The sequence below is a fragment of the Bacillus sp. 05T22 genome (genome assembly GCF_056396765.1).
Window position 1 is genome coordinate 1 of the sequence record NZ_JBFTMC010000013.1, and the last position, 57,671, is coordinate 57,671.

A 57,671-nucleotide genomic window follows, 5' to 3' on the forward strand; every position below is an offset into this window, starting at 1 on the left:
TTTTTCATCAGCTGAACCGCTTGTTGATTTCTCTTCTTTTTTACCTTTTTCGTCAGCTGAACCGCTTGTTGATTTCTCTTCTTTTTTACCTTTTTCGTCAGCTGAACCGCTTGTTGATTTCTCTTCTTTTTTACCTTTTTCGTCAGCTGTGCCATTTGTTGATTTCTCTTCTTTTTTACCTTTTTCATCAGCTGAACCGCTTGTTGATTTCTCTTCTTTTTTACCTTTTTCATCAGCTGAACCATTTGTTTCTTTTGCTGCTCCTGCTTCTGCTTTTACATCTGTCGCAAGTTTGTTAAGGTAACGCTCTGGATTGACAGCTACATTATCTTTACGAACTTCAAAGTGTACATGAGAGCCTGCTTCCTTATTCATTGCACTTAGACCGGATTTTCCTAATACTTCACCTTGTGCAACTTTTGCACCCTTTTCTACTTTTACACTGCCTAAGCTTTGATAAGATGTTGCAAGACCATTTCCGTTATCCACTGTTACAACATAACCGAGAAGCGAATCTTTTTCAGCTTTTGTTACTGTACCGCTTAAAGCAGCTGTAACATCGAATTCTTTTCCATTTTTCGCAGCAACATCGATTCCTTTATTAGGAGAATATGTGTTGTTATAAAAGACAAGTGCTTGTTCTTGCTCCTCTTCTGCTGCTCCATCTTCATAAAACTTCTTCTTCACAACAACATCTACATTCTTTGCAGCTGGCATTTTCACAACTTCTGAAGACTTTGTTGCTGGTACTGCTGGATTTTCCGTTTGACCATACGGCGCACTTTGCTCTTTATTAGGCGCTTTCTTTGGATTAGCTGCCTGGAACCATAGAGCAACCGTCAAGATTACCGCTGCACATGCAATATAGATTGCCGGAAATACCCACCGTTTTTGAAATAAATGAACTACCTTTTGCGACTTTTTATTATTCCTTCCTCGCATTCTATCATCACCTCAGCAATCATTTTGAACAATATTCATTCATCCTATACAACCTATAACTAATTACTTTTCGACAAAATCTGTAAGAATATGTATAGGAATCATGAAATTTCCGAGGAAATGATAGAAAAAAGAAAAAACCAAGCGAATTGGCTCAGTTTTTTAGTCTAGTTGTTTCTTTTTGTAAACGAACATGCAAACAATTACAGTTATAACTAACCAGATGGAGATATTTAATAAATTTGTCTGAATTACTGAAAAACCTTTCCCATTCACTACACTCACAATCGCTTCAAAAATATGATTTGTTGGTAAATAAGATACTACCTTTTTTATCATCTCATTCTTTATGACTTCACTTAAAATTGGTCCCATTAATAAAATCATAGAAATTGGTGTTGTAATCACAGAAACTTGCACTAAACTTTTTGCTAAAAGGCCGACGAGAGTTCCTAAAATAATGAATAACAACGTTCCGATCACAATAATTACTGACAATAATAAGATACTCCCCTGTAAAACATTTAGTAAAAACAAACTAACGAAGTTTAACACAATACTTAAAATAATGATCGGTAACGATTTACCAACGATAACTTCAATTGGAGATGCCGGAGAGAGCATCAGTACACGTAGTGTATGTTTTTCTTTTTCTTCTGCGATTAAGGTCGCTTGTGCAATTGTTACGATCATGCTCATTACCATGACAACAACAATTCCCCCCATCATTTCCTTCCCACTTCCCAGTTGCTTATAGAAAAATGCCAACCCAATTGGCAAAAGAGCCAACAGTAATATTTGTGCATTATTCTTCAAATCTTGTACCTCTTTCCGAAGAATAGCTGATAAACGTCTCATTGAAAATGTCATTATAATCCCCTCCCAGTTACTTCAATAAAGATATCCCCTAAAGTTGGCTCATAAGAATGAATTGATAAAAGTTCTCCTTTTTTCATCCATTCTGAAATACGTTTTGCTCCTAATTCATCTTTTTGTACGGTTTCTTTTTTCTTATCTTTTAAAACAACTTCAATTTTGTCTTTCGCATATTTAAGCCTTAAGTTCTCTGGTGTATCAAGCGCTACAATTTCCCCGCCACATAAGAAGGCAATGCGGTCACAAAGCGTTTCTGCTTCATCCATATTGTGCGTCGTTAAGAAAATCGTTGTTCCTTCTCTATTTAGGTCCTTTAAGATGTTATGAATGTTTTGGACGTTGACTGGATCAAGTGCTGATGTTGGTTCATCTAAGAAGAGAATATCCGGTTTATGCAGAATTGCTCGTGCCAGTGTCACACGTTGTTTCATCCCTTTTGATAATTTTTTGACAGGTGTTTTTTTATCTTCTATTAGATTTACTTGCGTGAGCACTTCATCAATTCGTTCTTTTTTACAATCGTATAAGTCGCAAAATAATAGTAAATTATCATAAATGCTAAGTCTTTCATATAAACCGCTGTTATCTGTTAAAATACCAATTCGTTTGTAATCGATGCTGTTTGGACCTGTAATATCTTTTCCTAGTACTTTCACTTTTCCAACACTGTGAAGCAATTGGGAAGTTAAAATTTTCACTGTTGTTGTTTTCCCTGATCCACTTGGTCCTAGAAACCCGAAGATTTCTCCTTGCTTTACTTCAATACTTACATTACGAAGTGCTGTTTTTTCATTAAAGGTTTTCATTACATCCTTCATTTCAATTGCCAATGTCATTTTGTCATCCCCTTTGTTTTTCTTTTATAGATAAAATTGGCTTTAGCGACTCGTTTGTCGCCTCCGCTTGTTGTATTCGCTTTTCTTGATTCAATCATATGAAAAACAAAGAGGCCGTGCAGTAAAATACCGGTAAAAGGAGTATTTTTACCGGTGAATGAATCCTATTTTTGTCTCACTGGAGCGTTTTTATAGTCCAATCACGCCCTTTAATTCATCCATTCTTCCTTTCGAAAGTGGAATGGAGCTTTTTCGTTCATCATCTAAAATTAAGCTAAAGCTATTACGAGTCCAAGTAATCACTTCTCGTACACGCTGCAAGTTAACAAGGTAAGAACGATGACACCTAAAGAACCCGAAACCTTTTAATCTCTCTTCTAATTCACTTAATGTTAACGCACAAACAAAGTCCCCCTCACAAACATGAATATGCGTCGTTCCATTTTGCGTTTCAATAAAGTGAATCTCCATCGGATCAAGCAAAATGATTTTATCATTTACTTTTGCAGGAATTCTCTCGAGCTTCATTTGCGGAATCATTTGAACGACGTTTTCTGAATCTATCTCTTCGTCTTCTTCCTGTTCAATTTCCACTTTTTTAACACCATCTTGATGAAGTATATACACATCTTCCGTTAAAGATAGTGCATCCGACAAAAAGGATGATGTAATAAAGATGGCCTTCCCTTGTTCTTTCATCTTCATAATCGCTTTTCGAATGATAATTGTACTTTCTATATCTACATTTTGTTCTGGCTCTTCGAAAATAATTAAATCCGGATTATGAATCATGACCCGGCCAATATGAAGACGACGTTTTTCAGAAAATGATAGTTTCTCTATTTTGACGTTCATCTTATCGAGCAAACCAACATACTGAACAACTTCCTTTATGCTAATATTCGAGCCATACAATCCAAATAAAAAAGCGAAATATTCTTTCACTTTCAAACGATCATACGCTTCATCTTTTAAAAAACAAAAACCAATGCGTGAGTAGAGTTGCTTTCGAATCGGCTCCCCATCAAATAAAACGCTTCCTGTTGATGCCTCTTCTTCACCAATTATAATGCGGTGCAAAACCTTCGCCGTATGATTGTTACATTGCAGCACAACACATTGCCCTTTTTCAATTTCAAGCTGAATCGCCTGCAACTGGTTCGTCTTACCCAATTGTTTTAGCTCCAATAACGCCATGTTTTCTCCTCCAGGTAAGTTTTTTATCTTATTATACCAAACGGTTAATGGAAAATTATGATATTTATTCCGAAAATAAAAAGGAGCTAAATCAGCTCCTTTTTGATTAATTTGTATCATGTATTTTATCGAATGGTCGATATATCTTCAAAAGAGCAGCATACAACTATTACTTCTGCTTCACCAAATAACTCTTCAGCTGATCACGAAGCGCCCTTTTCAAAAATTTCCCGACGGATGTTTTTGGGATTTCCTCGACAAATAAGATGTCATCTGGCATCCACCATTTTGGGAACTGGTCTTCTAGTAATGCATAGAGCTCTTCTTGTTCTACTGTTTGTCCTTCTTTTAAGACAACGCAGGCCACAGGGCGTTCTTGCCATTTTTCATGCGGCACGGCAACGACAGATGCCTCTAGTACTTTGTCATGTGCCATTAAAGCGTTCTCTAAATCAACGGAGGAAATCCATTCACCGCCGCTTTTAATTAAATCTTTCGTACGGTCAGCAATTTTCATAAACCCTTCCGGATCAACAGTTACAATATCTCCTGTATGTAACCAGCCATCCTTCATGGAATCTGCTGTACGTTCATCGTTATAATAACTACCCGCAATCCACGGTCCGCGCAGGCAAAGTTCTCCCATTTCTTCACCATCCCATTTGATCTCCCCGTCTTGACCAATAACCTTCATTTCAAGCCCTGGGAATAAGTAACCTTGGCGGGAGCGTAACTCATAATATTCTTCTTTCGGTAAATCGCGCTGATATGACTTTGGACAGTTAATTACAACAGCTGGGCTTGTTTCTGTCATTCCATATATTTGCCTAAAAGCAATTCCATATTTCTCCTCATATGTGCGGATCATACTTCCTGGCGCTGCTGATCCACCTGACCATATCGTACGAATACTACTAATATCATACGGATACTTTTCAAGCTCTTGCAGTAACCCAATCCAAATTGTTGGTACACCAGCAGTAATTGTCACCTTCTCGCGTTCAATAAGCTGCGCTAAAATTTCCGGTGTAAAGTGTGGTCCTGGTAAGACGAGCTTTGTGCCGAACCATGTACCAGCAAAAGGAAGCCCCCATGCGTTTACATGGAACATTGGAACGACAGGCATACAAGTGTCTACTTCTGATAGATTCCCGCCGTCTACAAGGCCGAGCGTATAACTGTGGAGCGCAATACTACGGTGCGTGTACACAACGCCTTTCGGTTTTCCTGTCGTTGCGGAAGTGTAACACATACCCGCAGGTTCTTTTTCATCTAAATCTGTTATGAATGGGAATGTTTCGTCGCCTTCTTCGAGTAGTTTTTCGTAATGATATGCTGGTGATAGTGTTGTGTGAGGTAATTCGTGATCATCTGTCATAATAATAAATGCTTTCACATGAGGAATTTCGTGTTGAATACTTTCTAATACAGGAACCATATCTTCATCAACGAGAATGATTTTATCTTCGGCGTGGTTAATGATATAAGAAATATGCTCTGCGGAGAGCCGTAAGTTAATCGTATGTAACACCGCCCCAATTCCTGGAATTGCAAAATATGCTTCCAAATGGCGGTGATGGTTCCAAGCGATTGTTCCAACTTTGTCTCCTCTATCAATCCCCATTTTATTTAGTACACTAGCAAGCCGTCTTGTCCGCTTCGCAATCTCTCCGTATGTTAATGTTTGAATACGCGATGCAGTGCGCGAAACAACTTCCTTTTTTGCAAAATATTTCTCCGCCCGTTCCATCATTGCTGGAATAAGAAGTGGTACATCCATCATCATATTTCATGCCCCCTGTTATTATTTTATATATACACATACAACTGTATTATAACACAACAAAACGAGACAAAAGCCGTTAACATTTCTTTCGTTTTCTACAAATAATGACAAAAGGAGCTCATTGGGATGAGCTCCTTTGTTGTCAAATAATCACTAAGTTTTGTCGAACGGTCGATATATTCCAAAAAGCGCCGATATATTTTCAAACGAGCAGCACCCAACTGTCAGTAACCCTTAAGCATCAGTTCTTCGCCATTAACTTTCCTTCATACTCGTTTAGCGTTTTAATTTCGATACCTTTATAGTAATGAGCAACGATATCCGTATATCCTTTTCCTTCTTTCGCCATTCCATTGGCACCATACTGGCTCATGCCCACGCCATGGCCGAAACCTTTCGTTGTGACGACAATGCTCTTTCCTTGTTGTTTCCATGTAAAGTCAGAGGAGCGTAATCCAAGTTTTGTTCGTACTTCTTTCCCTGTTAATACCTTTCCTTGAAACTCTACATCCTTCACCCGTTTTCCTTCTGTACGGTCTTTAATATTACCGACTTTTCCATTTGCAAGCACCTTTACGCCAAGACGCTTTTGAAAATCATCTACAGTAAAAGTTTGCTCACTCGCAAATTTTGGAGAAGCTTGATCCCATGGACTGTCTACGCTTTTTAAATATGGTAAGTCACTCCCCCAGTAGTCTGCAGCATTTTCTGTATAACCGTTACTTGTTGAGAAGAAGGAGGCCGTAATGGGACTACCATCATAAGTTAAAACTTGTCCGGCTGTTTTAGACACAGCTTCTTCAATCTTCTTCAAATTTTTCTCATAATCTTTGCCCCATGTCTTCTTTAGCTCTTCTTTACTGTTGTACACTTGATCATTAACCGTATCTGTCACATCCGCATTGTTTTTCTTACTTCCGCCTAGCATACGCTGTACAATAAATGTTCTCGCTGCCAATGCCTGTGCTTTTAATGCCTCCATTTCAAAGCTAGCATTCATCTCGGAAGCTACTACACCTGTAACATACTCTTCCATCGGCATCGTTTCTACCTTCTTTTGTGCATTACGATACACAGTAACTTGGACAGCAGTATTTACCTTTTTAGGAGCTGGCACACTTTGCATGGCTGGAGGATGTTCGGGCGGCTGACTTACTTTCGCTTTCGTAAACGGAATAACAAGTACGGTCGGTACAATAATGACGAGCGCCACTAAGAGCGCCATTGTAATGAAAAGTGGCTTTGAAATTTTCATCTTTTTCCCCCGCTATGAAATTAGACTCATTTCATTCTTATGGAACGTGGCGAGCTTTTAGAACATATCGGGAGGAACTTCTGCAAAGGGAAAATATAAAGTACTGATATGACAAGATGCAATCTCAAAGGAAAGAATTTTCTAAATTTTTCAGGTGGATAGGCATAAAAAAGGAATTTTTTGACTATAACAATAATAGCCCAATAAAAATAGCCTCTATGTCAAAAAGACATAGAGACTACTCAAACTTAAGCGTGAAGGTCAGAAACTTGTTGCTTCGTCACTTCTTCTACTTTTTCATTTACACGTTCAATTGTTGCACCTAATGCAGCTAGTTTCTCATGGAAGTTTACATATCCACGATCAAGGTGTTTTAATTCTGTTACACGTGTGTAACCATCTGATACTAAACCAGCTAGAATTAATGCCGCTGCAGCACGTAAGTCAGTTGCTCCTACTTCTGCACCTTGTAAGTTGTTAGGTCCATTCATAATAACAGAACGACCTTCAATTTTGATGTCTGCATTCATACGACGGAATTCTTCCACATGCATGAAGCGGTTTTCAAATACCGTTTCTGTAATCATGCTTGTTCCATCCGCATGTAATAACAATGCCATCATTTGCGATTGCATGTCTGTTGGGAAACCTGGATGAGGCATTGTTTTAATATCAACGGCTTTTAATTTACTTGGGCCGATAACACGTACGCCTTCGTTTTCCTCAATAACCTTAACACCCATTTCTTCCATTTTCGCTGTGATAGAACGTAAATGTTCTGGTACAGCATTTTCAATTAAGATGTCTCCACCAGTAATTGCTGCTGCAACCATAAACGTTCCTGCTTCAATACGGTCAGGAATAATAGAATGGTGTGCACCATATAATTTATCAACGCCTTCGATACGAATCGTTCCAGTTCCAGCTCCGCGTACTTTTGCTCCCATTGCATTTAAGAAGTTAGCTAAGTCAACGATTTCTGGTTCTTTTGCTGCGTTTTCAAGTACTGTTGTCCCTTTTGCTAATGTAGCAGCAGACATAATGTTTTCTGTTGCACCTACACTTGGGAAGTCTAAGTAAATTTTCGCGCCTTGTAATTGTCCATCTACATAAGCTTCAACAAAGCCATTACCAACTTTTACTTTCGCTCCCATTGCTTCGAAGCCTTTTAAATGTTGGTCAATTGGACGTGAACCAATTGCACATCCACCAGGAAGTGCAATACGAGCACGACCATTACGTGCTAATAGTGGCCCCATTACTTGAACGGACGCACGCATTTTACGTACATATTCAAATGGTGCTTCAATATTTAACTCCTTTGAAGCATCAATTGTTACTTGGTTATTTTCAAATACAACTTCAGCATTTAAATGACGTAATACCTCATTAATTGTGTATACATCAGACAAAACTGGTACTTCAGATAGTACATTCTTTCCGTCACTTGCTAATAGGGCTGCAGCGATTATAGGTAATACAGCATTTTTTGCGCCCTCAACACGCACTGTGCCATTCAACCGCTTTCCGCCACGGACGATGATTTTTTCCAATTTATTCCCCTCCGTGTCCTTTTTTCAATATCTATTCAATACTCAGAAGTTATGATCGGTGTGCCAACCACAATTGTATCTTTGTTGTCTGTAGAACGTATTGCTATTTGCACATTGATTTTCTCTCTATTTGTTGAAAGAGCGTCATTCCACTTTTTATTATATGCGGAGACTGACACAAATGCTCTTTCTTCTATCTTCTCGATCGCTCTTGCTGAAAGATCTTTCAAAACCTGATTGGTTTTATTTTGCAAAACACCTTCAATCTTATCATTCAGTACACCTTGAACACAAGTGTAAATTGTAGGTTTTGTACTAAAAATTTTATCCATTTCCCGAATGTTTCCAGGGTCCCATTTTGACCCGCTTACTTCAAAGATAATGAAAGTGTTTTCTTTAGTATTTTCCTTACTCCAAGTTACTACTATTCGTTCTTCATAAGAAGAAAATTTTTTGTATGCTGTTGCTTTATATCCATCATGAGATGTTTCCAATTCCCATTTTTGAATATTCGCTTTTTCTTTCACTTCATTTAACAATTTTTGAAACGTATGTATATTAGAAATGGTTTTGGTTTCCCGTGCTAACCATGACCACCGCTCTACCTCTGCTCCATTTTTTTCAAGAGCTGCGATCATACTCCCCATTTTCTCTTCGTCACTTACGGGCTTTATCTCTTTATACCCGACCAAGAATACGACAATACTTACGACAACAATAAGAATTGTTTTTAAGCTTTTCAAGTTTCATCCCCTCCTATCCCCATTGTTAACGGAGATATGAGGTTCTATACACTTACTTGACTAAATACGTTAAACTCTTCGAATACCCTAAATAATCAAGAAAAAAGTTGCTGACAGATGTCCCAATGGCAATCGTAACAAGAATGAGTAAAATCCTCGTCTGCAATACCTTTCCAGATTTCATCAGGCGTTCGATATGGATACCTTGTAAGGCCCACCACGTAATGGTAATAAACAATAAATGCGAAACAATCGCAATCAGTGCTTGTTGCCCTAAAAGTTGCGCCAAAAAAATCGACTCCTTTTGTTTGGCTTACCATCACCTAGGATAAAAAACAATCCTATATAAATGGAAACCACACTTTTTCCCGCCCAAACAGGCAGTATAAAGTATCCCTCCGAAAGAAGGGGCACTACCTATTAGAGTTCACTTTGTTCGAGCATCACATTCGTGAAGGATAAGGTCTCACGCTAACGAAAGTTTCACTTTACCCCTCTCATTGCTCCACAATAAAAAGCGTAGAGCGATGACTCTACACTTTTTGTTTTCACTATTGTACCACGTTCCCTGTGAAGAAGAAATCTTTCATCAATGGAAAATATTCATAAAAGAAATTGTAGCCAATTGCCGGCAGAATCCCGAGTAATACAGTTGCAATTGCACAAAAACTAATGACGACTTTCAAATTGATCGGTAAGTGTACCGGCTCTTCTTCATCACTCTTTCGAAAGAACATTTGCTGCAAAATACGGAAATAATATACAAACGAGATAACCGTTGTGCCCATCATGACTGATGCCAGCACGTAATGGGCTGGACTAGCAGTGAAGGCACTTAAGAAAATATTAACCTTTCCGATAAAACCAGCTGTTCCTGGAATTCCTGCCAAAGACAGAATGAAAATGGTCATCGCTGCAGAGGCAAACGGAGAGCGTTTGTATAAACCAGAGAAAATTGTTAAATTTTCCTTTCCACTTTGTAAGATTAATCCATGGATGACTGCAAAAGCTCCTATATTCATTAACACGTATGCCAACATATAAAACCACATACTATCCATTGTAAATGGTGATAACGCTACAAGCGGAACGAGTAAATATCCAGCGTGCGCTATGCCAGAATAGGCGAATAGACGCTTTACGCTGTATTGCTTGAGTGCCACGACGTTACCAATGATCATTGTAATAATAGCGAGCACGGCAATATATACGCTCATATTAGCAAATACTGTTTGCTCACTTCCATGAACAGGTATAGCACCGAATACCATAAGGAACAATCTTATCATCATAATAAAGCCGGCGATTTTAGAAATTGTCCCGAGGAAAGTTGTAACAGGTGTCACGGCCCCTTCATATACGTCTGGTGCCCACATATGAAACGGCACCGTCGCAATTTTAAAGGACAGCCCAACAAACAGAAGCAAGAAAGCAAGCGATAACAAAAGCCCAATGCTGCCATCCACACCTTGCATGAGAACTTCCTGCATACCAATAATATTAGTAGCCCCCGTAATGCCGTATAAGTAACTCATTCCAAAGAGCGTAATAGCCGTCCCAATTCCGCCATTAATAACATATTTCATCGCCGCTTCATTCGAAGCACGATTTGTCTTTCGAATCCCAACTAAAATGTACGAAGACAGTGATAACAATTCTAGGCCAATAAAGAGCGTAATAAAGTCGACGCTAGACGCCATAAACATCGCCCCGAGAACTGCCATTAAAAATAAATAATAGTATTCCCCTTTATCTTGAATCGGCTCTTTTTTATCATCGCTCATCGCCATACATAAAACGAGGATGGCTGCAATTAATAGTAACGTTTTAAACCCTTTTGAAAATCCATCTAGTACAAACGAACCACTTAAAATGTCTCCAGCCGGTTCACCATACAATGTAATTAATGCGATTAGCGATAGCACTGCCGCTCCAATCGCCCCAAGCCCTAAATACTTACGATCAAACTTTAGAAATAAGTCAAGAAGCGAGAGAAGGATGGCCGCTCCAAGAATGATGAACTCCGGTACCATTAAATGCCAAGATAAGCTAAGTAATGTATTCATATCCATCCTACCTCACCCCCAATATTTTCACTGTGTATTGCAGCGGCGTTCCTAAAAGTTCTGGCATAACACCAATTGCAAGAATACAAGTGAGCAAGAGTACAATCGGAACGTATTCCCAGCCGCGGACATCCGGCCTCGCTGCTAATTCCTTCTTTCCAAATGTCACTTGAAGCGTAGCCCTTAGTACATATACCGCTGTTAAAATGATGCCAAGCGCACCGATCGCCGCGAGCATTGGCTTCCCTTGAAATAGCCCGAGGAATGCAAGAAACTCACTAACAAACCCAGACATGCCCGGAAGGCCAAGCGAAGCCATGCTTCCTGCTAATAAGAAACCACTTAACACAGGAACTTGTTTTGCGAGGCCACCAAGCTTCGTAATGTCAGACGTGCCAAAACGCCCCTCAATCATGCCGAGCAAGCAAAATAGTAGCGCTGCAATTAAACCGTGAGATACGACTTGAAATAGTGCTCCCTTCATACCGACTGCATTCAGTGCCCCAAGTCCCATTAAAACGATTCCCATATGCGAAATACTGGAATAAGCGAGTACCTTTCGAAAATCTGTTTGAATGATCGCTAGAAAAGCACCGTATAGCAAGTTGATTACCCCTAAAATCGCCAGTAGCATCGCGAAGTCTTGAAACTGCTCCGGGAATAGCCCCTTCCCAAAGCGAACGATGCCGTATGCTCCAATCTTGAGCAGAACACCCGCATGGAGCATCACCGCAGCAGGATGGGCCTCGACATGCACATTCACCATCCAGCGATGCAAAGGAAATACCGGCAGCTTAATGGCAAAGGCAATCATAAGAGCAATGAATAAGTTGAGCTGCAATGCATTTGAAATATCGCCTAGGAGCGCCGTGTCCGCCCCAGTCAAAATATCTTTTAACTCTGTAATATTTGTTGTACCCGTTTTTGCAAAGAGGATAGAAAACACAATGAGTAGAATCGCCGATCCAATTCCGTTATAAATCAAATAACTATAGGCAGCTTTTTCACTGTTCAATTTCCCCCACTTTCCAATAAGCAAAAACATCGGTGGTAATGTAATTTCAAAGAAGACAAAGAATAGAAGTAAATTTTCTGCTGCAAAGACACCCAGCATCCCAATTTCAAGTGTTAATAAAAGCATGTAAAAACCTTTTATATTTTTTTGAATGGAAAAGGCAGTAATCGCCGCAAGTGTTGCTAAAAGCGCCGTGAGTATCATCATCACAAGCGAAAAGCCATCGATACCAAGCTCATAGTAAATAGAAAACAACTTTTCATCTACGCCCGGAAAATGTCCGAATTGAATCCATTTCACCTTTTCAGCAAACATCGTTAAGCTCTTTCCGGAAGCATATGTACTAGCCAGAACAATCGCGATGCCAAGCGGAAGAATTGTTCCGAACAAACCGAGACCTCGCACTGCACGCACTTCCGTTTTCGGTGTTAACATAAGTAAGAGAATCCCTAGAAGCGGGGAGAAAATGAAGAATGATAATAATAATGCATTCATTGCCAATACCCCCCCGTATATAACAGAATGACAACTAATGTCGCCACGGAAACAGCCACTGCGGTTCCGTATACTTGTACGTTTCCGTTTTGAAGTTTAGAACCAACAATGCTTGCTCCTCTCACAATACCTCTGATTAACTGGGCGATTCCTTCCACAATATAGACCTCACATAAGTGAAGCACATAAGCGATTCCTTTTACGAGCGGGAGCACAGTCACACTATACATTTCATCTACATAATATTTTTCCTTAAGGAGGCTATATAGAACTGTTTCTTTTCCGCCATCCCGATCTCTAGAAATGGATCGTTTCCCATAGATGAGATATGCCGCGAGAATGCCCGCGAACGAAACGAATGTCGCAACAATCATAATCCACACCGGAACATGACTTTGCTCTACTTGGAACGGGACATTCTTTGTAAGCCAGTCCCCAAGAAACGTGCCAAACCAAGGCGTATTGATATACCCTGCCAAAACTGCAAGAATACCAAGGACAATCATCGGAAATGTCATGACGCGCGGAGATTCATGCACACCCTCTTCTTTCTTCGCCTCTCCTGTAAAAACGAGAAAGTATAACCGGAACATGTAAAACGCCGTTAAAAATGCTGCGAGAACCGCAAGGACAAACAAAACATAATTGCCGTGCATCCACGTCGCCGCCAAAATTTCATCCTTACTAAAAAAACCTGAGAAGAGCGGGACACCACTAATTGCTAGCGTGCCGATTAAGAAGAGTAGCCCCGTCACTTTCATTTTCTTCTGCAATCCGCCCATTTCATTAATGTTTTGCGTATGCACCGCATGAATGACGCTTCCTGCCGCTAAGAAAAGCAATGCTTTAAAGAAAGCATGTGTCGTTAAATGAAAGACTCCAGCAACGTATCCTGCCGAGCCAAGCGCGAGCATCATATAGCCGAGCTGGCTCACTGTTGAATATGCGAGGACTCTTTTTATATCCGTTTGTACGAGGCCAATGGACGCAGCAAAGATTGCAGTAAAGGCGCCAACGACCGCGACTGTTTGCATCGCTGCAGGACTTGCAGAGAATAGCGGAAACATCGTTGCCACTAAGTACACACCTGCTGCAACCATCGTTGCCGCGTGAATGAGTGCAGATACAGGCGTTGGCCCTTCCATCGCATCCGGTAGCCACGTATGAAGCGGAAACTGACCTGATTTCCCCATGGCACCAATAAAGATCAAGATTGCCGTGAGCGTTATCATAGTAGGTGATATGTCTCCCATTTTCATCGCTTTAAAGATTACTTCATATTCAAAGCTACCAGCCTGCCAGAAGAGTAAAATCATCCCGATAAATAAGCCTACATCCCCAATACGCGTCATAATAAATGCTTTTTTCGCAGCAGCCTTCGCTTCCTCTTTAAAGAAATAGAAACCAATTAGTAAAAACGAGCCAAGTCCAACTAATTCCCAAAATATATAAAGCTGTAGTAAATTCGTCGAGATAACAAGCCCGAGCATCGCAAATGTAAAGAGCCCTAAATACGCATAAAATACGGGCAACCTCTCATCACCATGTATATACCCTTTTGAATACACATGTACAAGGAAGCTAACGAGTGTCACAATAAAAAGCATCAAAGCATTTAATGCGTTAATCTCAAAACCAAACGAAAGATCCACATCACCAATTCGGAGCCATAACCACTGATGCTTTACTGTTTCTGATGAAAACCGTTCTATTAATACAGTCGCCGCACCCACAAAGGAAAGAAATGTGAGAAAGATACCAAGTAAGCTGCTTCCTTCTCTCAATTTTCCCCCAAACATAACGAGCAAAAAAAACGAGGTAAGTGGGAAAAGCGGTATGAGCCATGCATAATCGATCATTGTTTCCTTCCCCCTTTTCGGTCACAATGCTAACCCTTAAGCGAATCCATTTCATCTACGTTAACTGTTGCATGTTTACGATATAACGCAATTAATATTGCAAGTCCAACTGCTGCCTCAGCTGCGGCAACAGACATCGTAAACAGTGAAAAGATTTGTCCTGTTAAGTTCGGAAAAAAACCTAATTTACTAAAGGCGACTAGGTTTAAATTCGCCGCATTTAACATCAGTTCAATACAAACTAAAACAATGACCGTATTCCGCTTTGTTAAAGCCCCGAATAAACCGATGCAAAACAGAATAATGGCAAGAGCTAAGTAGGCGGAAGCTGGAACACTACTCATTGGAATCCCCCTCTTTCTCATCCTTCTTCGCAAGTACAATTGCCCCAACAAGTGCAACAAGTAAAATAACCGACGTTAATTCAAATGGAATGACATATTTCGAATATAAGAGTGTGCCAATTTGAAGTGTGTTTTGTTCATGAAGTGGTACACTTCCTTGTACACTTCGATTTGTAAAATCTATATTATTAACAGCGAAATACATCACCCCGCCAAACACTACTACTGCGAAGAAGATGAGCCATTTACGAAAACTAAAACTAGATTCATTTTCAGCGTCATGTTTCGTTAACATAATGCCGAAAATCATAATAATCGTAATCGCCCCGGAATAAATTAAAATTTGCGCTACTCCAACAAACTCTGCCGATAATAGAAAATACAATCCCGCAATGCTAAGAAACGTAAACACAAGGGCGAGCATCATATGCATGACTTTCGTTAAGTTCAGCATAAGAATACCACCGATAATCGCCGTTAAGGATAGTAAAAAAAACGCTATCAACTCGCCGTTCATGCTTTATTCTCCTTTCTGACGTTCTCATCATTTTCATCTAGCCACTGCAAATTTTTAAACAAATCATCACGCGTATACTCCGCTAGCTCAAAATTGTTTGTCATAACGATTGCCTCTGTTGGACAAACCTCTGTACATAAATCGCACAGAATACAAATTTCAAAGTTAATATCGTACGTATCAATGATTTTTCCTTTTTTCGCCGGATCCGGATGCTTCTTCCCTGTTAGTTGAATACAGTCAGTTGGGCAGATGTTGGCACATTGGTTACAAACAATACACTTTTCTGGATAAAATTTTTGAATCCCTCGAAAGCGATCTGGTAGTGGCAATGGTTGATTGGGATAATCGTACGTTACTTTTTTCTTACTTAAATTGCTAAGCGTATACTTTAATCCTTTAAATAGTCCTTTCATATCTTAGTGGCACCCCCCTCATGGATTAGAAGAACAACTCCTTAATCAATGCCGTTAAGAAAATGTTCGCAAGTGCGATTGGCAATAATACCTTCCAGCCAAACTCCATTAATTGATCGCCCCTGATACGTGGAAACGTAACGCGGAACCAAATTAAGAGAAAGACCACCGCGCTAAACTTTAAGGCAAACCATACAGCTCCAGGAATAAAACCAAGGAACATAATTGGATTCCATCCTCCTAGGAAGAGCACCGTAATGAGCGAAGCCATTCCAAAGAAGTATACATATTCAGAAAGCATAAAGAATGCCCAGCGAAACCCCGAATACTCTGTATGATATCCAGAAACAAGTTCCGATTCCGCCTCTGGTAAGTCAAACGGCGTCCGGTTCAACTCTGCAACCGCTGCGATTAAGAAAATTACAAAACCGATTGGCTGTGCGAAAATGTACCAAACCTTCTCCTGCGCCGCTACAATTTCATTTAAATTAAGACTGCCAGCTAATAAGACAACACCAATGACGCTCATTACAAGCGGAATTTCATAGGAAATCATTTGCGCCGCCGCACGCATCCCGCCTAAAAGTGAATATTTATTGTTTGATGCCCATCCCCCGGTCACAACACCAATCGTTGTAATCCCTGATACAGCGATATAGTAAAGAAGCCCGACTCCAATATCTGCAAACTGAAATTTATCCGTAAATGGAATGACTGCAAGCACCATAAAAGCTGGTGCAAATGCAATAACAGGTGCCAATATAAACAGCGGCTTATCTGCGGCTTTCGGAATGCTATCTTCTTTTAATAAAAGCTTTAAAACGTCAGCAACTGTTTGCAGTAAACCGAATCTGCCGCCGACCTGGTTCGGACCAATCCGCCCTTGCATAAATCCCATCACTTTTCGCTCTGCTAAAATCCCATATGTAACAAATCCAAGGACAGCAAATAAAAGAAGCACCGCTAACCCAAAAAAGATGAAAAAATTTGTCCAGCTTGCCGATGACTCTAAGAGGCGCTCTATCATCACCCATCAACCTCCCCAAGCACAATATCAACGCCACCTAAAATCGTAATTAAGTTCGCGATATTTTCGCCCTTCAAAAGCTTCGGTAAAATTTGAAGGTTGTAGAAAGAGGGCCTGCGGAACTTTAAGCGATACGGCTCTTTCTTTCCTTCACTAGCAATATAACAGCCAATTTCTCCGCGCGGTGACTCGATCCGGACAAATGCCTCGCCCTTTGGTGCCTTAATAATTTTCGGCACTTTCGCCAACACTGGCCCTTCTGATGGGAATTGCTCAGCTGCCTGCTCAATAATTTTGAGAGACTCCTCAATCTCCTCCATCCGACAAACGTAACGATCCCAAGCATCCCCAACGTTTCCTACCGGAATATCAAAATCAAAGCGATCATAAATAGAGTACGGTTCATCCTTGCGAAGATCCCACTTCACACCTGTGCAGCGTAAATTTGCCCCGCTAAGCGAATAAGAAAGCGCATCTTCCGCACTATATATTCCAACGCCCTTCACACGATTCAAGAAAATTTCGTTTCCGCTCACAAGGTCGTGATAGCCTTTCAATTGCTCCCTCATATATGGAACAAACTCGCGAACCTTTCGGGTCCAGCCATCTGGAGCATCCCATTTTACACCGCCCACTCGCATGTAATTAAACGTTAGCCGCGCACCACAGAGTTCATTTAAGAGATTAATAATCATCTCCCTCTCCCGGAATGCATATAGAAACGGACTAACCGCTCCAATATCAAGAAGGTTTGTTCCCCACCAAACGAGGTGACTCGCAACGCGGCCAAGCTCCATTGCAAGTACTCGCAAATATTCTGCACGCTCTGGAATTTCAAGGCCCATCATTGTCTCAACAGCGTGACAAATCACATAGTTATTCGTCATCGCTGATAAATAGTCCATTCGATCTGTATAAGGAATAATTTGTGTATACTGCAAGCTCTCTGCGATTTTCTCTGTTCCACGGTGTAAATACCCAATGACAGGTGTAGCCTCCTTAATAATTTCCCCATCAATTTTAATAACAAGCCTAAATACACCGTGCGTACTTGGGTGCTGCGGTCCTACATTTAAAAGCATTTCTTCTGTACGGATCATACTGCTACACCTCCACATCCAAAGGCTCATAATCTTTTCGAAGCGGATAACCCGCCCAATCATCCGGCATTAAAATACGCGTTAAATTGGGATGACCTTCAAAGATAACACCAAGCAAATCATACGCTTCTCGCTCTGGCCAGTTCGCCCCGTGCCATAGCGGCGCAATCGATGCTACCCGCGGCGCCCCCCTATCTACCTTCACCTTCACTGCTACAGATTGACGCTTTCCATATGAAAACAAATGGACATACACTTCCATATGTGTAACGAAATCCGTCGCATGTAACTCCGACATATAATCAAAGGCAAGTCCTTCATGACACTTTAATAATTCCATCACTTCATAGTAATTCTTCAGCTCAACAACAAGCGTTGGTACATCTTTTGAAAGTTTATTAATATAGTAGTCTACTAATGAATGTTCGCCTGTCTTCTCCTTAATAATCTTTACATAAGCATCTAAATATGGCTGATTCGGTGATGGTTCTTCCTGCTTCGGCTCTTCTTCCTTCTTACCCGCAGCACCTTTTGCCTTGGCAGCAGCTGCTGCCTTTGCTTTCGCCACTGCAATTGCCTTTGCCTTTTCATCGTTAGATGGCGCTCCGCCTTTTGCTCCTTTCTGCTTTGCTAGCGCTGCCGCTTTTGCCTTTGCTGCCGCCGCGGCTTTCGCCTTCGCTTTTGCTTTTTCCTCTTCCGATATCGCTCCGCCTTCTGTCGCTTTCTGTTTTGCTAACGCTGCCGCTTTTGCCTTTGCTGCTGCCGCGGCTTTCGCCTTCGCTTTTGCTTTTTCCTCTTCCGATATCGCTCCGCCTTCTGTCGCTTTCTGTTTTGCTAACGCTGCCGCTTTTGCTTTTTCCTCTTCCGATATCGCTTCGCCTTCTGCTCCTTTCTGCTTTGCTAGCGCTGCCGCTTTTGCCCTTTCCTCTTCCGATATCGCTTTGCCTTCTGTTTCTTTCTGCTTCGCTAACGCTGCCGCCTTTGCTTTTGCTGCTGCCGCGGCAAGTCGTTTTGCTTCCTCTATATTTATCTCCGCATCTTTTGGTAGCGCTTTCTCTTTTTCTTCTCCTTGTACCTCATCCTTAGACATTTCCGCCTCATGCCTTGCAGCAAGCCGTTTCCGCGCTTCTTCTTTCGCATGTCTTGCCGCCTCTTTTTTCATGTCCTCTATCTCTTTATTCGGATCGCTCATCTATTCGTCACCTGCTTTCCAGTCTTTGCTTCGTAACGAATCTTCTCTTTTAATTTATTAATCCCATAAATTAAAGCAGCTGGGTTCGGGGGACATCCTGGAATGTACACATCTACCGGTACGATTTGGTCTACCCCTTTCACAACAGCATACGAGTTCACATACGGGCCACCAGCTGTTGCACAAGAACCCATTGCAATAACCCATTTCGGTTCTGGCATTTGATCGTATAAGCGACGCACAATTGGGGCCATTTTCTTTGTTACTGTTCCTGAAACAATCATGACATCTGATTGCCTCGGCGATGTCCGGAAAAATGACCCAAACCGGTCTAGATCATAATGCGATGAGCCAACTCCCATCATTTCAATCGCGCAGCATGCAAGTCCAAATGTCATCGGCCATAAAGAATTACTACGCGCCCATCCTTTTATCTGTTCAAGTGTTGTAAAAAAGACATTTCTCTCTAATTCCGCTCGTTCCCCTGGATGTAAATCTTCAAAATTTATAACCATTGTAACACCTTCTTTTTCCAAGCATAGGCCAAACCAATGAGCAACATAATGACAAAGATCAACATTTCAATAAGCGCGAACAAACCAAGCTTGTCATATGCGACAGCCCACGGATATAAAAATACAGTTTCCACATCAAAAATGACAAACAATAATGCAAAAATATAATAACGAGCATGAAAACGAACATTTGCATCATGATAGGGTTCAATTCCGCTTTCGTACGTCGTTGCCTTTGCTGCACTTGGTTTATGTGGGCGCAGCAGCTTGCCTAATGTAAGGGCCACCACCGGTAGTAATATGCCCAATAGTAAAAAGATCCCAACAATCATATAACTATTTTCATATACATTCGCCACCCTGAAACCCTCCCCCCCTAAATTAAGAACAAGTTCACTTAGTAAACAATATGTCTAACCTGCATTATTTATTATTTTTAAATTTTTCTAAATAATGAGACTATTATTCTCATTATAACAAACTTCAAATTCCTATGTCGATATATTGGGAAAAAGAAAAACCAAGTAACTAGAGGATGACTTCCCCCCTATGTTACTTGGTGTACAGCAATTGTAACTAATTTCATTCTCATAAAAAAACTAGCATGAATGATTAATTTCATGCTAGTCGGTTTTTTAAAAAGTAGTATCTTCTTTTTTATAATATTTCTTTGAAATTTCCTTATAAAACGCAGCAAATGTCGTGTAAAAATATGGAGCTAACCATAGAAAACCAATTCCTAAATAAAGATGCTATGCTTTCTCTGATACATACTGATAAAAATGAGCAGTCGTTGTACTAATATATGGACAGAGCCAAAGCAACCCAAACCCGAAAGGAATCATCGCTAATATTCCCCAACCAATGAAACTAAGCCATAAAAGGAATAAATCCATTTTATGTCCTTTCATTATTTTTTTACTTTCTTTCATCACTTGTAAAACACCATATTCCGGATTGTCTATCATAACATAATAAGTCATCGTATATGAAAAGTACGCAATAATAATGACAATAAATGAAACAAGTAATAAAACAAAAAATGCGATTGCTGACCCTTCCCCAGCACCCCCTGTCTCATCTCCTAACAAACCAACAATAATCATTAGCACGAAGGGAATCCATATTCCAGAATATAAAAAGATTAAAAGCATCGCCTTTGCAGCATTCATCATTCTTCTAAAACCACGAAAACCTTCAAATAAAGCATCTATTGTAGCACCTTTTCTCCTGCTAATATTTAAAAACACATTCGTGTAACCATACGCTGTAATACCATATGTTCCAAGATTCATAACCATTATAAGCCCATACAAAATAACGAAAGTAACAATAAAACCGATTGTCGCCGTTTCCACTTCAAATAAATCGATAGAACTACCAAGTGACATAAATAAAAGAACAAAAGGAATAATGACAATAAGAGTTGCAACTGTTGATATAATATAACTTAAAATAACATATAAGAGTGTTGAACCTACGCCAAGCCCCCATTTTCCCCTTAATGATTGTAAAGCTTCTCGTTTCATTTCACTAATCACTTTCTCATCTCCTTTTCTAATCAAACTTGTAAAGCTTTTTCCTAGATAGAATCAGAATAATTATACCATTTTTGGAAATATTTTTTCGTTATATAATTATACAACGAATCAACAATGTCTAAAAAAAGAAAGTGTTGTTACCCATAAGTTATAAAACAAAAAAATCCGTAAAGGAATGAACCTTTACGGATTTTCTTATTTCATATCGGAAACGTTCAAACGGTTTACTGCACGCTGCAGCGCCAGTTCTGCACGCTTGAAGTCAACATGTACTTGTTTATCTTGCATACGTTGCTCAGCACGGCGCTTCGATTCGTTTGCACGATGAATATCGATATGGTTTGCTTCTTCAGCAGATGGTGCTAATACTGTTACTTTATCTGGACGAACTTCGATAAAGCCACCGCTTACTGCTATATAATCAGTGTGACCGCCATTCTTCAAACGAATCGCACTAATTTTCAGCGGTGCAACAGTTGGAATGTGACCTGGTAAGATCCCCATTTCCCCGCTCTCTGCTTTTACACTTACCATTTCTACTTCTTTTTCGTAAACCGGTCCATCAGGAGTTACAATACTGACTGGAAATGTCTTCATAATTCGTCCCTCCTAAGGCCTTACGCCATCATTTTCTTCGCGTTTTCAATAACTTCTTCGATACTACCAACAAGACGGAATGCATCTTCTGGAAGGTCATCATATTTTCCTTCTAGAATTTCTTTGAAACCACGAACTGTTTCTTTTACAGGTACGTAAGAACCTTTTTGACCTGTAAATTGCTCTGCTACGTGGAAGTTCTGTGATAAGAAGAACTGAATGCGACGGGCACGTTGTACAACTAACTTATCTTCTTCAGAGATCTCATCCATACCTAAGATAGCGATGATATCTTGAAGCTCTTTATAACGTTGAAGAGTTTGCTGTACTTTACGAGCTACTTCATAATGCTCTTCTCCTACGATTTCTGGAGAAAGTGCACGAGATGTAGATGCTAATGGATCTACCGCTGGGTAAATACCCATTTGTGTTAAACGACGCTCTAAGTTTGTTGTTGCATCTAAGTGAGCGAACGTTGTAGCTGGTGCTGGGTCAGTATAGTCATCGGCTGGTACATATACCGCTTGGATAGACGTGATAGACCCTTTATTTGTAGATGTAATACGCTCTTGTAATTGACCCATTTCTGTTGCAAGTGTTGGCTGGTAACCTACCGCAGATGGCATACGACCAAGAAGGGCAGATACTTCAGAACCCGCTTGCGTGAAACGGAAGATGTTATCGATGAACAATAGTACGTCTTGTCCTTGCTCATCACGGAAATGTTCAGCCATTGTTAAACCTGTTAATGCAACACGTTGACGTGCACCAGGTGGCTCGTTCATTTGTCCGAATACCATCGCAGTTTTCTTGATTACGCCAGAATCACTCATTTCATGGTATAAGTCGTTACCTTCACGAGTACGCTCACCTACACCAGCGAATACAGAGATACCACCGTGCTCTTGTGCGATGTTGTTAATTAATTCCTGAATTAATACTGTTTTACCTACACCGGCACCACCAAATAGACCGATTTTACCACCTTTAATGTATGGTGCAAGTAAGTCTACTACTTTAATACCAGTTTCAAGAATTTCTACTTTCGTAGATAACTCTTCGAATGCAGGTGCTTGACGGTGAATTGGATCACGGCGTACATCCGCTGCAACTTCACCATCTAAGTCAATTGCATCACCTAATACGTTAAATACACGACCAAGTGTTGCATCACCAACCGGAACAGAGATTGGTTTACCAGTATCTTCTACTTCTGTACCACGAACAAGTCCGTCTGTGGAAGACATCGCAACTGTACGAACTGTATCATCACCTAAGTGAAGCGCAACTTCTAAAGTTAAGTTAACTGCGTCTTGTTTAATTCTAAGGGCATTGTAGATTTCAGGTAGCTTTCCGCCGTCAAACTTAACGTCTACAACCGGACCCATGATTTGCGTAACGCGCCCTTTATTCATCGGGTTCCCTCCTAGCTTTCTTTAAATTAGCCAACTTTCTATGAGAGTCGGCTTTCATTTTTTATTAGTGTAGCTTGAGCGACTCTTCCGAAAGAGCCGCTTCCGCCTTTTATTACTCTAGCTGCAGCGGCTAGAAGGATCGGTGGCTTCGCTTTTTCCTGCGAGGCACAAAACGCCTCTACGTCAAAAGCTCCATCCCCCTCTCATTCTGAACAAACCGCTTCCGCCTTTTATTACTATTCTAACGCTGCTGCGCCACCAACGATTTCCGTAATTTCTTGCGTAATCGCTGCTTGACGAGCACGGTTGAATGAAAGTGTAAGTGAATCGATAACTTCCATTGCGTTGTCTGTAGCACTTTTCATTGCTGTCATACGCGCTGCGTGTTCACTTGCTTTACCGTCTAGTAATGCACCGTATACTAAGCTTTCTGCGTATTGTGGCAATAACACTTTTAAGATATCTTCTTCAGAAGGTTCGAATTCATAAGCTGTCGTCGGTTTGTCAGACGTCACTTCCGTAAGCGGTAAAATTTTATTTTCCGTTACTTCTTGTGAAATTTTACTTACAAAATGATTGTAGTAAATGTACAGTTCATCATAAGCACCATCTGCGAACATCGCGATTGCTCGAGAAGCAAGGTCTTTAACATCTGTAAATGATGGGTGGTCAGATAATCCAACTACTTCATCAATAATGTTAAAGCCGCGACGTTTTAAATAATCACGTCCTAGTCGTCCAAGCACAATAATTGAATATTGGTTTGAATCCATATTATGACGTTCACGTATTACGTTACTTACTGTACGTAATACGTTACTGTTATAACCACCTGCTAGTCCGCGATCAGATGTAATAACGATGTATCCTGTACGTTTTACAGGACGCGCTGTTAGCATTGGATGATTGATCCCTTTGCTACCTTGCGCAATACTCGCTACTACTTCTTGAATCTTTTCCATATACGGAACGAAAGATTTAGCATTTTGCTCTGCACGACTTAACTTCGATGCAGATACCATCTCCATCGCTTTCGTAATTTGACTCGTTTTCTTAGTCGAGTTAATTTTCGCTTTTATATCGCGTAAAGATGCCACAGGTTTTCACCACCTTTTTTCCGGAAGTTGGCACGATTAGTAAGAATCTTTTTCGTTCATCTTTCTAATCTACGTTGCAAGATATTCTTGCTCATGATTGAAGGAAAAGAATAGGTGCACCTACTCTTTTCCTCTACATAACCGTCAGCAATTCCTGTAAGAGTTGCCTGTTTATATAATCTAGTTTCAGCGGCAGAAGCCGCTTCCGCTTTTTATTATTCAGAAGCTACGAATACTTTTTTGAATCCGTTGATTGCCGCTGCAAATTTGTCGTCATCCGCAAGTTTCTTTGTTGTGCGAATTTCGCTTAATAATTCAGCTGCATTTGAATCTAACCAAGCATGGAATTCTTCTTCAAAACGAGTGATATCTGCTACTGGGATATCATCTAGGAATCCACGTGTTAGAGCGTAAAGAATGATAACTTGCTTCTCTACTCGTAACGGTTTGTGTAATCCTTGTTTTAATACTTCAACTGTGCGAGCACCACGGTTTAATTTCGCTTGTGTTGCTTTATCAAGGTCAGAACCGAACTGAGCGAACGCTTCTAACTCACGATAAGATGCAAGGTCAAGACGAAGTGTACCTGATACTTTACTCATCGCTTTAATCTGAGCAGATCCACCAACACGAGATACTGAAGTACCTGCATCGATTGCTGGACGTACGCCAGAGAAGAATAAATCAGATTGTAAGAAGATTTGTCCATCTGTGATAGAGATTACGTTTGTTGGGATGTAAGCTGATACGTCCCCTGCTTGTGTTTCGATGAAAGGTAGAGCTGTTAAAGAACCGCCGCCTTTTGCATCGCTTAATTTTGCTGCACGTTCTAGTAAACGAGAATGTAAGTAGAATACATCCCCTGGATATGCTTCACGACCTGGAGGACGACGTAATAGTAATGACAGCTCACGGTAAGCAGCTGCTTGTTTTGATAAGTCATCATATACTACTAATACGTGTTTTCCGTTGTACATGAACTCTTCACCCATTGTTACACCAGCGTAAGCAGCTAAGTATAATAATGGAGCTGGTTGAGAAGCTGATGCTGTTACAACGATTGTGTATTCTAATGCACCATGCTTACGTAGTGTTTCTACTACGTTACGTACTGTAGATTCTTTTTGTCCAATTGCAACGTAGATACAAATCATATCTTCATCTTTTTGATTCAAGATTGTATCAAGTGCAACTGCTGTTTTACCAGTTTGGCGGTCACCAATGATTAACTCACGTTGACCACGGCCAATTGGTACAAGCGCATCGATCGCTTTAATACCTGTTTGAAGTGGTTCATGAACAGATTTACGATCCATTACACCTGGTGCTGGACTTTCGATTGGACGAGTGTTTGTTGTATTAATTGGGCCTAAACCATCTACTGGTTGACCTAATGGGTTTACAACACGACCGATTAGTTCTTTCCCTACTGGTACTTGCATGATGCGGCCAGTACGACGAACTTCGTCACCTTCACGGATTTCTGTGTAAGGTCCTAAAATAATGATACCTACGTTGTTTTCCTCTAAGTTTTGTGCTAGCCCCATAACGCCGTTAGAGAACTCTACAAGTTCACCAGCCATAACGCTATCAAGACCATGAGCACGTGCGATACCATCACCAACTTGGATAACTGTACCAACATCACTAACTTCGATTTCAGACTGATAGTTCTCGATTTGTTGCTTTATCAGTGCGCTAATTTCTTCAGCTCTGATGCTCATGTGCTTCACCCCTATCTATTCTTCATAAGTTCACGCTGAATACGTGCTAACTTTCCTTGTAAACTGCCATCATAAATGCGATTTCCAATGCGTACTTTAATGCCGCCTAGTAAATCTTCATCTACAACATTTTTAATACGAATTGCATCTTTTCCTGTTCTCTTTGCAAATGACTCTGCAATGCTAAGCTTTTCATCTTCTGATAGAGGACGAACTGAATATACAGTCGCATCAGCAACGTTGCGTTCTTCATTAGCAAGAACAACATATTCATTTGCAATTTCAGGTAGAATTTCAATACGTTTGTTATCAACTAAAATATATAGCGTATTTAAAATTGATTCAGAAACAGAAGCAAACACGTTAGAAAGAAACGTTTTTTTCTGTTCCTTTGAAATGTTTGGTTGTGTTAAAAAGCTATGTAGTTCTCCGTTCTTTACAAAAACGTTTTGTACAAGGCGTAATTCCTCTTCAAACATTTCTAATACGTGTTTTTCTTTTGCAATTTGAAAAAGAGCGACAGCATAACGTTTTGCTACAATCTCATTGCTCATCGCGCTTCTCCTACTTCTTTAATATACTCGCGAATTAACTTCACTTGGTCTTCTTCTTTTAATTCTTTCTCAATTACTTTAGAAGCAATTTGAACAGATAAAGAAGCAACTTGTTCTTGCAGAGCAGCAATCGCATGCTCTTTTTCGCGTTGAATTTCTTGTACAGCAGATGCTTTAATAGATTCTGCTTCTTCTTTTGCAGCAGCAACAATAACATCTTTTTGATCTTCTGCTTGCTTTTTCGCTCTTTCGATTAACTCTTGTGCTTCAACACGTGATTGTTTTAACATTTCACGTTGTTCTTCCACTAATTTTTTCGCCTCTACGTTGTTCTTTTCTGCAGCGTCGATTTCACTAGCAACATGCTCTTCACGTTCCTTCATAATTCCCATCAAAGGACCCCAAGCAAATTTACGTAGCATGATTAATAAAATTAGGAAAACTAACAATGTATAAGCAATCGTTCCAAATGGAATGGCAGCTCCTAAAATTAAAGTTGGCACAAGGATTCACTCCCTTCGTGATATCTAAATTTACTATATGAAAAAAAAAGACAACCATTTCGTTCATAAAGCAATGGCGAAGAAAGTCCAAAAACACTCTTCGCCATCTATGTAAGGGGAGTCTCCCTTATTTGTTCATTACGATGAATGCAATAACTACACCGATGATTGGAAGTGCCTCAACTAATGCAACCCCGATGAACATAATTGTTTGAAGTGCGCCTTTTAATTCTGGTTGACGAGCAACACCTTCGATTGTACGTGATACGATAAGACCGTTACCAATACCTGCACCTAATGCTGATAAACCAATTGCAATTGCAGCTGCGATTACACCTAAACTCATTTAATTTGTCCTCCTTTGTATTATAAAAAAATAGATTTTTTTACTTACTTATTAAAGTATATTAATGGTCATGACTTACTTTATGAGCCATATAAACCATCGTTAACATTGTAAAGATAAATGCTTGGATTGAACCAACGAACACACTGAATCCCATCCATGCTAACATTGGTACAATAGCACCGAATGCTCCAAGTACTGTACTTCCGCCTAATTTAGCAAGTAATCCTAATAAAATCTCACCTGCATAAATGTTACCGAATAAACGAAGACCTAACGTTAATGTGTTCGCAAATTCCTCAATAACCTTTAAAGGAAACAAGAATTTCATAGGTTGGAAAAACCCTTTTAAGTATTCTTTCGTACCCTTCATTTTAATTCCATAATAATGGGTGAGGGTAACTACCATCACGGCTAATGTTAATGTAACTGCTGGGTCAGACGTTGGTGATCTCCACCATGCAATGTGTTCGCCAGCCTCAGTTGTTGAGTACATGAATGGTAGACCGAGCATGTTTGATACGAAAATAAACATCATAAGTGTCACGCCCAATGTTAAGAAGCGTCCACCTGTTTTCCAGTCCATCGTACTGTTAATAATCCCTTTCGCAAAGTCTAACACCCATTCAAGGAAGTTTTGCATTCCTGTCGGACGAAGAGCTAAGCTGCGAGTCCCGATAACAGCGATTAAGAAAACAATAACTGCTGCCACAGTAACCATCATGACTGAGGATAAATCGAACGTTAAACCTAGAAATTCAACTAATTTACCGTGTTCCACTAGTAATTCACCTCTCTTCCCTGCTCTTATACTCTAAATAAAGATAATCTATGATCATGACAAGATATCCTGTCAGCAATCCCACACCTAAGCTCCACATCGCAATTAAATGCTGATATTTCGCTGCAAATAAAATTAATAACCCAATCGTAGCAAATCTCGAATATGTACTTACAGCCGTTGCTTTAAATTTCACGTTTTCTCCATTTGTAACGCGATCTAATAGCTTGTCTGTTCTACGTGCAATGATGCGCAAACTAAGAAAACTGAAAATCGTTCCGATAATCAGCCCAAGAAATACATCCTTGTAAGAGGTAAATCCCCATCCTAGCACAAGAAGCGCAAGCAAGTAGTACATATATTTCTTTTGTCTTTGGACAAGTCCATGTACGTCTATCATCATTGCTCTCCCGAATAGTAATGTCGAATGAGTCGAATCATTGCGTAAATCCCTGTTCCTAATCCAAGCAATAAGCCTACAATAAGAAACAACGGAAACGTTCCAACCTTACTATCAATCCATTGCCCACCAAAGATTCCAACAAGAATCGAACCAACTAACTGAGCAAGAATACCTGACATTAAAGCATAAGCTTTTACCGGGTTGCGATCGTTTTTTTGCAAGGATTCATCCCTCCAATATGTAACCCTCATTCACGATGTGTTAATAATAACTCATTTTCTTGCATAAATTCTATACAAAATAAAAAGTTTACTTTTTCGTCACGGAATAGATGCAAATTTGTCACTGAAAGCCCTACCATCCATCCCCGTAGTTAGCATACAATAGGGTATTAGCACTGTCAACGAGAAATCGTAAAAAATCAAAAAATTTGAGTATTAGTAATTTCTTGCCAAAAATGAAAACGTTCCCCTTCTAAATACTGGTCAAAGATATCTGATTCCTTCAAGTTTTCTCCTTATAATAGAAGAAAAAGTTCACAAGTTTGTCACGATTATATTTTTACGATATAACGTTTTTCTTCTATAATATAGGACTTATTAGACGTTTGACTTCTATATTATATGTGAAAAATATGCAAGTTATGTTGCATATACAAAAAATACCACACTCCTCCCCTACCCTCAATATTTACACAAAAAAGACGAGTGGGGAATTCCCTCTCGTCTGTTGTCTTACTTCGTTCCAAATAAACGGTCACCAGCATCGCCAAGACCTGGAACAACATAACCATGGTCATTTAATTTCTCATCTAATGCCGCTACATAAATATCAACATCAGGATGTTCTTCTTGTACTACTTTTACTCCTTCTGGTGCAGCTACGATACACATTAATTTAATTTGCTTCGCACCGCGTTTTTTCAGAGAGTTAATTGCTTCAGCTGCCGAACCACCTGTTGCTAGCATCGGATCAAGTACGATAAAGTCACGTTCTTCTACATCCGTTGGAAGTTTCACATAGTATTCTACCGGTTGCAATGTTTTCGGGTCACGGTATAAACCAACGTGTCCTACTTTTGCTGCTGGAATTAATTTTAGAATTCCATCTACCATCCCTAAACCTGCACGTAAAATCGGAATTAGACCAAGCTTTTTACCAGCGATCACTTTTGTTTTCGCTTTGCTTACAGGTGTTTCAATTTCGATTTCTTCAAGTGGAAGATCGCGTGTAATTTCAAATGCCATTAAGCTTGCTACTTCATCCACTAATTCACGAAATTCTTTTGTGCCTGTATTTTTATCGCGAATATATGTAATCTTATGTTGAATTAACGGGTGATCAAATACATACAGTTTTCCCATGTGAATCTCTCCTTCAGATGATATTCATGCGTGCGTACACGCCGTTTTACACTATTTACGATTGTAAAGAAAACGCTACTAATATTCAAGGGCAAATTTGGAAAAGTTTCAATTTCATTATGAACCCACCTAATACCTTTACCAATTATGGAAGTCATATCCTTCATTATATATCCAAAATTTATTCATGATTTGTATACATACTTAAGAAGTGATATGTGCCCTTATAAACCACTGTTATTATTTTTTATAAAAAAAGCAGCCATTTTTTACTTAGGCTGCTTTCTCTCTAGTTTTTAAAATATAAAATTATAACTTTTCTACGTGAGAACCAACAAAGAATTGTACATTTGTTGTTCCACCAGAAACATTTTCTCCGGCTGATTTCAACATAATAATTTGATAAGACTGTCCACCATCATCCATTATATGAACAACAGACCAAGAACCAATATTTTCAGTGTTTCCTTTTTCAATAGAAATAATTCTTCCTTTAAAATATTAAATAAACAATATTCTAAAAAACTATATATTAAAAAATACTTTTAGAAATAAAAAGACTGCTGAAACAATATATGCTTCAGCAGTCTTCATCTAATTTATTATAGATCTGTATACATTGGGAACTTATCTGTTAATGCTTCTACACGCTTACGTGCTTCTTCTAATGCAACTTCATCCTCATGATTTTTTAACGTATGAGCAATAATTGCTGCAATTTCATCCATTTCTTCTAATCCGAAGCCACGAGATGTTACCGCCGCTGTACCAATACGTACGCCGCTTGTTACAAATGGGCTTGCTGTTTCAAATGGGATTGTGTTCTTGTTTACAGTAATACCAACTTCATCTAATACATGCTCTGCAACTTTACCTGTAATATCTAGGTTGCGAACATCGATTAAGATAAGATGGTTGTCTGTTCCACCAGAAACAAGTGTAAGTCCTTCTTTTTGAAGACCTTCTGCTAAGCGCTGTGCATTATTAATGATATTTTGTGCATATGTTTTAAAGTCTTCTTGAAGTGCCTCACCAAATGCAACAGCTTTTGCAGCAATTACGTGCATTAGTGGTCCACCTTGAATACCAGGGAAGATTGATTTATCAATTTGCTTTGCAAATTTTTCTTCACATAAAATCATACCGCCACGTGGGCCACGTAATGTTTTATGTGTTGTTGTTGTAACGAAATGTGCATGTGGTACTGGGTTTGGATGTAAACCTGCTGCAACTAAACCTGCGATATGTGCCATATCCACCATTAAGTATGCACCAACTTCGTCTGCGATTTCACGGAATCTCTTGAAATCGATAACACGAGGGTACGCACTTGCACCTGCAACGATTAATTTTGGCTTATGTTCTTTTGCTTTCGCTAACACATCATCATAATTGATGCGGTGTGATTCAGCATCAACGCCATATTCTACGAAATTATATTGTACCCCACTGAAGTTAACAGGGCTTCCGTGTGTTAAGTGACCACCGTGGGATAAATTCATACCAAGTACTGTATCGCCTTGCTCTAAAATCGTGAAGTATACAGCCATGTTCGCTTGTGCACCAGAGTGTGGTTGAACGTTCACATGCTCTGCGCCAAAGATTTCTTTTGCGCGATCACGTGCAATATCCTCTGCTACGTCTACATGCTCACAACCGCCATAGTAACGTTTACCAGGATATCCTTCTGCATACTTGTTTGTTAAAACAGAACCTTGTGCTTCCATTACAGCTTCACTTACGAAGTTTTCTGAAGCAATTAATTCAATTTTTGAACGTTGTCTTCCTAGTTCTGCTTCAATTGCAGCAAATACCTTTTCATCTTGACGTTTTAAATGATCCACCAAAATCCCCCTTTTCTGAACGAATTACACTGATTCCCGATAGTTTTTTCTTATTTGTTGAGAAAAAACGAAAATTCAAGTTGTAATTCTTTAGAACCTTCATGTTTTCAACTACATTCTAACATGACTTTCTATATCATAAAAGAAAAAAAGACCGCGTTCGGTCTTTTCTTTTATGATATAGAAAGTCAGACTACATACCTCTTTACATGTTATATAAAGGATACAGTATTTCTGTTTCTTCTTTATTTTTAGCTACAAGTAACTGTTTCTTCTACTGCCGCATATACAGCACGTGCCCCACCAATAAGTTTCGCACGTGTTTTAGCCATCGTTACGTGTGCACTTCCAATCTCTTTTACACGTGTACGAATTGGAACCGCAACATGTTTTAGATGCATACCAATAAATGTATCACCGATATCCATGCCCGCATCTGCTTTTATAAATTCCACGACTACAGGATCCTTTAGATTGTGATAGGCATATGTTGCTAATGCACCACCAGCTGATCTAACAGGCGTAACAGTTACAATTTCAAATTGATACTTCATTGCTACTTCTCTCTCTACTACTAAAGCACGATTTAAATGCTCACAACATTGGAATGCCAACTCTATACCAGTTTGCTCTTGAAATTGTTTTAGCTCAAAAAAAATCGCTTCCGCCACTTCCATCGTTCCTGATGTCCCAATTCTCTCTCCGAGCACCTCGCTCGTGCTACAGCCCACTACAAAAATTTGCCCGCTTTGTAAAGAAGCTTGCTCTTGAAAATCAGAAAGCGATATTTGTAGCTGCTCTTTCATTTTTACTATTTCCGTCATGACGCCTCTTCCTTTCACAGATTGGTTCAACAAATTATAGTATGTCCTAATAGAAGATTACTTCGCTTCGTATGTTTTAATTTTCCCTACGCGATTTTCGTGACGTCCGCCTTCATAATCAGTTGTTAGCCAAATTTTTGCGATATCACGCGCTAAACCAGCACCAATTACCCGCTCACCCATCGCTAACATATTCGTATCATTATGTTCTCTTGTTGCTCTTGCACTAAATGTATCATGTACTAACGCACAGCGAATACCGTGTACTTTATTTGCTGCAATTGACATACCAATGCCTGTTCCACAAATTAAAATACCACGGTCTACTTCACCATTTGCAACCATTTCTGCCGCTGGAAATGCAAAATCAGGATAATCAACAGAACCTGCTTCACATTCACATCCTAAATCAACATATTCAATATTCAATTCTTCTAATAAACTTACGATTTCTTTGCGGATATTCATTCCACCGTGATCAGATGCTACTACTACTTTCATTTTGACCCCTCCAAAATTTTAGTGAAACTTCTATCAAGTAGGATTACTTATCCCCACTGATGAATGATTGCAAAAGTTTGATACTCACTTGCTCATTCCAAGCAAGATCATCTCCAATATCGTATTATACACGAAACATTAACCCTCTGAATATTTTTCCAATAAAGTTTGTACAAGTTTTTCCATCTCTACTAATGTTGATTGATAAATGGAAAGAGAACCGCCAAACGGGTCTGAAATATCTTTACTTGTACCCTCTACAAATTCATAGAATGTATGCACTTTCTCCCTAGCACTCGGGTGATATCCAACCACAAGTTGTTTATGGCTTTCCGTCATCGTGAGTACCATATCAGCCCACTCAAGTAATCCATCCGTTATTTGCTGCGAAGCATGCTCTACTTTAATCCCCTTTTCTGCTAATGCATCTTTTGCATGTAAAGATGCATCACTTCCAAAACTGGCAAAAACACCCGCAGACTTCGCCTCAAATTTCCCTTCTCCATAGTGACGAAGCAACGCTTCTGCCATTGGGCTACGACATGTATTTCCAGTGCAAACAAACAACACTCGCTTCATCCAAATCCACTCCTTATGGTGAATGTCTTACATTCATCATAACGTACATTACAATGGAACAAAAGAAATGTGAACATACAAAAGGCGCATTTCCCTTTTATTTTTTCTAAGAGAAATACGCCTTATCCACATATATGTAAAACCCTAGTCCCAAGTACCTTCAATATAACATCATACATCACTAAAACATCCCACGAAAAAAACTTACGACTAAATAAAATAAGGAATCCATTTCATATAAAATGGATTCCTTACAAAAAATCATTATTTCATTGTAACTTTCATTACTTCTGTTGAACCTTTTGTAGCTGAAACACCTACAGTTGTATTAATAGATTCAGCTGCATCTGTATTTGTAATAACAATTGGAGTAATTGTACTTTTTGCTTTTTCGCGAATTAATTCTAAATCGAAAGAAATTAATTTATCGCCAGCTTTCACAGCTTGTCCTTCAGATACGTGAGCTTCGAAACCTTCGCCTCCCATTTTTACAGTTTCTAAACCAATGTGGATTAAAATTTCTGTACCGTTTTTCGCTTTAATTCCAACAGCGTGTTTTGTATGGAATAATTGTACGATTTCACCGTCTACTGGTGATACAACTACACCTTCAGTTGGAACGATTGCAACACCGTTACCCATCATACGACCAGCGAATACTGGATCTGGTACTTCTTCAATATTTTTCACTTCTCCAGTTAATGGAGCTAAGATTGTTTCTGCATTTGTTTTTGAGCCAAGGCCAAATAATTTTTTAAACATAGGATATCCTCCTCATAATTAGGGTGAAAATGTATAGGGCAATCCCTAGTAATAACTAATCTACATGTAAGACTTCATACTTCAAATATTATATTGTAAAAACGCTTTCGAAAAGAATTACGTTATTACCAATAGACCCTTATTGTATCGCTTTGCAAAATTCCAGTCAATTCAGATTGTCTGAATAACAATAATGAGAATTAACTTCTTACTTGTATTTTCTCTTTTTTTCTCCCACTCGTCTAAAGGTCTTTACTACATATTTATTTTTTATTATTGATTTGTAAAATTTTCTTCAAATTTCACAAGAAAGTTACTTGACTAAAGTAAGTAACTCATTTATTATAACTTACATAAGGTAAGTAAATAACTTTTTGGGGGTTTTATAAATGATGAACATCGGTCTTCTTCTTATTCGTCTTATTATCGGAATTACATTCATGGGTCACGGTACTCAAAAATTATTTGGCTGGTTTGGTGGTCACGGCCTGAAAGGAACAGGCGGCTGGATGGAATCAATCGGCTTACGCCCTGGCGTATTCATGGCATTTATGGCTGGCGCAACTGAGCTATTAGGTGGTTTCTTATTCGCTGCAGGTATCTTCACTTGGGTTGGCTCATTATTTATCGTTGGTACAATGCTAGTTGCAATCTTTACTGTACACGGAAAAAATGGCTACTGGGTAACACAAAACGGGTTTGAATATAACATGATCTTAATCGCTATTGCAGTTGGTGTTGCATTAACTGGACCTGGCGCTTACGTTTTACTTTAATCAGTTATCTCAATTCCAAGATATATAAGTGCAAATTGAAAAAAACTTTTTTAGGTGGGAGAGAGCATCCGGCCATGCATAGCAGCGGTCAGATCTTTTTCCTGCCCCATGCCAGGTGAAAACAAAGCGAGAAAATGAGTGCAGATCATCTTTTATTCTTCATAGCCGCGACTTATATGTTGAAAAATCAAAATGTATTTATATATTTATTAGTGATAGGAGTAGATTCCAAGCTGGAATCTACTCCTATTCTTTTTTCTCATTTACAAAAAGCGTCAAAAAAATATTTTTTTAGCAGGAGTTTCTCTCCATTATCTTGTAAACAAACAAGGAAGTATTCATATAGAGGAAGGGAGATTACAAATATGCTTTCAATCAATCCAAATGAACAAACAGAAAAAGATAATTACAAATTATTAACAGGGAGTATCATTCCGCGCCCTGTAGCATTTGTAACTTCTGTAACAAAAGATGGTGTTTTAAACGGGGCTCCATATAGCTATTTTAATATCGTTGCTGCTAATCCGCCGCTCATTTCTGTTTCCGTACAACGTAAAGGAGGAGAAAGAAAAGATACTTCTCGAAACGCCATTGAAAAAGGTGAATTTGTTGTACATATTTCCGATGAATCCTATGTGGAGGCCATCAATGAAACTGCCGCAAACCTTCCTCCAAATCAAAGTGAAATTGAATTAGCGAAACTAACCCCGATCGAAAGTGATGTCATCTCCGTACCAGGCGTAAAAGAAGCGAATATTCGAATGGAGTGCATATTAGAACGTGCCATTCCACTAGGTGGAACAGAAGACTCTCCAGCATGTGACCTACTAATCGGCCGCGTTGTCCGGTTCCACGTCGCAGAACATTTATATGAAAACGGACGAATTCATGCAGAAGAACTAAAACCAGTAAGCCGATTAGCAGGGCACAACTACGCGAAATTAGGCGAACAATTTGAGCTTGTAAGGCCTATTTAAAAGCGGAGCCGACTGTTCAGGCCCGGTGGCTAAGGTGCTTCCCACAGAAGGTGCTTTTTACCTTCTTGTGGGGAAGGTTCTTAGACTCTAGGGCCTAGGAGGCAGAGCTAGATACAACTAAAAGCGGAAGCGGCTCGTTCATTCCACAACAAAAAATCCCCCGCCATTATAAGCGGGGGATTTTTTATATTTCCTCACGCTTTTCTTCTAGCGTAGGCGCCTTTTCCTTCTTCGTCTTTCCAAGTTTCACAACAAAGAAATATAAAGAGAGCAATGTAATAAGAAAAACGATAAAAAATGGATACGGTGAATAAAACATACGAGCCGCCTCTGTTTTTCCCTCAATAAATTTTAAAGAACTTATATCTAAAAACTCAGCAAACATTTGTACACCGAGCATACTAAACCAAAATACGAAAAAGCTAATAATAATACCAAAAATTTGTTTTACTCTTGTCACTTGTACCATCCCTTCTATGTATAAGAGTTAGAGTTGTTTTTAGTACGACAAGCAATGATAGAAACAGTAAGGTTGTACAGGAAAGAGTCTTCCGTTACCATTCTCGAATTAACTTCAGCCAGTCAAGTACCGCTATTTGTAAAATAATTCTCCAAACAATAAGCCGGCGTAACCATCTTAGAAAAAACATTAAAAACCGAATATATCATTTCTCCAGCCTTCCATTTCCTTACATGATAACAAGATTATATCGAAAAGAGCAGGCTGAGTCCAAACCCGACAAGAATGATACCACCGAGTACTTCACCATATGTACCGAGCATATGCTTTGCATGTCTTCCAATAAGTAAACCACCCCACGCTAATATCATACTGACTAATCCAAACAGCAATATTGTTACAACCATTTGTGCTCCGTAAATCCCGAGGCTGAGCCCAACTGAAAAGCTATCTATACTTACACTAAATGCAAATACCAATAAGCTAATTCCTACCGGAGCAGACCTAGTTTCTTCGCTTTCTAAGATGGAAGAGTACACAATATAAAATCCTAATCCAATTAACAGAATAGCCCCAGCAACAGTCGCAATATGCCCAAATTTCTCTGATAAAAAACGACCTAGTATCATACCGAGAAACGGCATAACAATATGAAATAGTCCTATTGTCATACCGATATAAATGATTTGTCGCATTCTGAGCGTTACCATACCCATGCCGAGGCTTACAGAAAATGCATCCATCCCTAAGGCAAATGCCATTATAATCAAAGGTACTAGTTGTTCAACCGTCATCCATGTCCCTCCTCGGACTTGCTACTTCACAATATGCTCATCCGAGGAGAAATAGAATCTACGAAATTTTTCTATATAAAATGAAACTTTAATCAGTGGGGGTTTTCTTCATCCCCGACTGATTATTAGCCCCACTAATCGGGCTTTTACAGGATACATCCATTTCAATTATCCAACATTCACATTAGGGCCATGAAAACAAAAGGTAACCCACACTCGTTTTCTCCTTCTGGTTTCACTCGGCATGGGGCCAAAAAAATCACTGACCGCTTCTATGCATGAACGGATCCTCTCTTCCAACTTAAAAAATGGAATACCTCGTTTTTCAATTTGTATTTACACAAACTAAAACCTTCACCGCCTACTCCCATTTTCATTATCCAACACTCACATTAGGGCCATGAAAACAAAAGGTAACCCACACTCGTTCTCTCCTTCTGGTTTCACTCGGCATGGGGCCAAAAAAGTCACTGACCGCTTCTATGCATGAGCGGATCCTCTCTTCCACCCTAAAAAATAGGCTTTAATTTTTCAACTCGCCTACTCTTCAATAATAATATGATGCCCTGCCGCTTTCGTTAAACGGTTCATGATCGCATTTCCAATTCCTTCATTCGGAAATGATTCGCTAAAAATCACATCTACTTTGCTGGCATCAAATGTTCTCAGTACATCGTATAATTTAGTTGCAACGCTTGCTAAATCACTTCGCACTCCGCAAGACAATACAACATCCGCTTTATATTCATGTTGATATTCTTCTGTCGTTAATACACCTACCGTATACCCTTCGTCTTTCTTCTGATCTACAAGCTGTTGAATAAAATCACGAGACCCTTCAACAATACTAAGTGGTGCTTTCGGTGCATAATGTGTATATTTCATCCCTGGTGCCTTCGGTTTTTCTTTCTCATCTTTTAGCGCAGGATCTAACGAAACAGTTCCGATCACTTCTTCCAGCTGTTCCTTCGTAATCCCACCTGGACGTAAAATCGTCGGTACTTCACTTGTACAATCAATTACCGTTGATTCAACCCCAACGCCAGTCGCACCACCATCAACAATACCAGCAATCTTTCCATTTAAATCTTCATATACGTGAGATGCTAGTGTTGGACTCGGACGCCCAGAACGATTGGCACTGGGTGCTGCAACAGGTACATTCGCCTCTTCAATAAGAGCTAGCGCCACTGGATGATCCGGCATTCTAACTCCAACTGTATCTAAACCAGCCGTAACCTTTTCAGAAATCCCCTCTTTTTTCGGTAAAATAATTGTTAATGGTCCCGGCCAAAAGTGCTTCATTAAGACTTCTGCAACCTCTGGTATTTCTCTAACAATTCCTTTTAACTGCGATTTAGAACCAATATGGACAATCAGCGGATTATCACTCGGTCTGCCTTTCGCTTCAAAAATTTTCGCAATTGCTTCATCATTCATCGCATTTGCTCCTAGCCCGTATACCGTCTCTGTCGGAAAAGCAATCGCTTCATTTTCCCTTAGTAATTTTGCTGCTTTTTGTAATTGTGGATAATCTTTTTTTATTTCCACAACATTATCCACAGTCCACATATTTGTATGCATTTTTTCCCACGTCCTTTTTTCCCATGAAATACTTGTTATATTTAGTTTACTATGAGATTTATCCAAAAGACAAATAAGGTTTATCCACAAAATGTGGATAAACCCGATTAATCAGTGGATAACTTTGTGAATAGCTGACAATTTAGTATTATTACATTCTGCTGTTTTATATTTTCACAAAAATGTTCTAACTGCTGAATACCCTCTGGAACTTTATGTTTTTCCACAGTTATAAAGTTGAAAAACTGAAAGACCGTCACAGATTGTGGATGATTTGTGAGTAAATATACTTGCCCGATACTTTTCTCTTTCATATACTGCAAAAACATTTCAAAAAAATATAAGAAAGTCTTGTTATCCACAATGGGTGTGAACAAACAAGAACGAATGAGTGCATTTTCTCCTTTTTGTTCATAACCAATTACAGCTTGTATCTCTCCGTCATCTTCCAATATCATAAATTGCTCGTATAACTCATTTATTTTATCATCTTTTTTATTAGCTTGTCCGAAAAAAGAATGTAATCTCTCAACATCAGCGCTTGTAGCAAAATAAGTCTTTTTCACAACAAATCCCCCCTCATTTCTATATATGAGGAAGGATTCCAAAATAGTACTTATTTAGAAAATAACGATGTGAATGCTTCTACAATAAATAATTTCACTTTCGGTTTTTCCTCTTGCTCTTCTGTTTCTACTGTTTCAATTGTTTGTTTTTGTTTCTTCTCCAGAGGTTTTTCTATTTTTTCCACAAGTTGTTTTTCTTCCTGTTTTACGCTTTTTTCTTGTGCAATCTTTTCATTTGTTTCTTTCACAGTAGTTTGTACTTTTGAAACAACCTCTTTTTTCGATGTTTCTTGTCCCTTTTTTTGTTTCAACAGAACATCTTGATTTTGTTTTTCCGATACCTCTTCTTTTTCTTCCTGTATTTTTACTGGCTGTTCTTCCCCATCCATTGATTCTGCTTTTACAACATGCTCTTCTTTTTTTACAGCCGATCCACTAGAGAAATCTAGAAAACACATTGGCGGGAATAACACACACCACCAATTTGCCCCTTCACCTTTTCCAATTGAAATGAGTACTGCTTCATATTCCCCTGCTGGATAAATAAAATTCCCATATACTTTTGTAGGAAATTTAATGTTTTTGCCAAATGTAACTTGAAATGATTCTTTACTTCCTTCGCGTTTTAACGTATTAGCAACCGTTTTTTCAATTTCTGGGATGTGACTCTGAATAACGCGACGTGCGTGTTCAAACGATTTCAAATCTGCTACCCAACCATCAATTTGCGTCTTTACTTCATCGCGCACTTTACGTTTTAGCGCCTGATCTTCCTTCGAATCGCTATTTGCTAAAATACGTAATCGAACAGCTTCTTTCGGAATAACAGTTTTTCCCTTCGCATCAACTTTCATATATCCAAACTGCACAAGTAACTGTGCACCAATTAATAATAAAAGAAAATAGGCAATCGCTTGTTTTTTCATCTCCTACACCGTCCCTTCTGTAAACAGTGTAGACACTCTTACCTCTTTCTAAACTATTAAATTCTAAATCTATAGAAAAACCTTCGAGTGTATGTAAATACAAATTGAAAAAAACGATTTAAAACCTTTCTTTTTGGATGGAAGAGAGCATCTAGCCATGCATAGATGCGGTCAGGGTCTTTTTTCGCCCCATGCTACGTGAAAACAGAAGGAGAAAACGGCAGGTCACCTTTTATTTTTCATAGTCGCGACTTATATGTTGAAAAGGCAAAATGGATTTATATAGAAAAATGGAGTAAGGTTCTATCCTTACTCCATTTCCGCAAATACCATACGATCTTTTCCGTTAATATCAAATACAACTTCTACATGGGCATGCGGAAATGTCTGCTGCAATAACCTTTTAACATCTTCACCTTGCCCTATGCCTACTTCAAAAGCAACAATTGCTTTTCTTTGCAAGACGTTTGGCAACTCTTCCATAAAACGGCGATAAAAATCAAGCCCATCTTCCCCGCCAACAAGCGCACGCTTCGGTTCATGCTCTTTCACAACCGGAGAAAGACCTCTCCAGTCTTCTTCTGGAATATATGGGGGATTTGAAACAACAACATCTAATTTTTGCCCCGTTTCATAAAACGGTGATAATAAATCACCATGATAGAACGTTACATTTGCACCTAATGCTTTTGCATTTTCTTTCGCAACTTCAATAGATTCCTGTGCGATATCTACTGTATACATATGAAGATTTTGATTTTCTAAAGCGAGCGTAATTGAAATTGCTCCACTTCCCGTACCAATATCAGCTATATGCAGTTCCTGCTTACCAAACATACGCTGGATTCTATCTAATACACCTACTATAAGCTCTTCTGTTTCTGGTCTTGGTATTAATACTTCTTCATTTACGAAAAACGAACGACCATAAAACATTTCATATCCCATCATATATTGAATAGGAATCCCACCTACATGTTTGTGGATAAAGCTCGTAAACGTCTTCTGTTGTTCCTCAGACACTTCTTCACGCATGTTCATCATTAAGCCTGTTCGATTCGTCTTTAATACATGACAAAGGACAATTTCTCCCGCATTTTCATCTCGCCCATTTTCTTGTAAAAAAGAAGAAGCCCATTTCAGGGCTTCATAGACACGCATTACTCAGCTGCCTCCATCTTTTGCGCCTGATCTTCCATCACTAAGGCATTGATGAAATCATCTAACTTACCTTGTAAGATTTGATCTAGCTTCTGAATCGTTAAACCGATTCGATGGTCTGTAACACGGTTTTGCGGGAAGTTATACGTACGAATACGCTCTGAACGGTCTCCCGTACCAACAGCTTGTTTACGGTTTTGATCGTACTCAGCTTGCGCTTCTTGTCTAAATTTATCATAAACACGTGCACGTAATACTTTCATTGCTTTTTCTTTGTTCTTAATTTGCGACTTTTCATCCTGACAAGATACAACTACACCAGTCGGTAAATGCGTTAAACGTACCGCTGACATCGTTGTATTAACACTTTGTCCACCAGGACCACTAGAAGCAAATGTATCAACACGAACATCTTTTTCATGAATATCGATTTCTACTTCTTCTGCTTCCGGTAATACAGCTACAGTTGCTGTAGAAGTATGGATACGTCCTCCAGATTCTGTTTCCGGAACACGTTGCACACGGTGTGCACCATTTTCAAACTTCAACTTTGCGAAAGCGCCTTTACCGTTGATCATAAAGATAATCTCTTTATATCCACCTAACTCTGTATAACTCGCTTCGATAATTTCAGTTTTCCAACCTTGTACCTCAGCATAACGGCTATACATACGGTATAAATCACCAGCAAATAAAGCAGCCTCATCGCCACCAGCAGCACCACGAACCTCCACAATAACGTTTTTATCATCATTCGGGTCCTTTGGAACAAGTAAAATTTTCAGACGCTCTGATAATCCCTTCTCTTGTCCCTCTAACTCAGAAACTTCTTCCTTTACCATTTCACGCATGTCAGCATCTAACTTTTCTTCTAACATTGCCTTCGCATCTCTTAATTGCTCACGAACATCTTTATACTCACGGTACACCTCTACCTTTTCTTGAATATCAGATTGTTCCTTTGAATATTCACGAAGTTTATTCGAATCACTAATAATCTCTGGATCACTTAACAGCTCGTTTAACTTCTCATAACGATCTTCTACAGCTTGCAAACGATCTAACACATCATTCACCTCAACATCCTAGTCTTTAATACAAATAGTATATGGTACTTAATCAAAAAAACGCAAATTATTATTTTAAAAGTGCAGGCAGTCCGCCCCACTCTTCATCTATTTTCGAAAAAAACCCGCCCTATTGTAGCGAGTTTTACTTATTTTTGTTTTGTAGGTACTGCATGACAATGACGACAACGCGGCTCATATGACTCCGAAGCCCCGACTAAAATAATTGGATCATCGAATGCAGCTGGCTCTCCATCAATTAAACGTTGTGTACGGCTTGCTGGAGATCCGCATACAGAACAAACTGCTTGCAATTTTGTTACATGTTCAGCAATTGCCATCAACTGAGGAACTTGTCCAAATGGTAGACCACGGAAATCTTGGTCTAAACCGGCTACAATGACACGATAGCCACGATTTGCCAATATTTGCACCACTTCCACAATGTCCCCATCAAAGAATTGCACCTCATCAATTGCAATAACGTCCATTTCTTCTGTTATATGATTAAATATATCTTTTGAAGCTGAAACAGGAACTGCTTTTACCTTTAATCCATTATGTGATACAACATCTTCTTCACTATAACGGTTATCAATACATGGTTTAAATACAATTGCATGTTGCTTTGCAAATTGTGTACGGCGCACGCGGCGGATGAGCTCTTCTGATTTTCCAGAAAACATACTTCCGCAAATCACTTCAATCCAACCGTTTTGATTTATTAAGTACATGGAGCTCTCCTTTCATCTACTTTTTTATCCAAAGTAGGGTAAAGGTTTAATATTTTCGCAAAAAAAACAGACAAGCGAATAGATACACTTGCCTGTTTTATGTTTTTTATTACTTAATACCGTATTTCTTGTTGAAGCGGTCAACACGTCCGTCTGCAGTAGCAAACTTCTGACGTCCAGTGTAGAATGGGTGAGAATCAGAACTGATCTCAACTTTTAGTAATGGATAAGTGTTTCCATCTTCCCACTCAACCGTTTCGCTAGATCCTTTAGTAGATCCGCTTAAGAATTTGAAGCCTGTGTTTGTGTCCATGAATACAACTTTCTTGTAATCCGGATGAATTCCTGCTTTCATTCTTTTCATCTCCTTCCGCCCTGAATCATTTTCGAAACAGAGTTTTTCATCTTTAGCTGCGAATACAACTATAATGATGAAACACATATGATGAAATTATAACAAGGCTAACTTCATTTTGCAACTACCTGTTTTTGTCTTTTATAAATTAAAAGTGGAAGCGGCTCATTCCGAATGGGTGGAGGATGGAGCTTCTGACGTAGAGGCGCCTTTTGCCTCGTAGGAAGACGCGAAGCCACCGACCATTCTTGCCGCTGGAACTGGATATACCTAAAAGCGGAGACGGCTCATTCAACTCTAACCAGCTAAACTTCTCCACAAAAAGACATGAAAAAACTCGCTTAGCATAAAAATAAGCGAGTCATCACCGTTTCCCTTTACTTCGTTGTTACATATCTTTTGGAATCTGCAACAATGTTTTGTAAAAATTCTTCATTTGTTTTCATTTGACGCATCTTACGTAAGAAACTTTCAACAAAGTCTGGTGTATCACGCATTGTTTTACGAATGCCCCATAGCTTGTCTAAATGTTCTTTCGGAATTAATAGATCTTCTTTACGCGTACCAGAACGGCGAATATCAATCGCTGGGAAGATACGACGCTCAGCTAACGAGCGATCCAAATGAAGTTCCATATTACCTGTTCCTTTAAACTCTTCGTAAATAACATCATCCATACGAGACCCTGTATCCACAAGTGCTGTTGCTAAAATCGTTAAGCTACCGCCCTCTTCAATGTTACGAGCTGCCCCGAAAAATCGTTTTGGTCTATGGAACGCAGCTGGGTCAATACCACCCGATAATGTACGTCCACTTGGTGGAATAACAAGGTTGTAAGCACGTGCTAAACGGGTAATGCTATCCATTAAAATGATAACGTCTTTTTTATGTTCTACAAGACGCATCGCACGTTCTAATACAAGCTCAGCCACCTTAATGTGGTTTTCCGGTACTTCATCGAACGTAGAACTTACAACATCACCTTTAACAGAACGTTCAATATCCGTTACTTCCTCTGGACGTTCGTCAATTAAAAGTACGATTAATTCTGCTTCTGGATGATTTGTTGTGACACTATGAGCAATTTCTTTTAATAGTATCGTTTTACCAGCCTTTGGAGGCGCGACAATTAAACCACGTTGTCCAAATCCAACTGGTGCAATTAAATCCATGATGCGTGTTGATAGTTTCTTCGGCTCCGTCTCCAATTTCATTTGACGATTTGGATATAACGGTGTTAATGCAGGGAAATGCACACGCTCTTTTGCTGATTCTGGATCATCACCATTTACTGCTTCTACTTGTAGCAATCCAAAATAGCGTTCGTTTTCTTTCGGCGGGCGTACTTTACCAGAAACCTTATCTCCATTACGCAAATCAAAACGACGAATTTGCGAAGCTGAAATATAAATATCTTCTGAGCTTGGAGAATAGTTGATTGGACGTAGGAACCCAAATCCTTCTGATTGAATAATTTCGAGTACACCTTCCATGAAGAAGAAACCTTCTTTTTCTGCACGAGCCTTTAATATAGCAAAAATTAACTCTTTCTTTGTTAATTTGCTGTAATACGAAATCTTAAATTCTTTCGCATGCTCATATAACTCTTTTAATTTCATGTTTTCTAATGCTGCAATTGACAAATTCATTCAGACACCACACTTTGACATTATTCTCTTTTCACATGGGTAAAGGGAAAATATACGGAAGGCAAATACATAATAATGAAAGGCAATAAGTTCAAGTAGGGTAATATTCACTATTGTAACCCTTTTATCCAGTTTTAATCAATACGTTGTAACACAAATACAAGAAGCGAAGACAAGAAAATTTGTCTCCGCTTTTTATATTGCTTCTGTTTTCTCTTTATTTAATTACTAAATTTGGTTTTTTATTTAAGCTATGGCGTCCGTCAACGAAACGAACTGTTCCGGATTTTGCACGCATAACAAGGGATTCTGTTGTACCAACACTGCCTTTAAATTGAACACCACGTAGTAATTCACCATCTGTTACGCCTGTTGCTGCAAAGATTGCGTCGTCACCTTTCACTAAGTCTTCCATACGAAGGATACGATTTATATCTTCAATGCCCATTTTTTTACAACGAGCTAATTCTGCTTCATTTTGAGGAAGAAGCTTCCCGTGAATTTCCCCGCCCAAACATTTTAATGCAACTGCTGCAAGAACGCCTTCAGGTGCACCACCAGAACCGAATAAAATATCAACACCTGTACGATCAAATGCTGTATTAATTGCTCCAGCTACATCGCCATCATTAATCAATTTAATACGAGCGCCAGCTTTGCGAATTTCTTCAATAATCGCTTGGTGACGCGGACGGTTTAGAACTGTTGCTACAACATCTTCAATATCTTTATTTTTCGCTTTTGCAACAGCGCGTAAGTTATCAATAATAGGTGCGTCAATATCAACTGCACCAACTGCTTCTGGTCCAACTGCAATTTTATCCATGTACATGTCAGGAGCATGTAACAAATTACCGTGATCCGCAATCGCAATAACAGCAAGTGCATTCCAGCCTCCAGCTGCTACGATATTTGTTCCTTCTAACGGATCAACTGCAACATCGACGCGCGGTCCGTATCCTGTACCTAATTTTTCCCCGATGTATAGCATTGGCGCTTCATCCATTTCCCCTTCACCAATTACAACTGTACCTTTCATCGGAATTGTATCGAACACATCGCGCATTGCTGATGTTGCTGCACCGTCTGCTTCATCTTTTTTTCCGCGTCCCATCCAACGCGCTGATGATAATGCTGCAGCCTCTGTTACACGTACTAACTCCATAGATAAACTTCTTTCCACAATAATCCCTCTCCTTTAAGTCTTAATATTTATGCCGTATTTTGTGAACCGGTTCCTTCTATAAAGTGTAGCTTCCGTCAGCAGTAATTCTTCTTCCCCCATTAACGGAAGCACCACCACTTCATCTTCATTTTGCAATAATCAGCAAAACTCCATATCAAGAGTACATTGCCAACAATCATTGCAAATTATGCATTTTTCATTTCTTCAATCTCTTGCCGCGACATTTGTTCTCGCCAAATGTTTGCACCAAGACCTTTAAGCTTGTCTACTATATTTTCATAACCTCGGTCAATATGTTCAAGCCCTGTCACTTCTGTAATCCCTTCAGCCATTAATCCTGCAATTACAAGTGCAGCACCTGCTCGTAAATCGCTCGCTTTTACCTTTGCTCCTTGCAAAGCAACAGGTCCTGTCACAATAGCAGAACGGCCTTCTACCTTAATTTGTGCATTCATCCGGCGCAATTCATCAATATGTTTAAAACGAGCACCGTAAATCGTATCCGTTACAACTCCCGTTCCATGCGCCTTTGTTAAAAGAGTTGTAAAAGGTTGCTGTAAATCGGTCGGAAATCCTGGATACACAAGTGTTTTTACATCAACAATCTTTAACTTACGATCCCCATTTACCGTAATTTGATCATCGTTCGTCTCAACTTGTACACCAGCTTCTCGTAATTTTGCAGTGATTGACTCTAAATGTTGCGGGATTACATTATCAACTGTTACTTCTCCACCAGACGCCGCTCCTAAAATCATGTACGTACCCGCTTCAATTCGGTCTGGAATAATAGAATGGTGACAGCCGTGCAGAGAATTCACACCATCAATACGAATCACATCTGTACCAGCACCTTTAATTCGTGCCCCCATACTTGTTAGTAATGTTGCTACATCAATAATTTCTGGTTCTTTCGCAGCGTTTTCAATCACCGTTCTACCTTTTGCACGCACAGCCGCTAGCATAATGTTAATCGTTGCTCCTACACTAACAACATCTAAATAAATACGAGCTCCTCGTAATTCATCCGCTCTTAAATAGATTGCACCTTGCTCATTTGTCACATGTGCACCTAATGCTTCAAATCCTTTAATGTGCTGATCAATTGGTCTTGGCCCTAAGTGACATCCACCAGGAAGCCCAATTACAGCTTTGTTAAAGCGGCCAAGCATAGCGCCCATCAAGTAATAAGAAGCACGTAATTTTTTTACCTTCCCGTTTGGCAAGGGCATAGCAACCATTTTGGAAGGATCAACTGTCATCTCTTCCTCCTGATTGTACGTTACAACTCCTCCAATTTCCTCTAATAGGTCTCCTAACATCTTCACATCTGAAATGTTAGGTACACCACCGATGGTCACTGGAGTATCAGCTAAAATGGTCGCTGGAATTAGGGCAACAGCACTGTTCTTTGCACCGCTCACGCGAATTGATCCGTTTAAAGGTCGTCCACCTTCAATCAGCAACTTTTCCATGTTGAGCTCCCTTCTTATGAATGTATTTATTTTCCTTAAGAATCTCATTTGTTCAGCATACTATCAAGAAAAACAAAAGAGTCAATCATTTTTGACTTTTCTCTTTCCTCAACTTAACAAGCAGTAAGCCCTCACCTTAAAATAGGTAGGCTTTAGGCGAGTAGATGAAGACTAACTGCCCGTCAAGCTATACTCGTCAATTCATCTTAGATACATGATAACGTTTATTAATAGAATCATTCACACCATTTTCCATTTTCACATTTCCTTACAGTTCATGTGAATAAATTGGCAATTCATTTAATCTTAAGACTTGTTCACGCTTTCATTATACAACGAAAGGAAACCGTCTAAAAGACTAGACGGTTTCCAAAACGGAATTTTATTCTTACGCTTTACCGTTAGAACCGAATTCACGAATTTTACCAATAACAGTTGCTTTGATAGCTTCGCGGCCAGGTCCGATAAATTTACGAGGATCGTAAGCTTCTAGGTCTTTGTTTAATACTTCGCGAACAGCTTTTGTAAACTCGATTTGGTTCTCAGTGTTTACGTTGATTTTTGAAGTACCTAAAGAAATAGATTTTACGATATCAGCAGTTGGGATACCAGTACCACCGTGAAGTACTAAAGGTACACCAGTAGCGTCACGAACTTCTTCCATTTCTTTGAATCCTAAGTTAGGCTCACCTTTGTAAGGACCATGTACAGAACCTAAAGCTGGAGCTAGGCAGTCGATACCAGTTGCTTCAACTAGGTGCTTACATTCTGCAGGATCAGCGTAGATAACGCCTTCAGCGATTACATCGTCTTCTTGTCCGCCAACTGTACCAAGCTCAGCTTCTACAGATACGTTACGAGCATGTGCGTATTCTACTACTTTTTTAGTAGTTTCAACGTTTTCTTCGAATGGGTGGTGAGAAGCATCGATCATTACAGATGTGAAACCTGCATCGATTGCTTCTTTACATTTTTCGAAGCTTGAACCATGGTCAAGGTGAATCGCTACAGGAACAGTGATGTTCATTTCTTCGATTAAAGCTTTAACCATAGCTACAACTGTTTTGAAACCAGTCATATGACGAGCTGCACCCTCAGATACACCTAAGATTACAGGAGATTTTTCTTCTTCCGCAGCAGCTAAGATAGCTTGAGTCCACTCTAAGTTGTTCATGTTGAATTGACCAACTGCGTATTTTCCTTCTAGTGCTGTGTTTAGCATTTCTTTCATGGAAACTAAAGGCATGGTAAATCCTCCTAAAAACGTTTTTTGTATCCGATAAATTCTTATCGCTGGTAGTATGACCAGAATAAGGTAAAATATGTATATTTATATACCGGACTTTTTTCTACACTCAATAGGATAACAACTTGTACTCAAAAACTCAACTGTATTCACCTGCTCATCAGTCCATGTAAACGCTTTTTTTCATATTTTTTATAAAAAATTCATTTTTAAGCCTCTACAGTGATTTCATTTCGTACCGCTTGGCGAATCTCATCAATATCAAACGGCTTAGCAAAGTGCATTAAAGCTCCTAAATCTTTCGCTTCTTGGATCATATCCAGCTCTCCATAAGCAGTCATTAAAATAACTTTAATATCTTCATTAATTTCTTTTACATGTTTTAAAATCTCTATACCATCCATACCTGGAATTTTCATATCTAAAATAACTAAATCTGGATTATCCTTTTTCACGATATCTAAAGCTTGAAATCCATTTGCTGCCTGGAACGTTTGATAACCTTCTTTTTGGAACACTTCATGCAACAACACACGAATGCCGTATTGATCATCAACGATTAAAATTTTCCCTTCCATAATCCCCAACCTTTCTGTATAAATACAAGATTAAAAGCTTCTTATATCTTACTCGATTTATTTTCGCTATTCTTTACCAAATTCCTTCCCATTCTTTCTTATTTTACCGCCTACTATTTTGTTATGCTACCTCTATTACTTCGCCTTTCTAAAAAAATAAGCTATAATGAAAGCCGCCTTAACACAATCGAAAGGAGTAATACAATGTTAAAAATTTTTTCTACTCAGCTGAGCGGCTATTTCACAAAGATTTCTCAAAAAGAAGAGATGAATATAGAAGATAGTGCCCGTCTACTTGCACAAGCGTTAGTTGGTGATGGCATCGTTTATTTACACGGTACAAACGAAATGGAAGGCGTTGTTTCGGAAGCATTGCACGGCGCAGAGCCACTAAAACAAGCAAAGCGCTTACTCGAAAATGGTAACCAAGCAGAGGTTACATCCGCAGACCGCGTACTTCTTATCAGTCGTTTTTCAACAGATAAAAACATCATTTCATTAGCGAAACAACTACAAGAAGAAGGACACCCCATTGTTGGTATTTCAGCTATCCAAAATGGCGAATCCTCACTAGAGCAGTTCACAGATGTACATATTGATACAAAATTGCTAAAAGGTTTAATCCCGGATGATGAAGGCAACCGTTACGGGTTCCCAAGTTTAATCTTATCTCTATTTGCTTATCACGGATTAAAATTTACAATTGATGAAATGATAAACGAATATGAGTAAAAGAAAAAGGCGTCCGAATTTGGACGCCTTTTTTATTACTTGCTTTCTTTATTCGTAATAGAAGCTTTTACGAAATCATGGAACAATTGTTGTGGACGGTTTGGACGAGATACAAGTTCTGGGTGGAACTGTGCTGCCACGAACCACGGATGATCCTGTAATTCAATGATCTCTACTAAACGACCATCTGGGCTTGTGCCAGAGAAAATAAATCCAGCGCCTTCCATGTCTTTACGGAATTCGTTGTTGAACTCATAACGATGACGATGACGCTCGTATACAACTGGTTCATTATACGCATTGTAAGCATTTGTTTCTGGAGTAAGCTTACATGGGTATAGACCAAGACGAAGTGTGCCACCTAAGTCTTCTACATCTTTTTGTTCTGGTAATAAGTCAATAATTGCATAAGGCGTGTCAGGATTAATTTCAGAAGAGTTAGCCCCTTCTAATCCTAATACGTTACGTGCAAATTCGATTGATGCAAGTTGCATTCCTAAGCAAATTCCTAAGAATGGAACTTTATTTTCACGTGCATATTGAATTGCAGCGATCTTCCCTTCTACACCACGATCGCCGAAGCCACCTGGTACAAGGATACCGTCTGTGTCGCCAACTAATTCTTTTACGTTTTCTGCTGTTACGTGCTCAGCATTTACCCATTTCACTTCTACATCTGTATCAAATGAATATCCTGCATGGCGAAGTGCTTCTACAACAGAAATGTATGCATCTTGAAGTTCTACATATTTACCAACAAGAGCGATTTTTGTTTTCTTAGATAGGTTACGTACTTTTTCAACTAATGCAGTCCACTCTGTCATATCTGCAGCTGGATTGTCTAGTTTTAAGTGATCGCAAACGATTTGGTCCATATTTTGCTCTTGAAGCGATAATGGAACCGCATATAACGTATCTGCATCGCGCGCTTCAATAACTGCTTTTGTATCGATGTCACAGAATAATGCTAGCTTATCTTTCATATCTTGAGAAACAGGCAATTCTGTACGAACAACGATAATATTCGGCTGAATACCTAAGCTACGAAGTTCTTTAACGCTATGTTGCGTTGGTTTTGTTTTCATTTCACCCGCTGCTTTTAAGTACGGGATTAATGTACAGTGAATGTACATTACGTTGTCACGACCAATATCGCTCTTAATTTGGCGAATTGCTTCTAGGAATGGTAGAGACTCGATGTCACCAACAGTTCCCCCGATTTCTGTAATAACAACGTCCGCATTTGTTTCGCGGCCTGAACGATATACACGCTCTTTAATTTCATTTGTAATGTGAGGAATAACTTGAACTGTTCCTCCTAAATATTCACCACGACGCTCTTTTTGAAGAACAGAAGAGTAAATTTTACCTGTTGTTACGTTGCTGTATTTGTTTAAGTTAATGTCAATGAAACGCTCATAGTGACCAAGGTCTAAGTCTGTTTCTGCGCCATCATCTGTTACGAATACCTCACCGTGTTGGTATGGGCTCATTGTCCCTGGGTCTACGTTAATGTATGGGTCAAACTTTTGGATTGTTACGTTTAAACCACGATTTTTTAAAAGTCTTCCAAGAGATGCTGCTGTAATCCCTTTCCCTAAAGAAGATACTACACCGCCTGTTACGAAAATATACTTAGTCATAAAAGTACTCCCTTCTACTTTGTTGTTATATAATCACCGTTGCAAAGCGCAACGTATGTAGATAACACCGTATCTATCTTATTGTTAGACTCTTTTTATTTTCTAAACAAAAAACAAAAAAGAAAATTGCTCCCCTCATCACAAAAAGTAATAAGTAGGGAGCAATTTTCTTTTATATTTAAACTTTAAAAGTATTATCGTCCTGTTTTAAAGAGCCCAAAAATGATTCTACATGGACGATAATGAAAAGTCAAGAACTACAGTTCTTCCTCTTCTTCTTCTGTTTCATCATACTCGAGTTCTTCGTCAGCGAATTCTTCCTCTTCATCATCTTCATCTAAATCATCAAGATCATCGTCTTCGTCAAGAACCTTGTCCAAATCTTCTACATCATCTTCTTCGTCGTCACCGTCGAAGTCGTCTTCGTCTTCTGCAATGTAGTCATCAAAATCTTCTTCCTCTTCAACCTTACGTTTTTTCTTAGGCTTTGGTTGAGGTAAGATTTCTTCATCGATTTGCTCGTATGGGTACCAACTACGTAGTCCCCAACGGTTTTCCCCTAAATTGATGAAACGTCCATCAATATTTAAATCTGTATAGAATTGTGCGATCTTCGCAGCAACTTGTTCTTGAGTTAGTCCCAGCACTTGAGCGATTTCTCGAACTAAATCATGGAATGACGTTGCCTGTCTTTTATCCTCTAAAACACTATGTACAACTTCAATCATGGATAATTCTTTTAGCTCTTCTGGTGAATATTTCTTAAAATCCACTTATGCGGCACTTCCTTTCTTAAAATATAATCCTATATATAACGGCCTGTTTAAAAAAATCCATACTATTCATTATAAACAAAACTCCAACAAATATGCTACAAAAAAAACGGGAAACTTTCACGAGCAATCGATAAAAGTGATTACAGACCATTATTTACAAGATTAACCTGTAGGGACTATATAAAGCGCGGCTATGAATACAAAAGCGGATTTCCTCTCATTTTCTCCTTCTGGTTTCACTCGGAATGGAGCTAAAAAAGGCACTGGTCGCTTCTATGCATGGCTAGATGCTCTCTCCCGCCTAAAAGAGGGGGGGTATATCGTTTTATTTCGGAAGCATATGCGCCCCATGTAATATATACCTAATCTGCATTTCTGTATATTCCTCTAACGTATAAAGTTTTTGCAGGGCCCAGCGTCTAAATCCCCACATTTGTCCTTGAATGAAAATATTATGAGCCAGCAGTTGAATTTCCTTTTTCGTTAATGTAAATGTGCCGTTTTCCGTGCACTGTTCTAAAATATTTTCAAACATTCCCACCATTTGAAACTCTTTTTCTAGCACATATGGTAGAGACTCTTTCGGTAAAAAACGAACTTCTTGATACATAATTAATACTTCTTCTTGCAACTCATCCATTACTTTAAAATAATTCGTAATGGCTACCCTTAAACTTTCAACGCTTCCTTTTTCCGTGCAAACCACTTCTTCTAATCGTTCTTTTACATGTTCGTAAATGCTATCGCATACTAAATACAATACGTCATCTTTCGTACGGATATATTCATAAAGTGTCCCAATACTAAATCCGGCTGCTTTTGCAATTTCCCTCGTCGTTGTCCGAGGAAATCCCTTTTTCTTAAAAAGCTGCACCGCTCCTTTAATCATCTGCTCGCGCCTTAGTGCAACCAATTTCTCATCCTTTACAGACGCATGCACATTGTGCTTAACCATCCTCTTCACCTCTCTCTACCATTTGGAAGGAAAAAGCGTAGGAAAATACCTACGCTTTTTCTCTTATTTCGTTAACATGCGAGAAATTACAAGCCTTTGAATCTCTTGTGTTCCCTCATAAATTTGCGTAATCTTTGCATCACGCATGAACCGTTCTACTGGGTAATCTTTCGTATAACCGTAACCACCAAATACTTGCACTGCTTCAGTCGTTACTTTCATCGCTGTATCCCCAGCAAACACCTTCGACATCGCTGATTCTTTTCCGTACGGAAGTCCTTCTGATTCTAGCCAAGCAGCTTGGTATGTTAATAGGCGTGCTGCCTCTACACTTGTCGCCATATCTGCTAATTTAAAACCAATTCCTTGCTGCGCAGCAATTGGCTTTCCAAACTGATGCCGTTCTCTTGCATACTCCACAGAAGCATCTAAAGCTCCTTGCGCAATACCAACAGCTTGCGCCGCAATCCCGTTACGACCACCGTCTAGCGTCTGCATTGCAATTTTGAACCCTTGTCCTTCTTCGCCAAGTAAATTTCCAGCAGGAATACGGCAGTCTTCAAACATGATTTCTGTTGTTGGTGAAGAGCGGATCCCAAGCTTGCTCTCTTTCTTACCAACTGAAAACCCTAGCACATCGCTTTCTACAATGAATGCACTTGTGCCGCGCTGCTTTGATTCTGGATCAGTCAATGCAAAGACAACGTAAATATCGGCAATGCCGCCATTTGTAATAAAAATCTTAGAACCATTTAAAATGTAGTGATCGCCATCTCGCTTCGCTGTCGTTCTCATTCCGCCTGCATCTGAACCAGAACCTGGCTCTGTTAAACCGTATGCACCAATTTTCTTCCCTTCCGCCATCGGGCGTAAAAACTTTTGTTTTTGTTCCTCTGTTCCAAATTTAAAAATGGGCCAACCAGCAAGCGAAGTATGAGCAGATAACGTGACACCTGTCGAAGCGCAAACACGAGATAACTCTTCTACAGCAATCACATACGCTAAGTAATCGCTTCCAATTCCGCCGTATTCTTCAGGCCATGGAATTCCTGTTAAACCAAGGTCCGCCATTTGGTCAAATAAAGCGCGGTCAAATCGTTCTTCTTCATCTCGCTCCGCTGCTGTCGGCGCCACTTCATTTCTCGCAAAATCTCGAACCATTTTTCGTATCATTTCATGCTCTTCCGATAATTTAAAATCCATGTTCCTTCCCCTCACTCTCTCTTCTCTTTATAACGCTCGGCTAATAACAAGCCGCTGTATTTCACTCGTTCCTTCATAAATCTCACAAATTTTTGCATCACGGAAAAATCGCTCAACTGGATAATCTTTCGTATAGCCGTAACCGCCAAATACTTGTACCGCTTCAATTGCGACATCCACCGCTGTTTTCGAAGCAAATAGCTTTGCGATAGATGCTTCCTTCCCGCAAGGAAGTCCCTGTGCCCTAAGCGATGCCGCTCTATATACAAGTAGCCTCGAAGCTTCTACGCTCGTAGCCATATCCGCCAGTTTAAAGCCCAGTCCTTGCTGCGCGGCAATTGGCTTTCCAAATTGCTGACGCTCCTTCGCATAATCCACTGCACATGCTAGCGCTGCCTCGGCGATGCCAAGTGCCTGTGCTCCAATACCAATGCGACCAACATCTAAATTCGCCATCGCTACTTTAAAACCTTGTCCTTCTTCACCAAGCAAGTTTTCTACTGGTACTTTCATATCTTCAAATGTTAATTGCACTGTACGAGAACCAAGCAGTCCCATCTTATGTTCGTCTTTTCCAACGATTAAGCCTGGTGTATCTTTCTCTACAATAAACGCAGAAATTCCGCTCTTCCCTGCATCTGGATTCGTAGAAGCAAACACGATATATGTATCCGCCTCGCCACCGTTTGTAATAAATACTTTTGAACCGTTAATGACATAGTGATCACCTTGCTTTACGGCTCTTGATTTTAAGCTACCTGCATCTGATCCCGCATTTGGCTCAGTTAAAGCAAATGCACCTAAATATTCACCCGTCGCTAGTTTAGAAACATATTTTTGCTTTTGTTCTTCTGTTCCAAAATATAAAATTGGGTTTGTTCCAACCGATGTGTGTACCGCCAAAATAACACCAATTGTCGCGCTCACCTTTGATAATTCCTCAATAGCTAAAATGTAAGAAATGAAATCCATTTCCGCACCGCCATATTTTGCTGGTGCTGGAATCCCCATAAGTCCAAGCTCACCCATTTTCTTCAAAATCTCTCTAGGAAACACCCCTTGTTCCATCTCTGGAACAAAGGGAGCGATTTCCTTTTGTGCAAAATCTCGAACCATTTTCCTCATCATCTGCTGCTCTTCTGTAAAACGAAAATTCATATGCCCCGCCCCCATTTGCGATATATCTTTTTTCAACCACCTGGTAAGACCACTACTTTGTAAAAAAGAGGGAGACCTACCCTTGCTTTCTATTCGTATACGTAGAAACCACGACCTGTTTTTCGACCTAACCAACCAGCATTCACATATTTACGTAATAACGGACATGGGCGATACTTACTATCTCCTAGTCCTTCATGCAGAACCTCCATAATGTACAAACACGTATCTAGACCAATAAAATCTGCTAATGTTAATGGCCCCATTGGATGATTCATACCGAGCTTCATCACTTCATCAATTGCTTCTTTTGTTGCGACGCCTTCATATAGCGTATAAATCGCTTCATTAATCATCGGTAATAAAATACGGTTGGAAACAAATCCAGGGAAATCATTTACTTCAACTGGTACTTTTCCGATTTTCTTTGTAATGTCTTCGATTGTTTCGTATACTGCATCATCTGTTGCAAGACCCCGAATGATTTCAACAAGCTTCATAACCGGAACTGGATTCATAAAGTGCATCCCAATTACTTTCTCTGGTCTTTTCGTTACCGCTGCAATTTCTGTAATTGGTAAAGACGATGTATTTGTCGCCAAAATCGCATGTTCTGGTGCAATTTCATCTAAATTCGCGAAAATTTTCTTTTTAATATCCATTTTCTCAACGGCTGCCTCAATAACAAGATCTGCTTCTTTTACACAATTTAATTCAAGCGTCGCTGTAAGACGATTTAAAGTTGCTTCCTTTGACTCTTCATCCATGCGTCCTTTTTCTACTTGGCGTGCTAAGTTTTTTGTAATAATGGATAATCCCCGATCTAATTGCTCTTGTTTCAAATCCTGCATATATACGTCATATCCTGCCATCGCACATACTTGTGCAATACCTGAACCCATTTGCCCCGCACCGATTACAACAATTTTTTGTACACTCATTTTTTCTCCCCCTTTTTATTAATGAACTTCAATCATAATCGCGTCGCCTTGACCACCGCCGCTGCAAATCGATGCAATTCCAATGCCGCCGCGCTGCTTCAGTGCATGAATAAGCGTTACAATAATCCGTGCCCCGCTTGCCCCAATTGGATGTCCCATC

At 39.4% G+C, this 57,671-nt stretch carries 61 protein-coding genes and 1 pseudogene (1 of these 62 running past the window's edge); 3 read left to right on the plus strand and 59 right to left on the minus strand.

Going from position 1 to position 57,671, the window contains the following annotated elements; all coding sequences use genetic code 11:
* The 38 genes from AC1DIT_RS06810 to AC1DIT_RS06995 all read right to left on the minus strand — a co-directional run.
* Positions 1 to 942: peptidoglycan DD-metalloendopeptidase family protein (locus tag AC1DIT_RS06810; RefSeq protein WP_476998115.1), on the minus strand; the 942-nt coding region annotated here is incomplete at its 3' end.
* A 162-nt stretch (positions 943 to 1,104) separates the two neighbouring features.
* Complete coding sequence (locus tag AC1DIT_RS06815; RefSeq protein ID WP_016132450.1) at positions 1,105 to 1,812, minus strand: ABC transporter permease; 708 nt, start codon at positions 1,810 to 1,812, stop codon at positions 1,105 to 1,107.
* Entirely contained in the window at positions 1,812 to 2,654 is an 843-nt protein-coding gene (locus AC1DIT_RS06820; RefSeq protein WP_016132451.1) for an ABC transporter ATP-binding protein, read from the minus strand. Before AC1DIT_RS06820 ends, AC1DIT_RS06815 begins: the two co-directional genes overlap by 1 nt.
* 189 nt (positions 2,655 to 2,843) lie before the next feature.
* Positions 2,844 to 3,851 (minus strand): LytTR family transcriptional regulator DNA-binding domain-containing protein, encoded by a 1,008-nt coding sequence (locus AC1DIT_RS06825; protein WP_016132452.1) that lies wholly within the window; start codon positions 3,849 to 3,851, stop codon positions 2,844 to 2,846.
* A 169-nt stretch (positions 3,852 to 4,020) separates the two neighbouring features.
* A complete protein-coding gene (locus tag AC1DIT_RS06830; RefSeq protein WP_016112663.1) occupies positions 4,021 to 5,637 on the minus strand; it encodes a long-chain fatty acid--CoA ligase in 1,617 nt (538 codons plus the stop codon).
* A gap of 241 nt (positions 5,638 to 5,878) precedes the next feature.
* Positions 5,879 to 6,892, minus strand: coding sequence for a stage II sporulation protein D (gene spoIID / locus AC1DIT_RS06835; RefSeq protein WP_006096642.1), 1,014 nt, complete (start codon positions 6,890 to 6,892; stop codon positions 5,879 to 5,881).
* A 248-nt stretch (positions 6,893 to 7,140) separates the two neighbouring features.
* Complete coding sequence (gene murA / locus AC1DIT_RS06840) at positions 7,141 to 8,445, minus strand: UDP-N-acetylglucosamine 1-carboxyvinyltransferase (protein ID WP_016112665.1); 1,305 nt, start codon at positions 8,443 to 8,445, stop codon at positions 7,141 to 7,143.
* Between the two features lie 35 nt (positions 8,446 to 8,480).
* Complete coding sequence (locus tag AC1DIT_RS06845; RefSeq protein ID WP_016112666.1) at positions 8,481 to 9,188, minus strand: YwmB family TATA-box binding protein; 708 nt, start codon at positions 9,186 to 9,188, stop codon at positions 8,481 to 8,483.
* A gap of 52 nt (positions 9,189 to 9,240) precedes the next feature.
* A complete protein-coding gene (locus AC1DIT_RS06850; RefSeq protein ID WP_003202077.1) occupies positions 9,241 to 9,477 on the minus strand; it encodes a DUF1146 family protein in 237 nt (78 codons plus the stop codon).
* 262 nt (positions 9,478 to 9,739) lie between these two features.
* The gene (gene nuoN / locus AC1DIT_RS06855; RefSeq protein WP_016132453.1) at positions 9,740 to 11,254 is read right to left on the minus strand and encodes an NADH-quinone oxidoreductase subunit NuoN; all 1,515 of its coding nucleotides are present in this window, start codon (positions 11,252 to 11,254) and stop codon (positions 9,740 to 9,742) included.
* A 7-nt stretch (positions 11,255 to 11,261) separates the two neighbouring features.
* Positions 11,262 to 12,764 (minus strand): NADH-quinone oxidoreductase subunit M, encoded by a 1,503-nt coding sequence (locus AC1DIT_RS06860; protein WP_016132454.1) that lies wholly within the window; start codon positions 12,762 to 12,764, stop codon positions 11,262 to 11,264.
* Positions 12,761 to 14,623 (minus strand): NADH-quinone oxidoreductase subunit L, encoded by a 1,863-nt coding sequence (gene nuoL / locus AC1DIT_RS06865; protein ID WP_016132455.1) that lies wholly within the window; start codon positions 14,621 to 14,623, stop codon positions 12,761 to 12,763. Before nuoL ends, AC1DIT_RS06860 begins: the two co-directional genes overlap by 4 nt.
* A 29-nt stretch (positions 14,624 to 14,652) precedes the next feature.
* Complete coding sequence (nuoK, locus tag AC1DIT_RS06870; protein WP_016112670.1) at positions 14,653 to 14,967, minus strand: NADH-quinone oxidoreductase subunit NuoK; 315 nt, start codon at positions 14,965 to 14,967, stop codon at positions 14,653 to 14,655.
* Complete coding sequence (locus AC1DIT_RS06875) at positions 14,960 to 15,484, minus strand: NADH-quinone oxidoreductase subunit J (RefSeq protein ID WP_016112671.1); 525 nt, start codon at positions 15,482 to 15,484, stop codon at positions 14,960 to 14,962. Before AC1DIT_RS06875 ends, nuoK begins: the two co-directional genes overlap by 8 nt.
* The gene (gene nuoI / locus AC1DIT_RS06880) at positions 15,481 to 15,900 is read right to left on the minus strand and encodes an NADH-quinone oxidoreductase subunit NuoI (RefSeq protein WP_003202066.1); all 420 of its coding nucleotides are present in this window, start codon (positions 15,898 to 15,900) and stop codon (positions 15,481 to 15,483) included. Before nuoI ends, AC1DIT_RS06875 begins: the two co-directional genes overlap by 4 nt.
* Before the next feature lie 25 nt (positions 15,901 to 15,925).
* Positions 15,926 to 16,927, minus strand: a complete 1,002-nt coding sequence (gene nuoH / locus AC1DIT_RS06885; RefSeq protein WP_016112672.1) for an NADH-quinone oxidoreductase subunit NuoH — start codon at positions 16,925 to 16,927, stop codon at positions 15,926 to 15,928.
* Positions 16,927 to 18,027 (minus strand): NADH-quinone oxidoreductase subunit NuoD, encoded by a 1,101-nt coding sequence (gene nuoD / locus AC1DIT_RS06890; protein WP_016112673.1) that lies wholly within the window; start codon positions 18,025 to 18,027, stop codon positions 16,927 to 16,929. The genes nuoH and nuoD overlap by 1 nt, the downstream gene beginning before the upstream one ends.
* A gap of 4 nt (positions 18,028 to 18,031) precedes the next feature.
* On the minus strand, positions 18,032 to 19,219 hold the full coding sequence (locus tag AC1DIT_RS06895; protein ID WP_476998117.1) for an NADH-quinone oxidoreductase subunit C: 1,188 nt from the start codon (positions 19,217 to 19,219) through the stop codon (positions 18,032 to 18,034).
* Entirely contained in the window at positions 19,216 to 19,734 is a 519-nt protein-coding gene (nuoB, locus tag AC1DIT_RS06900) for an NADH-quinone oxidoreductase subunit NuoB (protein WP_016132458.1), read from the minus strand. Before nuoB ends, AC1DIT_RS06895 begins: the two co-directional genes overlap by 4 nt.
* Positions 19,725 to 20,093 (minus strand): NADH-quinone oxidoreductase subunit A, encoded by a 369-nt coding sequence (locus tag AC1DIT_RS06905; protein WP_003202297.1) that lies wholly within the window; start codon positions 20,091 to 20,093, stop codon positions 19,725 to 19,727. Before AC1DIT_RS06905 ends, nuoB begins: the two co-directional genes overlap by 10 nt.
* Positions 20,094 to 20,486: 393 nt before the next feature.
* On the minus strand, positions 20,487 to 21,275 hold the full coding sequence (locus AC1DIT_RS06910) for a DUF975 family protein (protein WP_016132459.1): 789 nt from the start codon (positions 21,273 to 21,275) through the stop codon (positions 20,487 to 20,489).
* Positions 21,276 to 21,470: 195 nt separating this feature from the next.
* The gene (gene atpC / locus AC1DIT_RS06915; RefSeq protein WP_016112678.1) at positions 21,471 to 21,872 is read right to left on the minus strand and encodes a F0F1 ATP synthase subunit epsilon; all 402 of its coding nucleotides are present in this window, start codon (positions 21,870 to 21,872) and stop codon (positions 21,471 to 21,473) included.
* A 20-nt stretch (positions 21,873 to 21,892) separates the two neighbouring features.
* The gene (gene atpD / locus AC1DIT_RS06920; RefSeq protein ID WP_016112679.1) at positions 21,893 to 23,287 is read right to left on the minus strand and encodes a F0F1 ATP synthase subunit beta; all 1,395 of its coding nucleotides are present in this window, start codon (positions 23,285 to 23,287) and stop codon (positions 21,893 to 21,895) included.
* A 236-nt stretch (positions 23,288 to 23,523) separates the two neighbouring features.
* On the minus strand, positions 23,524 to 24,384 hold the full coding sequence (atpG, locus tag AC1DIT_RS06925; RefSeq protein ID WP_003202288.1) for a F0F1 ATP synthase subunit gamma: 861 nt from the start codon (positions 24,382 to 24,384) through the stop codon (positions 23,524 to 23,526).
* 215 nt (positions 24,385 to 24,599) lie between these two features.
* Positions 24,600 to 26,108 carry a F0F1 ATP synthase subunit alpha gene (atpA, locus tag AC1DIT_RS06930; RefSeq protein ID WP_016112680.1) on the minus strand — a complete coding sequence of 503 codons (1,509 nt, stop codon included), beginning with the start codon at positions 26,106 to 26,108 and terminating at the stop codon, positions 24,600 to 24,602.
* 11 nt (positions 26,109 to 26,119) lie between these two features.
* Positions 26,120 to 26,662 (minus strand): F0F1 ATP synthase subunit delta, encoded by a 543-nt coding sequence (locus AC1DIT_RS06935; RefSeq protein ID WP_016112681.1) that lies wholly within the window; start codon positions 26,660 to 26,662, stop codon positions 26,120 to 26,122.
* Positions 26,659 to 27,165: a F0F1 ATP synthase subunit B gene (atpF, locus tag AC1DIT_RS06940; RefSeq protein WP_016112682.1), complete on the minus strand. Its 507-nt coding sequence runs from the start codon at positions 27,163 to 27,165 to the stop codon at positions 26,659 to 26,661. The genes AC1DIT_RS06935 and atpF overlap by 4 nt, the downstream gene beginning before the upstream one ends.
* Positions 27,166 to 27,292: 127 nt before the next feature.
* Positions 27,293 to 27,511 carry a F0F1 ATP synthase subunit C gene (atpE, locus tag AC1DIT_RS06945; protein WP_000052064.1) on the minus strand — a complete coding sequence of 73 codons (219 nt, stop codon included), beginning with the start codon at positions 27,509 to 27,511 and terminating at the stop codon, positions 27,293 to 27,295.
* A gap of 61 nt (positions 27,512 to 27,572) precedes the next feature.
* Positions 27,573 to 28,292, minus strand: a complete 720-nt coding sequence (atpB, locus tag AC1DIT_RS06950; RefSeq protein WP_016112683.1) for a F0F1 ATP synthase subunit A — start codon at positions 28,290 to 28,292, stop codon at positions 27,573 to 27,575.
* A 7-nt stretch (positions 28,293 to 28,299) separates the two neighbouring features.
* Positions 28,300 to 28,692 carry an ATP synthase subunit I gene (locus tag AC1DIT_RS06955; RefSeq protein ID WP_016112684.1) on the minus strand — a complete coding sequence of 131 codons (393 nt, stop codon included), beginning with the start codon at positions 28,690 to 28,692 and terminating at the stop codon, positions 28,300 to 28,302.
* On the minus strand, positions 28,692 to 28,916 hold the full coding sequence (locus tag AC1DIT_RS06960; protein WP_016112685.1) for an AtpZ/AtpI family protein: 225 nt from the start codon (positions 28,914 to 28,916) through the stop codon (positions 28,692 to 28,694). The genes AC1DIT_RS06955 and AC1DIT_RS06960 overlap by 1 nt, the downstream gene beginning before the upstream one ends.
* Before the next feature lie 26 nt (positions 28,917 to 28,942).
* Positions 28,943 to 29,056 carry a DUF4024 domain-containing protein gene (locus AC1DIT_RS06965; protein WP_003202277.1) on the minus strand — a complete coding sequence of 38 codons (114 nt, stop codon included), beginning with the start codon at positions 29,054 to 29,056 and terminating at the stop codon, positions 28,943 to 28,945.
* A 373-nt stretch (positions 29,057 to 29,429) separates the two neighbouring features.
* Positions 29,430 to 30,059 carry a uracil phosphoribosyltransferase gene (upp, locus tag AC1DIT_RS06970; protein WP_003202275.1) on the minus strand — a complete coding sequence of 210 codons (630 nt, stop codon included), beginning with the start codon at positions 30,057 to 30,059 and terminating at the stop codon, positions 29,430 to 29,432.
* A 602-nt stretch (positions 30,060 to 30,661) separates the two neighbouring features.
* On the minus strand, positions 30,662 to 31,903 hold the full coding sequence (glyA, locus tag AC1DIT_RS06975; RefSeq protein WP_016112686.1) for a serine hydroxymethyltransferase: 1,242 nt from the start codon (positions 31,901 to 31,903) through the stop codon (positions 30,662 to 30,664).
* A gap of 251 nt (positions 31,904 to 32,154) precedes the next feature.
* Complete coding sequence (locus AC1DIT_RS06980; protein ID WP_016112687.1) at positions 32,155 to 32,727, minus strand: TIGR01440 family protein; 573 nt, start codon at positions 32,725 to 32,727, stop codon at positions 32,155 to 32,157.
* Between the two features lie 57 nt (positions 32,728 to 32,784).
* Positions 32,785 to 33,228, minus strand: coding sequence for a ribose 5-phosphate isomerase B (rpiB, locus tag AC1DIT_RS06985; RefSeq protein WP_003202270.1), 444 nt, complete (start codon positions 33,226 to 33,228; stop codon positions 32,785 to 32,787).
* A 138-nt stretch (positions 33,229 to 33,366) separates the two neighbouring features.
* Positions 33,367 to 33,807: a low molecular weight protein arginine phosphatase gene (locus AC1DIT_RS06990; protein ID WP_016112688.1), complete on the minus strand. Its 441-nt coding sequence runs from the start codon at positions 33,805 to 33,807 to the stop codon at positions 33,367 to 33,369.
* Positions 33,808 to 34,071: 264 nt separating this feature from the next.
* Positions 34,072 to 34,569, minus strand: coding sequence for a PTS sugar transporter subunit IIA (locus AC1DIT_RS06995; protein ID WP_016112689.1), 498 nt, complete (start codon positions 34,567 to 34,569; stop codon positions 34,072 to 34,074).
* 389 nt (positions 34,570 to 34,958) lie between these two features.
* On the opposite strand from AC1DIT_RS06995, the gene AC1DIT_RS07000 reads away from it, so the two are divergent.
* Positions 34,959 to 35,345 (plus strand): DoxX family protein, encoded by a 387-nt coding sequence (locus AC1DIT_RS07000; protein WP_016112690.1) that lies wholly within the window; start codon positions 34,959 to 34,961, stop codon positions 35,343 to 35,345.
* Between the two features lie 365 nt (positions 35,346 to 35,710).
* Complete coding sequence (locus AC1DIT_RS07005; RefSeq protein ID WP_000949053.1) at positions 35,711 to 36,322, plus strand: flavin reductase family protein; 612 nt, start codon at positions 35,711 to 35,713, stop codon at positions 36,320 to 36,322.
* A gap of 184 nt (positions 36,323 to 36,506) precedes the next feature.
* Here the strand turns inward: AC1DIT_RS07005 and AC1DIT_RS07010 are convergent, their stop codons facing one another.
* From AC1DIT_RS07010 to spo0F, 14 genes are all read right to left on the minus strand, one after another.
* Positions 36,507 to 36,782 carry a DUF3935 domain-containing protein gene (locus AC1DIT_RS07010; RefSeq protein ID WP_016112691.1) on the minus strand — a complete coding sequence of 92 codons (276 nt, stop codon included), beginning with the start codon at positions 36,780 to 36,782 and terminating at the stop codon, positions 36,507 to 36,509.
* A 245-nt stretch (positions 36,783 to 37,027) separates the two neighbouring features.
* Entirely contained in the window at positions 37,028 to 37,576 is a 549-nt protein-coding gene (locus AC1DIT_RS07015) for a manganese efflux pump MntP (protein ID WP_016112692.1), read from the minus strand.
* 540 nt (positions 37,577 to 38,116) lie between these two features.
* Positions 38,117 to 39,160, minus strand: coding sequence for an L-threonylcarbamoyladenylate synthase (locus tag AC1DIT_RS07020; RefSeq protein ID WP_016112693.1), 1,044 nt, complete (start codon positions 39,158 to 39,160; stop codon positions 38,117 to 38,119).
* Positions 39,161 to 39,267: 107 nt separating this feature from the next.
* Positions 39,268 to 39,726 (minus strand): GNAT family N-acetyltransferase, encoded by a 459-nt coding sequence (locus AC1DIT_RS07025; protein ID WP_016112694.1) that lies wholly within the window; start codon positions 39,724 to 39,726, stop codon positions 39,268 to 39,270.
* 50 nt (positions 39,727 to 39,776) lie between these two features.
* Complete coding sequence (spoIIR, locus tag AC1DIT_RS07030; RefSeq protein WP_016112695.1) at positions 39,777 to 40,652, minus strand: stage II sporulation protein R; 876 nt, start codon at positions 40,650 to 40,652, stop codon at positions 39,777 to 39,779.
* Positions 40,653 to 40,961: 309 nt separating this feature from the next.
* Positions 40,962 to 41,813 carry a peptide chain release factor N(5)-glutamine methyltransferase gene (gene prmC, locus AC1DIT_RS07035; protein WP_016112696.1) on the minus strand — a complete coding sequence of 284 codons (852 nt, stop codon included), beginning with the start codon at positions 41,811 to 41,813 and terminating at the stop codon, positions 40,962 to 40,964.
* Positions 41,813 to 42,880 (minus strand): peptide chain release factor 1, encoded by a 1,068-nt coding sequence (gene prfA / locus AC1DIT_RS07040; protein WP_016112697.1) that lies wholly within the window; start codon positions 42,878 to 42,880, stop codon positions 41,813 to 41,815. The genes prmC and prfA overlap by 1 nt, the downstream gene beginning before the upstream one ends.
* A gap of 149 nt (positions 42,881 to 43,029) precedes the next feature.
* Positions 43,030 to 43,614: a thymidine kinase gene (locus AC1DIT_RS07045; protein WP_016112698.1), complete on the minus strand. Its 585-nt coding sequence runs from the start codon at positions 43,612 to 43,614 to the stop codon at positions 43,030 to 43,032.
* A 109-nt stretch (positions 43,615 to 43,723) separates the two neighbouring features.
* On the minus strand, positions 43,724 to 43,969 hold the full coding sequence (locus tag AC1DIT_RS07050) for a type B 50S ribosomal protein L31 (protein ID WP_000643435.1): 246 nt from the start codon (positions 43,967 to 43,969) through the stop codon (positions 43,724 to 43,726).
* 377 nt (positions 43,970 to 44,346) lie between these two features.
* The gene (gene rho, locus AC1DIT_RS07055) at positions 44,347 to 45,618 is read right to left on the minus strand and encodes a transcription termination factor Rho (protein WP_003202242.1); all 1,272 of its coding nucleotides are present in this window, start codon (positions 45,616 to 45,618) and stop codon (positions 44,347 to 44,349) included.
* 217 nt (positions 45,619 to 45,835) lie between these two features.
* A complete protein-coding gene (glpX, locus tag AC1DIT_RS07060) occupies positions 45,836 to 46,801 on the minus strand; it encodes a class II fructose-bisphosphatase (RefSeq protein WP_003209232.1) in 966 nt (321 codons plus the stop codon).
* Between the two features lie 188 nt (positions 46,802 to 46,989).
* Entirely contained in the window at positions 46,990 to 48,279 is a 1,290-nt protein-coding gene (gene murA / locus AC1DIT_RS07065; RefSeq protein ID WP_016112699.1) for a UDP-N-acetylglucosamine 1-carboxyvinyltransferase, read from the minus strand.
* A 388-nt stretch (positions 48,280 to 48,667) separates the two neighbouring features.
* Entirely contained in the window at positions 48,668 to 49,525 is an 858-nt protein-coding gene (locus AC1DIT_RS07070) for a class II fructose-bisphosphate aldolase (protein ID WP_016112700.1), read from the minus strand.
* A 209-nt stretch (positions 49,526 to 49,734) separates the two neighbouring features.
* A complete protein-coding gene (spo0F, locus tag AC1DIT_RS07075) occupies positions 49,735 to 50,103 on the minus strand; it encodes a sporulation initiation phosphotransferase Spo0F (RefSeq protein ID WP_016112701.1) in 369 nt (122 codons plus the stop codon).
* A 204-nt stretch (positions 50,104 to 50,307) separates the two neighbouring features.
* On the opposite strand from spo0F, the gene AC1DIT_RS07080 reads away from it, so the two are divergent.
* Positions 50,308 to 50,835, plus strand: a complete 528-nt coding sequence (locus AC1DIT_RS07080; RefSeq protein WP_016112702.1) for a DUF2529 domain-containing protein — start codon at positions 50,308 to 50,310, stop codon at positions 50,833 to 50,835.
* Positions 50,836 to 50,870: 35 nt separating this feature from the next.
* On the opposite strand, the gene pyrG is transcribed toward AC1DIT_RS07080, so the two are convergent.
* The 7 genes and pseudogenes from pyrG to AC1DIT_RS07115 all read right to left on the minus strand — a co-directional run.
* Positions 50,871 to 52,478 (minus strand): CTP synthase, encoded by a 1,608-nt coding sequence (gene pyrG / locus AC1DIT_RS07085; RefSeq protein ID WP_016112703.1) that lies wholly within the window; start codon positions 52,476 to 52,478, stop codon positions 50,871 to 50,873.
* 257 nt (positions 52,479 to 52,735) lie between these two features.
* Positions 52,736 to 53,251, minus strand: coding sequence for a DNA-directed RNA polymerase subunit delta (gene rpoE / locus AC1DIT_RS07090; protein ID WP_016112704.1), 516 nt, complete (start codon positions 53,249 to 53,251; stop codon positions 52,736 to 52,738).
* Between the two features lie 328 nt (positions 53,252 to 53,579).
* Positions 53,580 to 54,209, minus strand: coding sequence for a TetR/AcrR family transcriptional regulator (locus AC1DIT_RS07095; RefSeq protein ID WP_016112705.1), 630 nt, complete (start codon positions 54,207 to 54,209; stop codon positions 53,580 to 53,582).
* Between the two features lie 63 nt (positions 54,210 to 54,272).
* The gene (gene acdA, locus AC1DIT_RS07100; protein WP_016112706.1) at positions 54,273 to 55,412 is read right to left on the minus strand and encodes an acyl-CoA dehydrogenase AcdA; all 1,140 of its coding nucleotides are present in this window, start codon (positions 55,410 to 55,412) and stop codon (positions 54,273 to 54,275) included.
* Between the two features lie 27 nt (positions 55,413 to 55,439).
* Entirely contained in the window at positions 55,440 to 56,570 is a 1,131-nt protein-coding gene (locus AC1DIT_RS07105) for an acyl-CoA dehydrogenase (RefSeq protein WP_016112707.1), read from the minus strand.
* Between the two features lie 89 nt (positions 56,571 to 56,659).
* Positions 56,660 to 57,511 carry a 3-hydroxybutyryl-CoA dehydrogenase gene (locus tag AC1DIT_RS07110; protein ID WP_006096674.1) on the minus strand — a complete coding sequence of 284 codons (852 nt, stop codon included), beginning with the start codon at positions 57,509 to 57,511 and terminating at the stop codon, positions 56,660 to 56,662.
* A gap of 18 nt (positions 57,512 to 57,529) precedes the next feature.
* Positions 57,530 to 57,671 (minus strand): annotated as a pseudogene (locus AC1DIT_RS07115) (acetyl-CoA C-acetyltransferase); it runs 1,140 nt beyond the window's last position.

Excerpts from the sequence above, each read along its gene's own strand:
- AC1DIT_RS07045 (WP_016112698.1), bottom strand. The coding sequence starts at position 43,614 with ATGTACTTAATAAATCAAAACGGTTGGATTGAAGTGATTTGCGGAAGT.
- rpiB (WP_003202270.1), bottom strand. The coding sequence starts at position 33,228 with ATGAAAGTAGTAGTAGCATCTGATCACGGTGGAATGAATATCCGCAAA.
- pyrG (WP_016112703.1), bottom strand. The coding sequence starts at position 52,478 with ATGACTAAGTATATTTTCGTAACAGGCGGTGTAGTATCTTCTTTAGGG.
- AC1DIT_RS06935 (WP_016112681.1), bottom strand. The coding sequence starts at position 26,662 with ATGAGCAATGAGATTGTAGCAAAACGTTATGCTGTCGCTCTTTTTCAA.
- AC1DIT_RS06820 (WP_016132451.1), bottom strand. The coding sequence starts at position 2,654 with ATGACATTGGCAATTGAAATGAAGGATGTAATGAAAACCTTTAATGAA.
- rho (WP_003202242.1), bottom strand. The coding sequence starts at position 45,618 with ATGAATTTGTCAATTGCAGCATTAGAAAACATGAAATTAAAAGAGTTA.
- atpE (WP_000052064.1), bottom strand. The coding sequence starts at position 27,511 with ATGAGTTTAGGTGTAATCGCAGCTGCAATTGCAATTGGTTTATCAGCA.
- AC1DIT_RS06860 (WP_016132454.1), bottom strand. The coding sequence starts at position 12,764 with ATGAATGCATTATTATTATCATTCTTCATTTTCTCCCCGCTTCTAGGG.
- AC1DIT_RS06995 (WP_016112689.1), bottom strand. The coding sequence starts at position 34,569 with ATGTTTAAAAAATTATTTGGCCTTGGCTCAAAAACAAATGCAGAAACA.
- nuoL (WP_016132455.1), bottom strand. The coding sequence starts at position 14,623 with ATGATCGATTATGCATGGCTCATACCGCTTTTCCCACTTACCTCGTTT.
- spoIID (WP_006096642.1), bottom strand. The coding sequence starts at position 6,892 with ATGAAAATTTCAAAGCCACTTTTCATTACAATGGCGCTCTTAGTGGCG.
- prmC (WP_016112696.1), bottom strand. The coding sequence starts at position 41,813 with ATGCGTGTCTATGAAGCCCTGAAATGGGCTTCTTCTTTTTTACAAGAA.
- AC1DIT_RS06830 (WP_016112663.1), bottom strand. The coding sequence starts at position 5,637 with ATGATGATGGATGTACCACTTCTTATTCCAGCAATGATGGAACGGGCG.
- AC1DIT_RS06825 (WP_016132452.1), bottom strand. The coding sequence starts at position 3,851 with ATGGCGTTATTGGAGCTAAAACAATTGGGTAAGACGAACCAGTTGCAG.
- AC1DIT_RS07000 (WP_016112690.1), top strand. The coding sequence starts at position 34,959 with ATGATGAACATCGGTCTTCTTCTTATTCGTCTTATTATCGGAATTACA.
- AC1DIT_RS07105 (WP_016112707.1), bottom strand. The coding sequence starts at position 56,570 with ATGAATTTTCGTTTTACAGAAGAGCAGCAGATGATGAGGAAAATGGTT.
- AC1DIT_RS06965 (WP_003202277.1), bottom strand. The coding sequence starts at position 29,056 with ATGGTAGGGCTTTCAGTGACAAATTTGCATCTATTCCGTGACGAAAAA.
- nuoB (WP_016132458.1), bottom strand. The coding sequence starts at position 19,734 with ATGGTTATAAATTTTGAAGATTTACATCCAGGGGAACGAGCGGAATTA.
- acdA (WP_016112706.1), bottom strand. The coding sequence starts at position 55,412 with ATGGATTTTAAATTATCGGAAGAGCATGAAATGATACGAAAAATGGTT.
- nuoN (WP_016132453.1), bottom strand. The coding sequence starts at position 11,254 with ATGAATACATTACTTAGCTTATCTTGGCATTTAATGGTACCGGAGTTC.
- AC1DIT_RS07005 (WP_000949053.1), top strand. The coding sequence starts at position 35,711 with ATGCTTTCAATCAATCCAAATGAACAAACAGAAAAAGATAATTACAAA.
- murA (WP_016112699.1), bottom strand. The coding sequence starts at position 48,279 with ATGGAAAAGTTGCTGATTGAAGGTGGACGACCTTTAAACGGATCAATT.
- AC1DIT_RS07015 (WP_016112692.1), bottom strand. The coding sequence starts at position 37,576 with ATGACGGTTGAACAACTAGTACCTTTGATTATAATGGCATTTGCCTTA.
- AC1DIT_RS07080 (WP_016112702.1), top strand. The coding sequence starts at position 50,308 with ATGTTAAAAATTTTTTCTACTCAGCTGAGCGGCTATTTCACAAAGATT.
- AC1DIT_RS07070 (WP_016112700.1), bottom strand. The coding sequence starts at position 49,525 with ATGCCTTTAGTTTCCATGAAAGAAATGCTAAACACAGCACTAGAAGGA.
- AC1DIT_RS06955 (WP_016112684.1), bottom strand. The coding sequence starts at position 28,692 with ATGATAGACGTACATGGACTTGTCCAAAGACAAAAGAAATATATGTAC.
- nuoH (WP_016112672.1), bottom strand. The coding sequence starts at position 16,927 with ATGATAGAGCGCCTCTTAGAGTCATCGGCAAGCTGGACAAATTTTTTC.
- nuoD (WP_016112673.1), bottom strand. The coding sequence starts at position 18,027 with ATGATCCGTACAGAAGAAATGCTTTTAAATGTAGGACCGCAGCACCCA.
- AC1DIT_RS06895 (WP_476998117.1), bottom strand. The coding sequence starts at position 19,219 with ATGAGCGATCCGAATAAAGAGATAGAGGACATGAAAAAAGAGGCGGCA.
- AC1DIT_RS06815 (WP_016132450.1), bottom strand. The coding sequence starts at position 1,812 with ATGACATTTTCAATGAGACGTTTATCAGCTATTCTTCGGAAAGAGGTA.
- nuoI (WP_003202066.1), bottom strand. The coding sequence starts at position 15,900 with ATGAAAGGACTATTTAAAGGATTAAAGTATACGCTTAGCAATTTAAGT.
- AC1DIT_RS07095 (WP_016112705.1), bottom strand. The coding sequence starts at position 54,209 with ATGGTTAAGCACAATGTGCATGCGTCTGTAAAGGATGAGAAATTGGTT.
- AC1DIT_RS06980 (WP_016112687.1), bottom strand. The coding sequence starts at position 32,727 with ATGACGGAAATAGTAAAAATGAAAGAGCAGCTACAAATATCGCTTTCT.
- atpA (WP_016112680.1), bottom strand. The coding sequence starts at position 26,108 with ATGAGCATCAGAGCTGAAGAAATTAGCGCACTGATAAAGCAACAAATC.
- AC1DIT_RS07050 (WP_000643435.1), bottom strand. The coding sequence starts at position 43,969 with ATGAAAGCAGGAATTCATCCGGATTACAAGAAAGTTGTATTCATGGAC.
- AC1DIT_RS07020 (WP_016112693.1), bottom strand. The coding sequence starts at position 39,160 with ATGCATACAAATATGTGGACTGTGGATAATGTTGTGGAAATAAAAAAA.
- spo0F (WP_016112701.1), bottom strand. The coding sequence starts at position 50,103 with ATGGAAGGGAAAATTTTAATCGTTGATGATCAATACGGCATTCGTGTG.
- AC1DIT_RS06990 (WP_016112688.1), bottom strand. The coding sequence starts at position 33,807 with ATGAAGCGAGTGTTGTTTGTTTGCACTGGAAATACATGTCGTAGCCCA.
- atpC (WP_016112678.1), bottom strand. The coding sequence starts at position 21,872 with ATGAAGACATTTCCAGTCAGTATTGTAACTCCTGATGGACCGGTTTAC.
- atpD (WP_016112679.1), bottom strand. The coding sequence starts at position 23,287 with ATGAATAAAGGGCGCGTTACGCAAATCATGGGTCCGGTTGTAGACGTT.
- AC1DIT_RS06875 (WP_016112671.1), bottom strand. The coding sequence starts at position 15,484 with ATGAACGGCGAGTTGATAGCGTTTTTTTTACTATCCTTAACGGCGATT.
- spoIIR (WP_016112695.1), bottom strand. The coding sequence starts at position 40,652 with ATGAAAAAACAAGCGATTGCCTATTTTCTTTTATTATTAATTGGTGCA.
- upp (WP_003202275.1), bottom strand. The coding sequence starts at position 30,059 with ATGGGAAAACTGTATGTATTTGATCACCCGTTAATTCAACATAAGATT.
- nuoK (WP_016112670.1), bottom strand. The coding sequence starts at position 14,967 with ATGAGTAGTGTTCCAGCTTCCGCCTACTTAGCTCTTGCCATTATTCTG.
- AC1DIT_RS07110 (WP_006096674.1), bottom strand. The coding sequence starts at position 57,511 with ATGAGTGTACAAAAAATTGTTGTAATCGGTGCGGGGCAAATGGGTTCA.